Raw genomic sequence first — 41431 nt, forward strand, 5'->3', positions numbered from 1 at the left:
GCGTCGGGCGGGATCGGTAGGTCATCGGGAGGGCTCCTCGTTTGGGTGGTGGCGAGTTGGATACGGTCGTCGCATCGCATAGGCCTACTGATTTCGCTCGAGCGAAATGCGGACGCACGCGCGCGCAACGGATGGAGACGCGCCGGAATCGACGCTGACGACATGGCTAAAGAGAGGCGCGCCGCACGACGTGGTGTGCGGGCTTCGTGGCGAGTGTCGCTGACCGATGGCGATTGCATCCGGGGCCGGCGCCTCGAACGCGCCAGTGCAGGCGCAGGTGGATGCAATCACGCTGAATCCCGATCGCCTGTCTGATGAAGGACGAGCGATCCGTTGATTCATTAGAACTGCTTTGGTATTCGCGCTATCGAATGGTATGACGATTTAAACCGGGCCGATCGTATCAAAATCTTTCGAAGCCTGTCAAACCTGCCGGTTATTCATTTGACTTGAATTCACCTCGTTGCTTTGCAATTCGAATGAATAAACCCAATGCCGGCGGCGGCCGAATGTTCGCCTCTCATCCGGCCCGATCAAGATCGCCCAACCCGTCACGATCCACGCATTTCCATTGCCTAGAATCAAAGTTGTGTGCACGCCCATCGTGGCGTGCGGCACGGCCGGGTCGGTCATATCGCCCGCCCGCGAACCCGCCGCGCGTCAATCCTGCGTGGAATGCCGCGGGCAACCGGGCGTTGCGGCAAGTCTGACCGATCGAACCGCCCCTTTTTCCCTGGAGATCGTCATGAATACGGAAACCAGCGCCAACGTGCGCGCGTTCGTGCAGACCGCCGAGCAGGCCGGCTCGTATGTGTGGGTCATCGCGCTCGTCGACTTCGACGCGCAGACCGTCAAGCGCGCGCTCGTCTCCGAGGAATCGTTCGGCACGGCAGCCGCCGCGAGGGATGCCGGCGAAGCTCGCCTGACAGGCATGCGGCAGGATCACTGACGCAACGCACTCGCCTGCGGACCCGTCCGGCTTTCGCGCGCGGACGGCCTGAAGTCGAACGATAGGAAGAAATGGCCGGAAGCGGAGAACGATCATGTCCAAGACGCAAGCGCCGCCCGGGCCGACGCCCGCGGTATCCGTCGACGCAGGCAGCTACCGCGTCGTGCGCCCCCAGAACGCGAGCGACGTCATCGCGCTGCTGCGCCGGCACGATATCCGGATCGTCGACCTGAAGTTCACCGACCTGCCCGGCCTCTGGCAGCACCTGTCGATTACGCGCCCCGAAGTGCATGAAGGCCTGTTCGACGCCGGCATCGGCTTCGACGGCTCGTCGATTCGCGGCTTCCAGGAGATCCACGAATCGGACATGCTGCTGCGGCCGGACCCCGCCAGCGCGTTCGTCGATCCGGTGTGCGGCACGCCGACGCTGTCGCTGATCTGCGACGTCATCGATCCGGTGCTGCGGCAACCGTACTCGCGCGACCCGCGCTACATCGCGCAAAAGGCCGAGGCCTACCTGAAGCAGACCGGCATCGCGACGGCGTGCTATTTCGGCCCCGAGCTCGAGTTCTTCATCTTCGATTCGATCCGCTTCGGCCAGGACCAGCACAGCGGCTACTACTACGTCGAATCGGCCGAAGGCGACTGGGCCACGGGCCGCGACGAAGGCGCATACGGCGGCGGCAATCTCGGCTACAAGGCGCGCTACAAGGAAGGCTATTTCCCGGTGCCGCCGCAGGACACGCTGCAGGAGATCCGTTCGGAAATCGCGCTGACGCTCGAGCAGGCCGGCGTGCAGGTCGAGGTGCATCACCATGAGGTCGCGACCGCCGGCCAGAACGAGATCGACATCCGCTTCGCGACGCTCACGCAGATGGCGGACAACGTGATGATCTACAAGTACATCTGCAAGAACGTCGCGCGCCGGCACGGCAAGGTCGCCACCTTCATGCCCAAGCCGCTGTTCGCCGACAACGCGAGCGGCATGCACTGCCACCAGAGCCTGTGGAACGACGATCGCAATCTCTTCTACGACGCGAACGGCTGGGCGCTGACCTCCGACCTGTGCCGCTGGTACATCGGCGGCCTGCTGCACCACGCGCCCGCGTTGATGGCGCTGTGCGCGCCCACCACGAATTCGTACAAGCGGCTCGTGCCGGGCTATGAAGCGCCCGTGAATCTCGCGATGTCGCAGCGCAACCGCTCCGCCGCCGCGCGCATTCCGATGTACTCCGATTCGCCTGCTGCGCGCCGCGTCGAGTTTCGCTGCCCCGACCCGTCCGCGAACGCGTACCTCGCGTTTGCGGCGATGCTGATGGCCGGCCTCGACGGCATCGAGAACCGGATCGATCCCGGCGAGCCGCTCGACCGGAACATCTACGACCTGCCGCCCGAGGAAGCGTGCAACATCCGGCAGGTGCCGGGCTCCCTCGACGCGGCGCTGCTGGCGCTCGAAGCCGACCACGCATTCCTGCTCAAGGGCGGCGTGTTCAGCGACGACCTGATCCGCACGTGGATCGATTACAAGCGCAGGCGGGAAATCGACGCGATCCGCCTGCGCCCGCATCCTTGGGAGTTCTACCTGTACTTCGACATCTGAACGCACGCCATGCCGGCGAACGGCTCAACGCGCGCCGGCATGCGACCACGTCCCTTCGATATCGATCACCGTGCGCACGGAGTTCGCGAGGAAGCATGCGTCGTGCGCTTCGTGATGCAGCGCCGCCACCTCCGCGTCGGTCGGCGCGCGCTCGCCGGCGAACGTCACCGCCGGCTTCAGCACGACGCGCGTCACCACTTCCTTGCCCGCGTCGTTCTTCTCCATCGTGCCCTGCGCCGCATCGCGATAGCGCGTGACGACGAAGCGCTTCTGCGCGGCGATCGACAGGAACCACAGCATGTGGCAGCTCGACAGCGCCGCAACGTACGCCTCCTCCGGGTCGACCGCGGCCGGATCCGAGAAAGGCGCGCGCACCACGTGCGGCGAGCTCGACGCGGGCACCGTGACGCCGCCGTCGAAGCGCCATTCGTGCTTGCGGCTGTAGCGGTTGTCGGTGAACTTCTCGTCCGGTGCGCCCTGCCATTCGACTTCAGCGGTATACGTCGACATCCTGGCTCCTTCGTTGACAAAAATCCTGTGTGTGCGCGCCGCGCCGGCTCAGATCGGCGTCAGCAGCGGCTCGCCCGCGAAATGCCGCGCGGCGTTGTCGAGGAACTGCTGCACCGAGCGGTCCAGCGCCTCGGGCGACCAGCCGCCCATGTGCGGCGTCAGCACGACGTTGTCGAGATCGAGCAGCGCGTGCGGCGGCGCCGGCTCGCCCTCGTACACGTCGAGCCCCGCGCCGCCGAGGCGGCCTTCGCGCAACGCGTCTGCCAACGCAGCGGTATCGACAACGCTGCCGCGCGCGATATTGACGAGAAATCCGTTCGGGCCGAGCGCATCGAGCACCGTGCGGTCGATCAGGTGACGGGTGCCCGCGCCGCCCGGCGTCGCGACGAGCAGGAAGTCGGCCCACTGCGCGAGCGCGTCGAGCCGGTCGAAATGGCGATAGGTAACGCCGGCCCTCGGCGTGCGGTTGTGATAGCCGATCTCGAGATCGAAGCCGGCCGCGCGGCGCGCGAATTTCTCGCCGATCTTGCCGAGACCGACGATGCCGAGCTTCTTGCCGGACACGTTCGGCGGCAGCGGCAACGCATCGCGCCAGATGCCCGCGCGGGTCTGGCCGTCCAGCCGCACGACGCCGCGCACCGTGGCAAGCAGCAGCGCGAATGCATGATCGGCGACGCAGTCGTCGTTGGTGCCCGTGCCGGCCGCGACGGCCACGCCGCGCGTGCGCGCATGCGCGACGTCGATGTGCTCGAAGCCCGCGCCGAGCGCGCTGACGAAGGTCAGGCGCGGCAGCCGATCGATTTCGGCGGCGGTGAGGCCCGTGCTGCCGTTGGTCAGCACCGCGCGGATCGTGCCGCCGTGCTCGGCGATGGCCTGTGCGCGTGCGTCGGGGGTGAGGGCATAGCGCACGTCGAACGACGCGGCGATCTGGCGATGCGCGTCGTCGCGCATCGGGATGAGGATCAGCAGCTCGGGCTTCATGATGGAATTCGGCTTCGCGGCGATGCACGGCAGTGTATCGGAAGACGCCGGATCGCGTACGGGAGAACCGGCCCAAAACGGCGCACGCGGTTTGCCAAAGCAGGCCCGCTCAAGTAAGTTTCGGCGTACGCTCCTTTTCTCACAATGCTGGAGGTCGGCCCGATGAAACTTGCCCTGCCCGCCCGGATGCTGGGCCTCGCGTTCGCCGCCGCCGTCGCGGCGCCCGGCGCGCATGCCGCCGACGCCGTCGTGGTGTCGTCGAAGATCGATACCGAAGGCAACCTGCTCGGCAACGTGATCGCGCAGGTGCTGAAGGCGCACGGCATTCCGGTCACCCAGAAGATCGCGCTCGGCACGACGCCGATCGTGCGCAAGGCGCTCGTCAGCGGCGAGATCGACATCTATCCCGAGTACACGGGCAACGCCGCCTTCTTCTTCAACAAGGCCGACGATCCCGTGTGGAAGGACGCGGCGCAAGGCTACGACACCGCGAAGAAGCTCGACTACGCGGCCAATCGCCTCGTGTGGCTCACGCCGTCGCCCGCGAACAATACGTGGGGCGTCGCGGTGCTCGCGCCGCTCGCACAGGCGCAGCGCCTGAAAAGCTTTTCCGATTTCGGCAAATGGGTGGCCGGCGGCGGCAAGCTGAAGCTCGCGGCGTCCGCCGAGTTCGTCAACAGCGCGTCCGCGCTGCCGTCGTTCGAGAAGGCGTATGGCTTCAAGCTGAAGCCCGACCAGCTCGTCGTGCTGTCCGGCGGCGACACGGCGGCCACCATCAAGGCCGCCGCGAACCAGACCGACGGCGTGAACGCGGCGATGGTCTACGGCACCGACGGCGGGATCGCGGCCAGCGGCCTCGCGGTGCTCGACGACGACAAGCACGTGCAGCCCGTCTATGCGCCGACGCCGGTGATTCGCGAAGCGGTGCTGAAAGCGCATCCGCAGATCGCCGACTACCTGAAGCCGGTGTTCGCGAGCCTCGACCTGAAGACGCTGCAGACGCTCAACAGCCGCATCCAGATCAACGGCGAGCCGGCCGCGGGCGTCGCCGCGCAGTACCTGAAGGCGAAGGGCTTCGTGAAATGACGGCGCGCGCGGCCGCCTCCGCGCGACGCCTCGCGGCCGACCGGGTCGGCATCCTGATCGGCGCGCTGACGATCGGCGCGGTGCTGTTCGCGCCGTTCGTCGTGCTGCGGCCGAACCGGATCGCGGCAGGCGCCGGGCTCCCGCTGCTCCATGCCTTGCCGGGCGCGCAAGCCAGCGCGCTCGCCGCGCTGTGGATCGCCGCCGCACTGTGGACGATGACGGCGAGCCGGCCCGCGTGGCGCCTCGCCGTCGGTTGCGGGCTGCTCGCGACGCTCGGCTACGCGGCCGGCGCCGCCGCGACGCATCTCGTCGCGGCCGACGACGCGCTCGCGCGCGTGTCGCCCGCCGCCGGCGTCTGGCTGCTGCTGTTCGCGTGGGCCGTGCTGGTCGCCGATGCGCTCGCGCGGCTCGCGTTCGGCCCGTGGCGGCGGCTCGCCGCGCTCGCGCTCGCCGTCGCGGCGCTCGCCGTGCCGCTCGCGACCGGCTGGTGGGACGGGCTCTCCGTGATGCGCGAATACGCGGTGCGCGGCGACGACTTCTGGCGCGAGGCCGCGCGGCACGTCGCGCTCGCGGGCGGCTCGGTCGCGGCCGCGCTGGTCGCGGGCCTGCCGCTCGGCATCGCGTGCGCGCGCGTCGACGCGGTGCGCGCGGCGGTGATGCCGGTGCTCAATGTCGTTCAGACGATCCCGAGCATCGCGATGTACGGGCTGATGATGGCGCCGCTCGGCATGCTCGCCGCGCACGTGCCGCTCGCGGCCTCACTCGGCGTGCGCGGGATCGGCGTCGCGCCGGCCGTGCTCGCGCTGTTCCTGTATTCGCTGCTGCCGATCGCCTCGAGCGTCGCGGTGGGCCTGCAGCAGGTGCCGCCGCAAGTAACCGAAGCCGCGCGCGCGATGGGCATGACGGGCGCGCAGCGCCTGCTGCGGGTCGACCTCGTGCTCGCGCTGCCGGTAATCCTGAGCGGCGTGCGCATCGTGCTCGTACAGAACATCGGCCTGACCGCGGTGGCCGCGCTGATCGGCGGCGGCGGTTTCGGCACCTTCATCTTCCAGGGGATCGGGCAATCCGCCGCCGATCTCGTGCTGCTCGGCGCGATCCCGACGATCGCGCTCGCGCTGATGGCCGCCGTCGTGTTCGAAGCCGCGACCGCACTCGCGAAAGGACCTTCCGCATGATCGAAATCGAACGGCTCGGCAAGCGCTTCGGCGATCTCGTCGCGGTCGACGACGTGTCGCTGACGATGCGGCGCGGCACGATCACCGCACTGGTCGGCGCGTCGGGCAGCGGCAAGTCGACGCTGCTGCGGATGATCAACCGGCTGATCGCGCCGAGCGCGGGCACCGTGCGCATCGACGGCGTCGACACCGCAAGCGTGCCGCCCGAGCAGCTGCGGCGCGGCATCGGCTACGTGATCCAGGGCCACGGCCTGTTTCCGCACTGGAACGTCGCGCGCAACATCGCGACCGTGCCGCGCCTGCTCGGCTGGCCGGCGGCGCGCATCGACGCGCGCGTGCGCGAGCTGCTCGTGCTTTTCAATCTCGCGCCGGACGAGTTCGCGGGCAAGCTGCCGCACGAGCTGTCCGGCGGCCAGCAGCAGCGCGTCGGCGTCGCGCGCGCGCTCGCCGCGGAGCCCGCGATGCTGCTGATGGACGAGCCGTTCGGCGCGCTCGATCCGATCATCCGCGGCAAGGCGCAGGACGAGCTGCTCGCGCTGCAGCGGCGGCTCGGCATTACGGTCGTGCTCGTCACGCATGACATCGAGGAAGCGCTGAAGCTCGGCGACACGATCGCGGTGATGGACGGCGGCCGGCTGCTGCAGGTCGCGCCGCCCGCCGAGATCCTCGGCCAGCCAGCGGCGGGCGTCGTCGAGCAACTGGTGGCCGGCGTCGACCGGCCGCTGCGCCTGCTCGCGCTGACGCCGGTCGGCGACGTGGCCGAGCCCGGCCGCGCCGACGGCGAGCCGATCGCCGCGACGCGCACGCTGCGCGACGCGATCTCCGAGCTGCTGTGGCGGGGCGTCGACGTGCTGCCGGTCGAGGACGCCGATGGCCGCATCACGCGCCGCATCGCGCTCGACGCGATTCGCGCGCATGCGCGACGGCCCGCATGACGACGCGGCCCACCGCGCACCGCCGGCGCGGCTTCGCTTCGCTCGCCGCGCGCGTGGCCGCGCTGGCGCTGCTGCTCGTGCTGCTGCTGCGTCCGGCATGGCTGCAAGGGCTGTTCGCGCCGTTCGCGGACAACGGCGCGCCCGTCATCTACGACCGCGCGAGCCTGCTCGACCTCACGCTCGCGCATCTCGGCACGGTCGCGCTGTCGAGCCTGATCGGCACGCTGCTCGCGATCGCGGCCGGCATCGCGGTGACGCGGCCGTCCGGCGCGGATTTCCTGCCGGTGGCGCGCAGCATCGTGAACATCGGCCAGACGTTTCCGCCGGTGGCCGTGCTCGCGCTCGCGGTGCCGGCGGTCGGCTTCGGCCTGCAGCCGGTGCTGATCGCGCTGGTGCTGTACGGGCTGCTGCCGGTCTTCGAAAGCACGATCGCGGGCATCGAGGACGTGCCGCGCGACGTCGTCGACGCCGCGCGCGGGATGGGCATGAGCGGCTGGCAGCAACTGGCCACCGTGGAGCTGCCGCTCGCGCTTCCGGTAATCGTCAACGGTATTCGCCTCGCGGTCGTGATCAATCTCGGCACCGCGACGATCGGCTCGACGGTCGCCGCGCGCGGGCTCGGCGACGTGATCATCGCGGGCCTGCAGACCGCGAACACGGCATTCGTGCTGCAGGGCGGGATGATCGTCGGGTTGCTGGCGGTGCTGGTGAGCGATGCGATCGGGGCGCTTGCGCGGCTGGTCGAGAGGCGTGCATAGCGCTCTCCCTGCCAGCCCTTGTCATCCGGCCTGCGTTCCATATTCAGTCACCGCAGCCGGCCTGGACTTCAGTGGGTTTGGTACGCTCTGCAGCGGCGAACGGCGCCTGGGCTCATCCGTCGCTCCCACAACGTTCAACGTGTTGCCGCGCGCCTCGATCTTCACCGGATCGGTTTTCTTCCATTGCTGCTTCGGAATCGTCAGTTTCCACATCGAATTCCTGCCCGGATCGCGGAAAAACGCAACCACGCCAACATGTTCCGTATCGCTGTGCATGGGTTCACTTATGCTCGCACTCGCATCCGGACGCAGCACGACGTCCGTGGTCGCAAGCACATCGGCTTTCAACACGTCGCGATCGTCCGCCTGCAACTGCGCGTAATCGAGCTGACGGAACGTCTGCAATGCTTTCAGCTGATAAATCCGCACGACCGTAGACAACGATTGCTCGGCGTCATTCGGATTGAGCGACGCTCGGCTGACGAGATCGATGTTCATCGTCTTCACCTGCGTCGTGAACGCCCACTTCGCCGCGCCCACCGTGCCATCCTTCACCGCCTGCCCCACCCCGCATCCCGCGACGGCAAGCATGGTCAGCACGACTGTGCCGGTTCTAAACGGTCGCATCATTCAATCGGTCCCTTGTTGTGTTGCCATTTCGATTTCGTCGCGTAGCGCGCGTGCTCGCTGCCTCCGGTCCACTCGCCAAGCTGCACACGAGTCATCCCGGTTGCCGCGGCAGGCGAGCCGGGCGGCGGCAGCAAAGTCGTGTACCCCAGACTGACCTGATTCGAATTCAGTTGCTGAGCCGGCATCAGCTCCGGTGACACATGCATTTCCAGATGCGCGCTGGCTTCGTAACCCAGATAAAAGCGCAAGAGCGCCATGAGTTCCCGGTGGTGGCCGCGCCCCAGCAACAGATCGACAACCGCCTTGCGCGTGTATGGCGTGATGATCACGCGCACCGTGTTTGCCCGATCATGGAATCCGCGCCCAAGCAGACACCCTTCACCGAGCGCGCCGGGTGTGGCCGTGCCCACGTGTATCCATACCGGATGACACTCCTCGACCGTCACCCGCGCGTCGGCCACTGCATGCCGAAGCACGCCGGCCAGCCCTTCGGCCGTACGCGTCTTCTGCCCCGCGAGTCCGAGCATCGACAGCAATTTTCGGGCGCCGACGGCCTGCGCGATCTCCGATTCACCCATGCCAAGCCCTGCGAAGCTCAACAAGCAACGCGAAACGGTATCGGTGCCTCCACGCCTGAATCCGGCTGGATAGCGGTATTTGCGCCACACCCGGTAGTACTGCGTGACGATGCGATGATGGAACAGATCGAGAAACCCCGACATCGGCTCGGCGCCGTCGCGATTCTGTGCAATTTCGTCGACGAAATACGACGGCATGCGCGCGTCGACGCCATAGAGCCCGAGAAACGTCGTGCGAACCGCAGGTGGTGCCGCCGGATCATCGAGGTCATATTCGATCGCGTCGATTTCACGGCTCGGAAACCCGATCCGCGCCCGCGAACGGAAGCGGACCGGCTCGGCCGCCGCCGAATCGGTTGCACCGAGCGGCGCTCTGTCAGGTGCGGCCAGCTCGATCAATTCGCAGAAGCGAAAGAAATTCATCCTTACTGCGTTGTCGAGCAACTCCGGCAAGAGCGGACGATCTGCCCATGAAGGAGAGGTTCTTCGAGACGTACTCAAAACGGCGCTCCGTCACCCTTCGTATCTGGCCATGTGATGCGACGGCCAGTCGGCTGCGTCACGATCACGAGCTTCGTGAACAGGTTCAACGTCGCATAAAGTCCAAGAAAGCGATTGAGCATCCCGCCAAACAGTTCGATATCGCCTTCGCCGGCGAACGGGCTGCTGTCGAGCGTCACTTCGATCTCGACGCCCCGCTGCAGCCCCCCTTTCACGAGCTTCTGCAGCAGCCGATGCTTCACGTCGATGATCGCTTCGATGCGGCGCTTGTTCAGTTCGCCGTCGGTCCAGTCATACAGCGCCAGCGATCCGCGCAGGATCTCCGGGTTCAGCAGCGACAGGTAATTCGGCGAAAGATGCGACAGCACACGCCACTGAAAGCGGTCGCCGGTCGGCGGGTAGACGGGAAGCGTCGGCGCCGTCAGGTTGCGCACCGAGCCGACATTCGTGAAGCCGCTGCGCATCCGCGTCATGCTCGCTTCGCGCAGGGCTTTGCGGGGCAGCATCCCGTTCGTGCCGGTGACCGATAGCGACAACGTTTCCTTCGGGAGCGTCGCCTGCTGCTCCCACGCGTGGCCGCCGAGCACGACCCATGTATCGAACCGGCCTGACGGCCCGCGTCGCATGCGGCTGTGAAAGTACCGTTCGGGCATCTCGTGACGCAGCATGCCGCCACGGTGCCGGAACGATGCGAACGGTGCGTATTCGAAGCGCCGACCCGAACCCGCCTCGAAACCCTGCACGGTGTCGACCGAATACACGTCGACATGATCGCCTTGCTGCTCGATCGCATGGACGCGATACTCGGTTTCGAATTGCGTCGCGACGATCGGGTCGGCCTCCATCGGGAACAGATTGATGATCGGCGTACAGAAAAGGCGCACGTTCTCGGCGGAAAAGCGCATGTCGTCCGGATAGGGCCGGCTCGGCACGACCTCCACGTCGAAATACGGCGCGTCCTGTGGGATGGCCTGCATGTCCAGGCCAAGCAGGTCCACGAACATGAACTTTTCCGGGAACGTGAAGTACTCGAGCAGCAGTTGATACCCTCCGAATGCGTTGTCCGCCTTCGGCCACAGCCGTTCGCCGGCCGCGAACCCCGCGGGCTCGATGCGCAAGCCATGCATCGGCTGCGATGCGCCGGGACGGTCGGCGGGATAGCCCGGAACGCGTATGTGAATCGCGGCAGGCTCGTTCACGAGCGCCGCGTAGAGCGCCAGCGCGACAGGCCGGTCGGCGTTCAGGAACAGGCGCAGGCGCGGCACGGTCAGTTGCGCGCGCTGGACCTGAGGCTGCGTCTCGAACCGGAACCGCAGAACCGAGCGGCCATCGTCGCGTGTGTACGCATTCGCCTCGGAAAGCCGCAGTGGATACAAATCCACTTCCTGCGTGGTTCGATAGACGCATCGGACGCCATCGCCGCCCGCGCTGGACGGCGTTTCGACCGGAATCGGATCGGACATGACCTCCAGCCCCGCCGCAAGCGTTTCGTGCTTCTGCAACGCGCCGTTGGCCGGGCTCAGTTCGAGAATCGACAGCGACGGGATCATCCGCAAATAATGTGGCCACAGCATGCTGACGAGCCCCTCGGTCAATTCCGGCAGTTCGTCGTCGAGTTTGTGGCGCAGGCGTCCCATCAGAAAAGCGAAGCCTTCGAACAATCGTTCGACGTGCGGATCCCTGTCGCCGATGCGATCGATGTTCAGCATGCGTGCGCGGTCGGGGAACGCGTGTGCAAACTCCTTGCCCGCATCACGCAGGTAGCGCATCTCGGCTTCGTAGTAGCGGAGAATTTCGTTGTCTTTGGTCGCGTCGCTCATGGGTTCAGTCTCTCGTGGTTTGGCCCAGCCGGACGTCGACAGCCGCTCACGCCGGTATCGCGACGCGATTGCCGCGCCGGCCCGTCGAGGTCACGCACAAGCGAACGCCGCGTCGATGTTCGGTGGATGGCGTTCATAGCGGCCTCAGGCCTCCAGGCAACGGCGTATCCGCATGCTTCGCCGCGTCGAGCATTGCCCTCGGCAATGGCGGCGGACCATCGGTCCGCGCGGATTTTCTGACGGATTTGCCCGCATACGGCGCATTGACGGCGAAGATGCGTGGCGGTAATACGAATTGCCGCAACGCCAGCAATTCCAGCGGCCCCTTGCCCACTTCCGTGCGCAACATGAAGCTCAGCGGGTAAGTGAGAGTCATCGAAGCAGGCGTAAGCGGGCCTTGCGCCGTCAGACTATCGGCAGGATCGGCAACGGCCGTCGCCTCGTCGCCTTCTTCGTCATCGGCGTTCGAGACCGTCGTTGCGCTCGCTGCGGAAACCGCCGACGCGGGTCGCACTGCCCCGGGCGCGCGCGTATCGGGCGCCGCTTGCCATGTCAGCAGAAACGTGGCGCTGTCGACCGGTTGCACACGGGCCCGTTCGAGCATGCGCACCAGTCCCCAGCGACCTCCGAACTCGAATTGCTTGTTCGTCCCCGCCGTATCCGTCTGCCATTGCAGACGCGTGCCGAGCCCCTGCGTCCGGTTGGACGGCCATGTCAGCGGCTGCCACGTTTCCTGCTGGTTGTAGTAGTGCAGACTCTGACCGTCGAGCGTGAAGATCGTGTCGGTCACGCCCGCCGTGGGCACGGGCCGGAGATCGAACCGGTATTGCGGTTCGCCCTGCGCAAGGAGATGGCCCGCAATGCGCTGCAGCAGGTTCATTGCCCTCAGGAAATCGGGATCGAAAGTGACCGCGGTGCTGCCGGCCGCCGCCGGTTCCCACTGGTCACCTTGCAGTTCAAGCACGCCGGCAAGCTGCGAGCCGAGAAACGCGCCGATCAGTCCGCCTTGCGGCCGCAGAAAGCGTGCGAGTTCGGGAATCGACGCATCGTTGCCCGTATCGGCGAACGGATAGCGACCGGCGAACGATCGATTCCACGTTGCAACGATCGTCCGGCGCCACGCGGCGTTCAGGCTGGCCTGGGCCGGCTGCAGCACCGTTTGCGTCGCCTGGGCGACGGGCCGCACGAAGAGTGCGTCGCCCAGGCCGGCCCACTGCGCGCCGAGACTGGCGGCGATCAGCTGTGCATATGCCTGCGTATCGGCCAGTTCCGAGCCTTTGCCCTGAAACAAGGCCTGCGCGACCTGGCGAGCCCGGGCGTCGGCATCGGGGCTGTCGCTGATCTGCTGCAACTTCAGGCGCAACGTGGTGACGCGCTCCATGAATCGCTGCAAACTCAGGTCGCTGCTTCCACCACGGTTGACATCCCCCTGCGCGACAATGCGCAGCACGGGCCCGAACGACGCGCCGAGCGGCCCGGCAGGGTCGGGTTTCGCCGCTTGCGGCCCGTCGGCCTTGCCGCCGAATACCTGCTGCGCTTTGTCCACCAGCGTGTCGGACAACGACGTCTTCAGCGCCCCCGCCCCCCCTTGGTATTCGATCGATTTCATCAGCGCGATCACCGGCGACTGCCGCGCGTCGGCCATCAGCTTGAGCTGCTGGATCGCGGACGGCAGCGTGGGCGCCGGCTCCCATTGCAACGCGTTCATGAAACCCTGCCAGTGATCCGCGTAGTCGGCGAAATATCGGCTCGTGAGCGATGCCTTCATGCTCGCGGCCGAATGTTCCGGCGCCTGCCGCTGCGAACTGCCGCCCAGCACCCAATCGTTCGCGATTCCGTTGCGTTTGGCGGCTTCGTCGATCGCCGCCTCGATGGCGCCTTCGTAGGCTTGCCGCGTGAACACACCCGGCACCGATGCCGATGCCTTCAGCAGTCCACGCGCGTCGGTTCCGGCCGCGAGGGACGCGAGCGTCTGATCCGGGTAGCGATTGCCCACCGCGTCGATGACACCCTTGTAGACCGTATCTTCGGAGTTCTTCACGCCGATCACCGAGAGCAAGGTCTGACGTGCGGCATTGACCAGATCCTGACGCGGCTGGATGCGCCAGTCGGGGTGCGACTTCAGGTGACGGGCATAAAATCCGAGCAAGCGTTCGGACAGGTCAAGTTTCTCCCCGGCTCGCAGGTTCGCGCTCGTGCTCCAGTAATGGCCGAGCTGCGGCGTCATGAACGCCGCGTCGGCCCGATCCGGCTCGGCCAGCATCAGGTAGGTCTTGAGCGCCTCGTGACCGGCAAGCGCGATCCGGCTGGTCTGGTCATCGACCTGTTCGGTCTGCATCTGGCCGAGATCGACCAGGGTGGCTTCGAGGTTCTGCCGGATCGGCGTGACGAGGGCACCCAGGCTGGTCCGGGAATACGGATGCCACAGCGCCGCAAGCGTCTCCCGGTCGCGATTCATGCCGAAGCGGCTCAGCAGTGGCGCGTGTTGCCGCGCGCGGCTCTCGTAGAAGTCGATGCGCTGCTGCAGCGCCAGCAGCGCGCGCAGGCGCGCCGCCGAATCGGGAGCCGCATCCAGCGTGTGGAGCGCCTGCTTCGTGCGCTGCACTTCGCTCGCGTTCGACAACGCGGAGATCAGCATGCCGGCGGTCCAAAGCCCCAATGCGATAAAGGCGACGACCGAGCAGACGGTGGCCGGATGCCAGCCGACACAACGACCGGGGACGGTTCGCGCGACGCCGCCCAGATGCCGCCACAACGACAGCTCCGCCCCGCTCGGGGTGTCTTTTTCGCGTCCCTCGACCGGCGCTGGATAGGGGGCGAAAAACGCGCCGCCGACATGCTGCCTGCGATACCGTTTCCCGAATGCCGGATCAGTATCTCCGCCGAACATGCCGGCAATCCAGCCGGCAAGCGGCGCGGTGCGCGTGTCGAGTCGCGACGACAATTTTGCCGCGTAGAGGTTGCGAGCATTCCGGCTCAGTTGCACGATGCCGCGATTCGCAAGCTGAAGGCGAACAGCATGAAGGGCAGCCTCGATCGTCCCCCTCTCTGCATGGCGCGGAAACTCGCACCCTGTCAGCGGCGTCTCGACGCCTTCGACAGGATCGCTATCCGCCACGTCGAGCACGAACACCGGAGCGGCCCAGCGCAACGTGTCGGTGATACGTGCGAGGCGCACGTCAAGCGCGCCGATGCCACGTCGAGGCGCCGGCAGTTCGGCCGTGCCATCGACGGTCAATACGACTGCATCCACCGGCCTGCGGCGACGCAACCGGTACAGACGTTTCAGCCATGCTTCGTCGGGCAGATCGCCGTCGCCGGCCTTGCTCCAGAGCAGGACAGCGTCGTCGGTCACCAGCCAGCCGGTTTCCGTCAGCTCGGGCAGCAATCGTGCAATCGCCGAATCATGCCCCGTCAGCAGCAACCACGGCTGGCGATAGTGCCAGCGCATGCCGTACCGGCCGCACAGAATATGACGCAGTCCGGCAAAAGGATCGGATGGCGTGGCCGGCTGGCTTGTCGGCGCGACATCGACGATTTCAGCCGAGCCGACCTCGTGCGCCGCCGCCTTCCGGTCGGCCCGTCGCACCAGCAGCGCGTAGACGATGACGACGACGAGGAACAGCATGACCACCGCGCACACGGCGAGCAGCCGTTCTCTCATCGCGGGCAACCCGATCAAATCGCCCTTGCCGAGTACGAAGAGCGCGGCGCCGATCAGCGCCATGAAAAAAGCGGCCAGTTTGAAATTCAAACGCATCGTGGCATCCAGGTCAGTGTTGCGGCGCGACTACCGCCACCGTCAGCCGTTCCGCCTCGGAAATGCTGATCAGCTGCGTTCGCGCTGAAATCTTCGCGCGCTCCAGCGCAAGGGCCAGACATAGCCATGGCGCGGCGATGCCGGACACACCCAGCCGCAAGTCGATGTCGTGTTGGCCAGCAAGGTTCGGTGTCTTCATCACGCCCACGCCGACGGCGTCGAGATGACCGGCCAGCGCCCGGTTCAGCGGCGATTCCGCGCCGCCGGTCATCCAGTGATCGGTCAGTTCCGGCCCCTGGACGCGGCCCCATAGCAGCGCCTGCGTCACGCCCTGCCCAAGCCCCTTTTCATCACGTTGTTCAGGGCGAAAAAACAGCGCCTGGCTGGCAAGCCGCTTGCGCGCGGTCAGCGGAGCAGGCGCCAGCATCAGGATGACACCCGCCTCGGCCGCGCCGTCCGCCGGGGGCGTGTTCAGCAACGCGTTGAGTTGCACGACGCAAAGCAGGACCACAGCATCCGCGATTTCGGCTTCCTTTCCGTCGATCCAGCGGTCCGCCGAAATCAGTTCGGGGGCTGTCGTCGCGATTTCCGGCTTGAGCGCCGGGCCCAGTTGACAGGCGGTCCAGCACGCGCTCCAGATCGTTTCGATTTCAGGTGCAGAAAGCTGCGTGGCGATGCTCAACCGGACCACCATCTTCGTCCGTTCGGGTATCGCGCGCAGTGCCGGCGCAACCTGACGCAGCAGTGCGTCGAACAGGAATTTCAAGAGCTCTCGGTGTCGTTCGTCATCCGTGTTGTCGCCGGCGGGCAACCAGACACCGCCCTCCGGCTCGATCCAGCGCGCGCTGACGACTTCCTGGTCGCCAGGAAAGCGGCTTCGCGGCGCCAACGCCAGCCGCTTTTGCACGACGGCATCGGCTGTGTTGTCGATCGGCTCTACGGAAAAGACGAAACCTGAACCGAGCACATGCAGCGGAACGCGGGCCCGGCGGTGGACGCGTTCGAGATAGTCGCGCCGCGCGGTGTTGTAGTCGATCGCACGTTGCCGAGGAACCTGCAATACGCCGAGATAGGCGAGGAACGGAATCAGCCAGCCGAGGATCGGAAAGACGACGGCACAGGTCCAGAACCAGGGCGTATTCGTCGGTTCGCCGGCTGGCCAGAAGCGAACGACGCACAATGCGCCGCCACCGGTCAGGATGACAAACAAGAACGCCCATGCCAGCCACGCCGGCTTGATCGTCGGAACGTCCCGGGCAGGGCCGATCCGGAGCAGGTCGTAAGCCATCACGTGCTGCTCGTCACCTTGCTGGACGCGATCAGGACGGCTCCGCAGCGGGTCTTGTAGCCGTGGAATGCAAGCGGCAGATTGCCGTCGAGCATTCTGTCATTGCCCTCGGCGATTTCGTTGTCGCCGCACATCGGACACGACACCTTGTCGGTCTTGCGTGCCGCGCCGCGGCCGTTCAGCTTCACGCGCGACGAACCCGTCAGTACCTTGCCGCCGTGGCTCGTTTCGTCGCCGATGTAAATGACGTTTGGCATAGCTCTTGTTCTTGAAGTTTTAATGGGAAATCGATCGCTGACGCTCACGGCTCGGCACGAGCTATTAGTCGCTCGACTTCTCGCATACGATGCGTTGCTCGTCCTCGGTTTTGCAAACGATGGAAACGCCGTAATACGTGATCGGAAGACCTTCCTGCTCGAGCGAAACAGTCGTTGAAAAACCGGCACTATCTATTTTCAGATTCGCCAGACCTTTGCACTCACTCCGCGACGCAGCCAATCCAAACCAAAGTTCGTAATCTGTGTTTTTATTAAAATATTTCTTATTGATGTCGTCGATAAAAATAAGGATGGACTTTTTCGCCATGCGATCACGTGTGCTTTTAGACGCACATTCGGTGAGATCCCAACTTGCCATAAGGGCTGCCTGGTCGCTGACTTCCGCGCCCGCCTTCAGCAACAGATCACGCGCCTCCGGGGTGGCCTTCACCAATGCCGACCGACCTTCGTTATCCTTGAGATTGACGTTTGCACGAGCCGACAGCAGTACCTTCATCAATTCGAGCTTGCCCTTGTTCGCAGCGAGCGCCAGTGTCGCGCTACCATCCAGATCGACCGCATCGACGCTCGCTCCGGCAGCCAGCAATTCCTTCGCTATCCCTACATCCAGGGCGGGCCCATCGATGTTGTAGCCGACGTATTCCAATGCCGCCGAGCCGAAACGATTACGCGCATTGACGTCGAGCCCTTTTTTCAAAAGGAAACGCACCACATCGATATCGTTCGCCCGGACGGCACGCATCAGCAACGAGTCACGATCATTGTTCAAAACCCGCAGATCCGCGCCGGCGTCGGCCAGTGTCGTGAGAAGTGACAAACGTGTCGCGACTACACGATCGACGGTCGACAGGTCCTCGCGAGGCCTCGGAAGATGGCGATGTCTCAGCCTTTCATCCTCGCGAAAATACAACTCGGGAGCGCTGATTTCGCCGTCAGACGCATGCGGTGGACGGATTTCCCGAATCAGATCGTCATCGTCGTCTGATTCGTACGGTTGCCACAGCGCATACCAGGCTACGGAATTGCCTTCGCTGTCCGTTGCGTTGACATCCGCGCCGGCACGCATGAGCGCATTGACCACATCCAGGCTCCTCGCCTGCCGCAGTGCGAACATCAGTGCCGTGCTGCCCTTCCCCGCCACGCTGGCGGGCTTGGCTCCCGCAGCGATCAGCCTCTCGACAATATCGGCCCGCCCACGGGCGGCCGCGATCATCAAGCCGTCAATGCCGTCCGCGTTGGCGCGGTTCACACCCTTGTACCGGCTGCTGATTTTCTTTATCGCGGCGTCGACCTGTGGGAGTTCGTCATACTTCACCGCGGACAGGAATGCGTCCGTGTCGCTTGCCGAGCCGCAACCGACGAGAAGGCTCGACAGAAGCAGGATCAATCCGCACGAGTATCGATTGCTGACTTGCCTGACACCGCGCCAATCCAAAAACATTGTGCTTGCCCTCGTTGATTCATTTGTGTCGCGCTGGTAAGCGGTGCGTGAAGCTTTTCGGATGACTGGATGCCGATGCCTCATATCGCGCTGTGGCTTACCGCAGCGACTGTCGATCGGCGAAGTACCGCAGCAGCGTTCTTCTGTCGGCTGGAAATGTCGGCTCTTGGAACGGTCCAATCTAATGCCAATCACTGCAGTTCCGCCTACCGATATCCCGGGGGATTCAGACTGGAATCCCGCACATATGGGTCGCCCGGCTCGATTCGGCACGCCGCCTCGACGTCCGCCGGCCACCTCGGCACCTTGCTCGTCGCTCGGTTCACCAGACGACCGATGAAGAACAGAACATGGAACGGGGACATCAGCCATTTGAAGACCGGATTCCATGCATCGTTCGACACGAGCGCGATCCAGCCCTGGTACAGCGTTTCGCGTTTGTCTGCGATCGGCAGATACAACCCAAGCCCGGGCGCGTTGAGTACGGCGCGAGGACCTTCTTCCATGTATCGGCGGATGAACTCCCAGTGACGCAGGCAGTATTCCCGGCTGGTTGATGCGTAACCGAAGACGAACATCTCTTCGACTGTCTTCGGATCCTTGAGCACAAGGCCACATATGCCGAGCGTGCGGACGCCTGCCGACACCTGCATGTTGACCCGCAAGGCGAAGTACACGTTATCCCACGACGCCTTCAGCACCGTGCCGTCACCACGAAAGACGTAAACCATGCGCGTTCGGCGGTTAAGGCGAATGGGGTAGTGTGTGTATCCGAACCATTCTCCAATTTTCTTAAAGAAAACAACAAAAACTACGACGCCAAACAGCATAAGTATTGTTATTCCAAATAACGCAGCCGTCATTTCCCACTGATCCCGACGATCCCATTCAGAATTCAAGTAGAAATCAAATAGCGCAGACCCCCAAATTTTCACGAGTACCCAACCAAATAACCCGACGGCCCATATACCTATGATGCTCATCAACCCTCGATTTTTATGAAACCCATCTACTAGCTCGATATACGTCGAGTTCATCTTGATTACCATCGCAGATGCATGGGGATCCGCAACACGCTGCTTGATGAGAAGATGCCATTCACGGTCCTGCTCAGTCAGCGGGCGTTGTTTTTTGCTTGTCGTAAACATTACGCCCCCGCCATCGCCTTATTGAAGTCCGATTGCTCGACTTTTGGCTCGTCGTAGCGACTCGGCGTCGGCAAGACACCCCAATAGGTTCTTTCCAACCATTGAGAAAAAATGTCGCCTTTGATGTGATCGATCAACATACCTAGCGCCACCAGTACGACAGCCAGTACCACGCCCCACCCGGTCAGACTCAAGCCGAATAGCATCGTGGCTCCACCAGCAGCGGCAAAAGCAGCCCATCCAGCAAGCCCTGCCGCAAGCACTCCAACGAATCCAGAAATGCCCTGGAGCATCATCAGCCCCCATTTATTTTGATACCAGCTATCAACAACGTCCGCAAAATCCATCGCCGCCGACACCCCCCAAACCACCGCATTCACCACCCCCACCGCCCGCAACGCAATATCCGCCCGCGCTGCCAACCGCTCGCCTGCCCGCCGCTCCGCCATCCCCGTCGCATACAAATTCCGCCACGTCCCATACGCCTTCACCACCGTACCGCCCCCCACCGCAATCGAACCCACGAACATCGCGCCACCCAGCGTCTCCCGCAAATCCTGCTGCCCCGTCTTCTGGAACGACAGCGCCTTCTCCTCGCTTTCCAGCAGCGCCTTCCACCCCGCGAACTCGCACATCCCGTCGATCATCGCCAGCGCCCCCGCCGACACCGTCCCAACCATCGGCGCACTCAGCCTCGCCCTCAGCAACCGGTACTCCCGTACGCTCCCCGGCGACGTCACCTTCTCCGCCAGCAACTTCACCTTCTTAGTCGGATCGCTGATCACCTTCACTTCGTTCTCGAGGTCATCGGTGATGAACACCACCATCCTCGATTCCGCCTGCCCCGCCGCCGCCACCCTCTTCTCGAACGACGCAAGATTCCCGCTCGCAAAGCTCCCCACCACCTGACGCTCCGCGTGCGTCGTCAACTGCCTCACCTGCTGCGCCGACAGCGGCTTGCCTTCCGCCTTGCCGGCATCCGCGACGTTGTCCACGAACATCTGCGATAGCGTCTTGATCGTCTCCCGCGCCCCACCACTGATTTCCACCGTTCCCGCCGGCATCTTCAATGCCACACCCACCACCGCCATCCACCGCGAGAGCGCCTTCTCCATCGCATTGCCGTTGTATTCACGCAAGGCCGTCGACACCTGCGCCCCGATCTGCGTCAGCACGTTCGCCACCGAATCCGGCAACAGCTTCGGCCGCGCCCGGTAGTTATCGATGATTTGCCCAGTCGCGAGGTTCATCAGCGAAGCTCGGTTCTTCAATTCACCGATATCCCGGCGGATTCAGGCTGGAATCCCGCACATACGGATCGCCCGGCTCGATTCGGCACGCCGCTTCCACATCCGCCGGCCACCTCGGCACCTTGCTCGTTACTCGGTTCACCAGACGACCGATGAAAAACGCCACATGAAACGGAAACATCAGCCATTTGAAGACCGGATTCCACGCGTCGTTCGACACAAGCTCGATCCAGCCCTGGTACAGCGTTTCGCGTTTGTCCGCGATCGGCAGATACAACCCAAGCCCGGGCGCGTTGAGCACGGCGCGCGGTCCTTCTTCCATGTATCGGCGAATAAACTCCCAGTGACGCAGGCAGTATTCCCGGCTGCTTGACGCGTAACCGAAGACGAACATTTCTTCGACTGTCTTGGAATCCTTGAGCACAAGGCCGCATATGCCGAGCGTGCGGACGCCCGCCACCTGCATGTTGACCCGCAAGGCAAAGTACACGTCGTCCCACGACGCCTTCAATACCGTACCGTCACCACGAAAGACGTAAACCATGCGCGTTCGGCGGTTAAGGCGAATGGGGTAGTGCGTGTATCCGAACCATTCGCCAATTTTTCGAAGGAAAGTTACGCTGCCTAAAATTGTCGCCAGCAAAATTAGAGAGCAAACCCCAATCGCCAACAGCATTCTCCGCTCGTCATGCCGATTCCAATTCTGATCCATGTAGTGATCAAAAATTGCAACGCTGAAAAGCTGATAGAAAAACCATGCACACAGCACAAACGCAAGAACTCCAATAATGCTCATCAGGCCACGATTCGTGTGGTAACCATCAACAAGCTCCAGGTAAGTTGAATTCATCCTGATTGCCATCGCGGACGCATGAGGGTCTTCGGCACGGCGCTTAATGGGGAGATGCCATTCGCGATCCTGCTCAGTCAGAGGGCGTTCTTTTTTGCTAGTCGTAAACATCACGCCCCCGCCATCGCCTTACTAAAGTCCGACTGCTCTATCTTGGACTCCGTGTAACGACTCGGCACCGGCAAGACACCCCAATAGGTTCTTTCCAACCATTGAGAAAAAATGTCGCCTTTGATCTGATCGATCAACATACCTAGCGCCACCAGTACGACAGCCAGCACCACCCCCCACCCAGTCAGACTTAGGCCAAATAGCATCGTGCCTCCACCGGCGGTAGCAAATGCAGCCCATCCGGCAACGAAAGCAGCAGCGATACCTAAAGCCCCGGAGAAAAGCTGGAGCATTGCCAACTCCCATTTATTTTGATGTAAGCTGCTCGCCGCATCGACCCAATCCATCGCCGCCGACACCCCCCAAACCACCGCATTCACCACCCCCACCACCCGCAACGCAATATCCGCTCGCGCCGCCAGCTTTTCACCTGCCCGCCGCTCCGCCATCCCCGTCGCGTATAAGTTCCGCCACGTCCCATACGCCTTCACCACCGTACCGACCCCCACCGCAATCGAACCCACGAACATCGCGCCACCCAGCGTCTCCCGCAAATCCTGCTGCCCCGTCTTCTGGAACGACAGCGCCTTCTCCTCGCTTTCCAGCAGCGCCTTCCACCCCGCGAACTCGCACATCCCGTCGATCATCGCCAGCGCCCCCGCCGACACCGTCCCAACCATCGGCGCACTCAGCCTCGCCCTCAGCAACCTGTACTCCCGCACGCTCCCCGGCGACGTCACCTTCTCCGCCAGCAACTTCACCTTCTTCGTCGGATCGCTGATCGCCTTCAGTTCGTTCTCGAGGTCATCGGTGATGAACACCACCATCCTCGACTTCGCCTGCCCCGCCGCCGCCACCCTCTTCTCGAACGACGCAAGATTCCCGCTCGCAAAGCTCCCGACCACCTGACGCTCCGCGTGCGTCGTCAACTGCCTCACCTGCTGCGCCGACAGCGGCTTGCCTTCCGCCTTGCCGGCATCCGCGACGTTGTCCACGAACATCTGCGATAGCGTCTTGATCGTCTCCCGCGCCCCACCACTGATTTCCACCGTTCCCGCCGGCATCTTCAATGCCACACCCACCACCGCCATCCACCGCGAGAGCGCCTTCTCCATCGCATTGCCGTTGTATTCACGCAAGGCCGTCGACACCTGCGCCCCGATCTGCGTCAGCACGTTCGCCACCGAATCCGGCAACAGCTTCGGCCGCGCATCCTGCTTCGCCTGCGCGGCCTCGGCCTGACTGGCCTTCGCCGCCGCCTCGGCCTGCTCGGCCGCTCGCTTCAGCGGGTTGTCGAAGAGCGCCACGCCCGCCGACATCGCAGCCCCCAGCGCGAACTCCCGGGACGCCGCTTCCGCTTTCGCCTTGGCCCGATCCGCCGCCGCCTGTGCTTGTCGAGCCTTTGCCTGAATCGCCGGGTCCACCTTGAGCAGCACCTGAACGTGGCGCGTGTACTGATCCATGAGCGCCTTCCACGGCACCGCGTCCGGCTCCAGCGGCGCGGCCGCCATCGCCTTGATCAGGTCGTCCTGACGCAACATCAGCGCACGCAGCAGCAGATTGGTTTTCTCGGTGATGTCGCCCTTGAGCCAGCGCAGGTAAATCTCGCCGCAGCCACCGATCTGCTGGGTGGCCGCCATGCAGCGCTGCAGCGTCTCCGCGTAGACATCGCCGGACAACGGATCCGAGCCGTCATGCGTGCAATCGAGCTTGTTGGCGAGCAGATTGCTTTGCATCCACGCGGCATGCGCCTTTGCAAGCGACTCGATGTGCTGCCTCTGCAACGCATCGGATGCCTTCTTGTATTCCTCGACCCATCCGTCGTAGGCGGCGACGTTCAGCTTGGCGCGGTACGCTTGCCAGGATTTCTCCTGCGCCTCCTTCCACTTCGTCGGCGACGGATTCCGGATCAGCGCATCCAACTCGTTTTGCCTGGCAAGTGACTCTGCCGTCGTCCCAACTGCCGGTCGACCCGACGCCGGACGATTGGCCGTCGATGGCGTGGTCGCCATCGCCTCGCTATGTTCACGCGCCACTTCGTAGCTCAGCTTCAGATAGTCCGCGAGGTCGTTTGCCTTGCGAAACACTTCGAGCTTGACCTTCTCGTCGTTGGTCGCGCGCAGCGTCTTGATCGCCCCGTCGAGCGCGACCAGGTTCCGGTAGGTCGTCGGATACGGCCCATACCCTGCGCCATACTTTTCCTTCTCGACGCGCGTATCGAGCAGTCGTTCCGAATGCCAGTTGATCAGCGCCACCAGATCCTGCGTCACGCCCGCCGGGTCGTCCACCGCGACGATCGCGCCCGCCAGCTCCGGGCTGCGTCGGCGGCACGCGGCCTGCACGCCGTCCGCCTTGCCCGCATGCAAATGGAATCGGGGCGCCGACGACGGCGCGAAACCATTGGGTACCGGCTTGGCCGGCGCGTATTCAGCGACCGTCTTCGCCAGTTCACTCATCGGCACGGCGTGCGGGACGCTGCCACGCCCGTGGGCCGTGGCCGCTTTCGCCGAAGCCTGATGCGATTTCGCCCAAGCGCCCGCATCGAACGCGCGCATGTGCAACTCGCGCAGCCGCTTTCCGTGTGGCCCGCGATGCGCGTCGATGACCGCCGACGTCCATTGCACGTCCGAATACCCGAGCCAGACGATGCCGGCGTTGCGCGCGTCCGCGATCGAAATGCATCCCGCCAATTCCTGATGTCCGGTGTAGTTGCAGGGCTTCGCCGATTTCGCTTCGGCCGGCACCGCGGCTTCCGGCGCGAATCGCATGTAGTAGCCGTCTTCCGTGATCCAGTACGCGTCCATCCGGTCGCGTTTCTCGTCGTAGACGTACAGGTAGCCGCTTCGCAGCAGCCGCGCCGTGTACTGCGCGCTGCCGCCCTCCATGGTCAGATTCTGCTTCTTCCCTTTGCCGACGCTGTGCGCTGCATCCTCGATCTTCAACGGCTCGTTCACCGCCGGCAGCCCGATACTGGCGGGCGCGATCGCATAGCGCACCGGCATCAGCAGCAAACCATGCTTGTTGCAAAGATCGCACTTCGGTTCTGTACCAGCAGCCATCGATGTCATGTCCTACGGGTTGGGGTTTGATTCGGAACGGGTCGGCCGCCTTGGGTGCCGTCTTGGTCTACCGCGTGCGACGCGAGCGCCTGATGCTCTTCCGGCGTGAGCAGCGCGATCAGTTCGGCCCAGTTCATGGAGACGGTTCGCGCGTCGAGTTGCGCCCAGCTGTCGCTCAATTTCGGGTGCGCCAGGAACGCCGGCCCATAGCGCACTGCGTATTCCGCGTACCGCACGCGGTCTTCGCGCTGATCCCAGTGCAACCGATGTTCGGCCGCCACCAGCGCCGATTCGACGCGTGCCGCCAGAGCGGCTTGCTGCTCCCAGGACAGCTCCGCCGGCAAATCGATGCGGGCAAGCACCTGATTGATGCTCGAGATTCGCTGCGCGCGGTCCCATACATCGATGTCGATCCGCGTGAACTCGTCGGAACGCTCCTGTAGCAGCGCAAGCGGTTCCATGTCGGCCACGGACGAATGCCCGATATCCGCGTCGAATCGGAACCAGCCGTTCAGCCACGGAAACGACCAGCCGGACACGTGCTCCGTCAGCGCGGTCAACATGCCGGGGGCGAGCATCCAGCACAGATTGGCGAACACGCGCGGATCGAAGAAGCGCCACAACGCGCCGCCTGGAGAACGGTTGCCGCTTTTATGGATCGGCAACACCAGCAGACGGTTCGCAAGATGCCCGGCCAGCTCATCGAGCGAAACAGGCGCTTCGATATACGCCCCGATACCGGTGCGCGTCAGCGGCTTGCTTTGCCGAATCACATGCTCCGCATCCAGCACGGATGCCAGCCATTCCTTCTGCCACGCGTCGCACCGGGCAAGATCGACGAGCGCCGGCAGACCGGCAAGATCCTTGCCCCAATTGATCGGGCTGCACCAAGTCAGGTTCAGCGTGGCCACCAGGCCGCCGTCATCGAACGCAGCGGGTTCGAGCAACAGATAGCCGCCGCCCGTCAGCGTCGGCGGCAGGCAGCGCAAAATCGGAGCGGCAGGTTGCAGGTTCGCCGTCATCCCAGCGCCACGCTGTTTTCGCCCGACGTCGAAGCGAGCCCCTGCGATCCTTTGCACGCGGCGAACGCCGGCAGCTTGCCTGCCGCGCTATCCGGGTCTTCCCACGCGAAGTTCGCCATCCGGATCGCCACCTTGTTCGGCGACGCGATCGTCACGTTTCCGTTTTCAAGCTTGATGTATGCGCCGCCGCCATCCGTGAGCATGACGGACTTGCCGGCCTGAACGACCACATGCCCCCCGCTGCTGGTCACGGTCATGTTCTGCTGCGACGTCAGCTCCATCTCGTCGTTCTGCGCCTGGATCCGCACTTTCCCGTGGCTGGCGAACAGCTTGATGCCCATTTTTTGCGCGAACAGGCTGATTGCCTCGCCCGCCGCCACCGTGAACCTGCGCAACACGCCGATATCCGCGCTGGCCCCCGCGGTCATCGTCAGATTGCTGCCGGCGCTGTGGACGAGCGCATCGGGCGTCACGACGGCGACGGACGCGTTCGACGACAGCAGCATGACCGCCTGTTGCAGATCCCGAATCTGCTCCTGGAGCACCTGCTGCATTGCTTTTACATCGGCCGCGTCGGCCCGTGCGATGCTCGCGGCCTGCGCCAGCCCCTCCATGCGGGCCTGCGCGTCGCCGAGCCGCGTCATCGCCTCCTGCATGTCGAGTTGCTCACCGGCCGCATTCGGCCTGTCGTCCGTGGAAACGAACAGCCCCTTTCCGCCTCGGACCGCACCATGACCCGACGTGCGCAGCTCGAAGCCCTCGCCACGCCGCTGCTTTTTCGAATCGACCAGATAGCCGAGATTCAGCTGACTCTTGCCCGAATGATCGGTCGACAGCTTGATGCCTTCGCAGCCTCGCCAATCCTCCATCCGCAGCTTGTTGTTGCTCTGCGTGCGAATCACGTTGCGCGACAGCCACCGGTCCTGATTCGTGATCAGGTCGATCGCCTGGCTGTGGTGGTGAAACTGGGAGATGTACGGCTTGTCCGGGTTGCCGTCGCGAAATTCCACCACGGCTTCGTCGCCGTGCAGCGCAGGAAAATGAAAACCGGTCTGGAGGCCGCCCGCAAACGGCTTCGCGAGGCGCAGCGGCACACTCTCGCCGCCCGGATTCCATTCGTCGAAATCCAGGTCGAATCGCACGGTGTAATAGCCCTGCTGCGTCAGGTATGCGTATTCGTAGTCGCGTGGAGACGTCACCCGCGCACTCAGGGTGCCGCTGATCTTCGCCCAGCATTCCACGTCAAGTTTCAGGCGGAAGCGGCGGTCTGCGGGAATGGCCTTGTAGCTGTTGCGGTACGCCTGATCCCGTGCTCCCGAGTGAATCGTCTCGATGATCACCTGGCCATTCGGCGCGTCCGGCAGCGCTTCGTCGACACGGAGCACGCGCGCCGGACGCAGCGCGAGGATGTTGCTTTCGCCCTCGTAGAGCACCTGCCACGCGATCTCCGCTTCGTGACGCAGTTGCGCCTCCCAGCGCGCGCCATCCTGATCCAGATGATGCGTACCGTAGACATAGGACTGCCCGTATGTCGTGGTGTCCTTCTTTGCGACGTTGGCGTCAGCCTTGAACCGCTCCCAGGCCTGATCGGGGTTGTAGTCCGCCACCAGGATCGATTGCGGGACCGTTTCCGCATGCATCTCGAGCGCGAACACCGCCTCGACGCCCGCCTCCAGCCCGGCAGTCTCCCGGTATGCCGCCTTCAGTTCCGGCGTATAGACGTAATGGTCGATGTCGTCGGCAAACACGATCACATCGCCGTGCTTGCCCTGCGTGAAGTAACTGTAGATCCCTTCCTTCTGCATCAGCATCCGGATATAGGCCAAGTCCGAAACCTGATACTGGAAACGAAACGCATGCTGCGGATACTGGCGGCGCAGGTTGAACGCGAACTGATGGCCCGTGAAGCCATGGCGGCGCAGGATCGCCTCGATGATCTGCGGTGCGCTCTGCTGCTGATAGATCCGGCTCGTGCGCGTCAACCGCAGGCGCGCGATATGCGCCTCGACGACGATCCGGTAGCGGCTGAAGTCCCTCGTCGTCTTCGTTTTCGCGAAACGCGTGATGCAGCCGGCGAACACCCGGGGCCGAGCGCCGTTTGCCGGCTCGATCGTGAAACTTGCGTCGCGTCCGAGATAGTCGCCGCGTGCAAGATGATTCGGGTGCGTCAGTTCGATGACGATCCGGTATGGATCGCCCATGCGCTCGGTTGCCGTGAACGACACCACCGACAATTCCCGGCTTGTGGATTCTCCCAACACTTCCAGGAAATACGATTGCCGGCCCGTCATCGCCCCCGGGTTCGTCGCATACTCGTCCAACCTCTCAAGCAGATCCGCCATCGTCCCTCTTCCCTCAATTGCAGAACGGCTGCCTCCAATGTTGCGTGTACTGTCATTGCAACCCGGCATGAATTTTTGCGGGCCATGGTAAACACATTGTCATCTCATGTGAATGGACGTTTGCGTATTTTTCGCAGTCCACGAAATATTTCATGCACACATATTTCAAGATGGAATTTGTGTGCTATTTATTCGCGCCATCAATTTGCATCCCTATCTTTATCTTGAAATTGTTGTGAGCGCGACGTGGATTGGCCGCTTCCTGAATTCGATGCCCCAAGCAGCATTCGGTCTCGATTCAGAATCACGTATCGGCCATGCGCCTAACGGACGCATGTACCGGGCGTCGACCGCACAGCATCGAAAAATATTGCGAAATGTCAGAACGCGAAACGAGACCACATCATTCTGCGGGGGAGAGCACGGCGGTCATCGCCCCACATGTGAAAGGTGCCTATGAAACACTGTGCGAAAGCATCAACCTGAAGCCAGTCGGGTTTCTGCGGCCTCTTCGCGCCTTCGAGCATGCGGATAGGCTGCTGGAAGCGCCGCTCGCCGAACGCATGACGCATGCAATCGCCGTGCTCCTCGCCATGATTGACGACGGGTCATGCGAGGTCGACGAGCTCGACAAGAGCCTGCTCGATTTCCATATCGCCCGACTCGATCTCCAGATCGGCGATCAGATCGACGAGATCCTGCACAACGCAGCATTCCAGCAAATCGAGTCGACATGGCGCGGCCTGAAATATCTCGTCGATCACACTGACTTTCGTCGCAACGTGCGCATTGAAGTGCTCGACGTGTCGAAGGAGCAGTTGCGCCAGGATTTCGAGGATGCGCCCGAGATCATTCAAAGCGGCCTCTATCTGCACACATACGCCCACGAATACGACACGCCCGGCGGCGAGCCGATCGGGGCCATCATCTCCAACTACGCTTTCGATCGCAGCGCGCAGGACATTGCACTGCTGCGCGATATTTCGAAGGTGTCGGCGGCGGCACACATGCCGTTCATCGGATCGGTGTCGCCGATGTTCTTCGGCAAGGAATCGATGGAGGAAGTCGTCGGCATCCGCGACATCGGCAACTATTTCGATCGCTCCGAATATCAGAAATGGAAGAGCTTCCGGGAGACCGACGATGCCCGCTACATCGGTCTCACGCTTCCGCGCTTTCTGGCCCGCCTGCCATATGGCCCGAACACCTTTCCCGTGCGCGCATTCAACTACCGGGAGGCGGTCAGCGCGCCCGACTCGACGCGCTATCTCTGGGCAAATGCATCGTTCGCGTTCGGCGCGAACATGGTGAAAAGCTTCATCAGGAATGGCTGGTGCGTGCAGATTCGCGGGCCACGGGCGGGCGGCCTGGTTGAAGACTTGCCCACTCACCGGTATGACCTGGGCACCGGCAACCCGGCGAAAATTCCGACCGAGGCGCTCATTCCGGAGGCGCGCGAATTCGAGTTCGCCAATCTCGGCCTCATTCCATTGTCGTTCTACCGGAACCACGACTTTGCCTGCTTCTTCTCGGCCAACTCGGCACAACGGCCGGCGCAGTACGAGACGAGGGAGGCGGCCGCGAACAGCCGCATCAACGCACGCCTGCCATATATCTTCCTGCTGTCGCGCATCGCCCACTATCTGAAGCTGATCCAGCGCGAGAACATCGGGACGACGAAAGACAGGCGCCTGCTCGAGCTTGAATTGAACGCATGGATCAAATCGCTCGTCACGGAGATGACCGACCCCAGTGACGACCTCCAGACGTCGCACCCGCTGCGAGAAGCGCGCGTGAGCGTAGAGGACATCGAGGACAACCCGGGCTTTTTCCGCGTCAAGCTCTTCATCGTTCCGCACTTCCAGATCGAAGGGATGGACATCAACCTGTCACTCGTCTCGCAAATGCCGAGGGCGAAGAATTGATGCTGCTTGCCGGCCCCCGACCTGAACCCAATTTCCAATACCGACCACTATCGATGAAGATAACGAGACCACTTTGGGCAAAAGGCATTTTCATGACGCCCCAGCACTTCCAGCAACAGGCGTTGTGGGAACGAACATGCGACGAACGTATTGCAAGCATTGCCAGCCCCGATCCTTGGGGAGTGAGCCGGGTAGCGTTCGATACTCAGGCGCTGGCCATCGACCGTCTGCAGCTGTCCACCCTCGATATGCGTCTGCCCGACGGAACCTTGATCGACACCGAGTCGGCCGACTGCCTGCCTCCGGCGCGCGATCTGAACGACGTGCCGGCTCGAACCGAGTCGGTCGTCGTGCTCGTCGGGCTGCCCCTGATCGACCCGCAGGGCGGAAACTGCATCGAATCGGATGACAAGCCGGCCCGTCCGCGACGCTTCCGGCGGGAATACCTTCAGGTTGCCGACATGAACGGTGACGAAAAAGAGGAAATCAGCGTCGAACGCCATGCGCTGGCGCTGATGTTCGATTTCGAGGAGGCGGGCGACTACGTGACCTGCCCGATCGGAAAATTCGTACGCAGCGCACAGGGACGCTTCGAGATGGACGTCGCCTTCGTACCTCCGTGCCTCGTTCTGTCTGCCAGCGACCAATTGGTCGGCCGCATGAACCGCTTGTCGGAGATCCTTGTCGCCAAAAGCGCCAGCCTCGCGGTTCGTCGTCGCGAGCGCTCCGACCAGATTGCCGACTATGCGGTTGCCGATGTGTCGCTCTTCTGGTTGCTGCACAGCGTGAACAGCGCGTGGCCGGATCTTGCCCGCCTGTGTCAGGCGCCCGGCCAGCATCCCGAACGATTGTACGGCGTGCTGGCGCGCCTGGCCGGATCGCTGTTGACATTCTCGACAGTGGAGACGCTGCAGGCCATTCCGCCTTACGACCACCGCGCCCCTGAACCGGTATTTGCCGAACTGGAATCGCTGATTCGCACGCTCCTCGATACCGTCATTCCTTCGCGCGTCGTGCCGATCGCCCTGGATAAGGTACGAGAAACGGTATGGGCCGGAAAGATCAACGACGAACGGCTCGTCGACGGTGCCGACTACTACCTGTCGGTCCAGTCCGGACTCTCTCCTCATGCGCTGCTCGATCAGCTGCCGCGCTTGTGCAAGGCCGGCGCCCCCGACGAGGTCGAGCAGATCGTCAACTCGGCCTTGCCCGGTATTCCGCTGCGCGCGATGTCACGCCTGCCCGCGGCCATTCCCATTCGCATCGAGAACCAGTACTTTGCCCTCGACAACACTCACCCGGCATTCAAACGAATGCTGGATGCACGCGCATGCCAGTTCTACGTCCCGGCGTCGGTACCGGATGTCTCGCTCGAACTTTATGCGGTGTTGCCGACATGACGCCTGATTCGCGAACCGACACCATGGTGTTGCTGCCGGTCGCGCTACGCGATACGGCATTGACCGTCGCGAGTCTTCGCTGTGGTCTCGCGCCTCAGTCGTTCGATTCCCTTCGGAAAACATGCAGCCAGCAGATCGCTCGACTGCGCGAGGAAATGATATCGACCGGTCATCCGCACGACGCCGTGGAAGACGCCGTGTATGCCCAGTGCGCATTGCTCGATGAATCAGCACTTCGCAACTTGACGGGGGACGACCGCGACGCCTGGGAGCGCGAACCTTTGCAGATCGGTGAATTCCAGCGGCATGACGCCGGCGACGAAGTGATTTCGCGTATCGAGCGTCGTCTCGCCGAGCCCCGGCCCGTACTGCCGTTGCTGGCAATCTTCCGTGCCGTACTGAGTCTTGGATTCACCGGCAAGCTCGCGCTGAGTGGCCAGGATGCTCACGCAATGCTCTTGCGAACGATCGACGAGCGCCTCGGCGGCAGCCTCGGCGCATCCGGCCCCCTCATCGTCAAATCCGATGCCGCGCACCGCCGCCGTCGTCTCTCCGCACTCATCTGGCTCTTGCTCTCCGTCGTCGCGACAGGCGCCCTGTACCTTGCGCTCGATGGATGGCTGAGCGGTTCAATCGCCAGGATCGCGCAGCACCGCTCGTTTCAAGCGACGCCGCAGTATAGGTTCGGCGACTCGGTTCGGAACGATGGCGGCTTGAACGTTGAGCGCGATATTGCGAGTGGCGCGGCGGTCGAATTCGACGCCGCTGTGGAGGTGAGGGCATGACGCGCGGGCCAGGCCTCTTCGAAGCGATAACGGGACATTTCGCAAACGGTTCGCGAATCGATGATTTCGACGCCGCGACACAAACCTTTCTCTCGGTGCAAGACAACATTCAGCGCATCCTGAACAGTCGACGCAACGGCCTCGCGCACCTGCCGGATTACGGACTGGACGATCTGTCGGAAATCTACCGGCACCTGCCGTCGTCCGCACACAAGCTTAGGCATGCGATCGAAGCAACGATACTCAAGTATGAGCCGCGCGTGAAGGCCATCGACATCCAGGTCAGCGAGACGGAACCTGGCATGCTGCTGAGTTTCACGATGAGTTGCCATTTGCATCAGGAAGGGCTGGTGCGCTTCGGCACGCATTTCACGCCCGACGGCCGGACTCGGCTTCGGATTCTGAAGGCCAATCTCGATCGGGACTGATTCCGACGGCTGTTACATGTACCTTTCAATTCAGTCTTGATTCCAGCCGGCTGTGACGAATGGTGGATATACTGTGCGCCTCCCAATTCCCTCCCCCGGACCATGCGACGGTTTCCCTGGCTGACCGTGTTGTTGCTTTGCACCGCGAATCAAGCGTCGGCGCAGCAAGCGCCCGCACCGCTTGCGCCCGCATCGATCGCGGTGGCCGCCTCCGCGGCATCGGCCGCGTCCGCGCCGCAGGCCGACACCCAGCCGAACGAGGAAAACCGCCGCATCACCGCCTACCTGACGAAGAAATTCGGCGTCGCGAAAGAGAAGGCCGCCAAACTCGCCGACATCGTGAGCGCTAATGCAACGAAATATTCGCTGCCGCCGGCACTGGTTTACGCGATCATCTCGATCGAATCGCGCTTCCAGGAAAAGGCGCGCGGCGCGGGCGGCGCAACCGGGCTGATGCAGGTGGTGCCCAGCGCGCACCGCGGGCTGCTGCGGAACGTGAAGGACCTCACCGAGCCGACCGCCAACGTCAACGCCGGCTCGGCGATCCTGTCCGGCTACGTGAAGGCCGCCGGCGGCGACGTGGGCGCCGCGCTGAAGAGCTACGGCGGCTCGCACGCGTATGCGGCGAAAGTGATGCAGCGGGTCGAGTCGTTCCGCTTCGTGCTCGACCCGCGCGACGATGCAAACGCGGGCATGATGCCGGTCAGCGTGCCGGCGTCCGACCTCCCGAAGACGCCGAACACGCACTGACGCCCCCCGTCACCCGTTCGACGCGCCGCCGACCGTGCGGATGCTGCGCCACTGCCCCTGCTCGACCCGGAACAGCGTATAAGGCGGCTTGATCAGGTCGCCGCGTTCGTCGAACGAGATCTTCCCCGTCACGCCCGTGACCGACACCTTCGGCATGCTCTGCACGACCTTGCCGCGATCGGCCGAATCGGCATTGTGGATCGCCGCGATCATCGCGAGCGCCGCGTCGTACGCAAACGGCGCATACAGTTCGACATCCTGGTTGAAGCGCGCCTTGTAGCGCTGCGCGAACGCCTGCGCGGCCGGCAGCTTGTCGAGCGCGGGGCCCGGCTCGAGATCCTGCGTGCCTTCGCCGGAGCTGCCGGCGATCTTCAGGAATGCGTTGCTTTTCAGCGCGCCCGCGCCGAACAGCTGCGCGCGGATGCCGAGCGAGCGCATCTGCTTGACCAGCATCGCGCCCTGCTCGTCGAGCCCGCCGAAGAACAGCAGGTCGATGTTGTTGCTCTTCAGCGTCGTCAGGATGCCGCGGAAATCGACCGCCTTGTCGTTCGTGTATTCGCGGCTGACGACCGTGCCGTGCGCCTCCTTCACGCCCTTCTCGAACGCATCCGCGAGCCCCTGGCCGAATGCGGTGCGATCGTCGATGATGCCGATCCGCTTCGCCTTCAGCTGCTCGACCGCGAAACGCCCCGCGACCACGCCGCCGATCCCGTCGTGCCCCATCGTGCGGAACACGTTCTTGAAGCCCTGCATCGTGAGCTGCGGATTGGTCGACCCGGGCGTGATCATCGTCACGTTCGCCTGCCGGTACACGGCCGACGCCGGAATGCTGCAGCCCGAGTTGTAATGCCCGATCACGCCCACCACGCCGTCGTCGACGAGCTTCTGCGCGACCTGGATCGCGGTGCGCGGATCGGCCTGGTCGTCCTGCACGTCGAGCACGTAGCGCACCGGCTTGCCGCCGATCGTCGGGTGCTTCGCGTTCTCCTCGTCGAGCGCGAGCTGCGCGCCGTATTGCAGATCCTTGCCGACGCGGGCGACCGGCCCCGTCAGCGGGCCGGCGAAGCCGATCTTCACGGTTTCCACGTCCGCCCCCTGCGCGGACGTGACGGCCGTGCCGATCGAGCAGACCGCCAGCCATACCAGCCAGTTACGACGATTCATGATGCCTCCTTGCTGCGGTTGAAGTCGCGGTTCGTGTCTACCGTTCCGGCCGCTTCGATACGCGACGACTCGAAGCCGTATCCGGGGTCGCGCGCCGTCCGATCGCGGCGCGTCAAAGTCAAAAACGCGTGGCCCGATAGCCGGCCAGGTCGAGCGGCGGCGCGCGCATCGCAACCAGGTCCGCCACGATCCGGCCGGTGATGCCCGCCAGCGTCACGCCGAGATGCTGGTGGCCGAACGCGTAGATCACGCGTTCGCTGCGCCGCGCGCGGCCGAGCACCGGCACGCCGTCCGGCAGCGTCGGGCGAAAGCCGAGCCAGCTGCGCACGGGCGCACCGAGCGCCGGCAGCGCCTCGCGCGCCGAGCGCGTCAGCAGGTCGACGAGCGCGCGGTTCTCGCCGGCGTCGAAGCCGCCGAGCTCGACCGTGCCGGCCGCGCGCAGCCCTTCGTCGAGCGGCGTCATGTAGAAGCCGCGCTCGGCCCAGCCGACCGGCCGCGACACGACGTGCTCGCGCTGCGCGAACTGCACGTGGTAACCGCGCTCCGTATCGAGCGGCACGCGATCGCCGCACGCGGCCGCGAACGCGCGCGAGCGTGCGCCCGCCGCAATCACGACGTGGTCGAAGGTGCGCGTCGCGCCGTCGGCGATCAGCGTCACGCCGTCGCCGGCCGGCTCGATCCGCTCGACGTGCGCGCGTTCGAGCGCCGCGCCGCCCGTGGCCAGATGGTCGAACAGCGCGCCGAGAAAGCCGTGCGGATCGGAAAAATGCCAGCTGCCGTCGAACAGCACGCCGTGCGAGAAGATCGGCGCGAGCGCGGGCTCGAGGCGGCGAATGCCGGCCGCGTCGAGCGTCTCGAACGCGACGCCGAACCGGCGGCGCAGCGCGAGCGACGGCTGCGCGGCCTCGAACGACGCCTGCCGCGCGTACAGGTACAGGCACTCGCGCGGCCGCACGAAAGCCGCAAGCCGCGGCGTGCCGAGCAACGGCGCGTAGCCTTCGGCGGCGCGCGACAGCAGCGCCGCCAGCGCCTGCACGCTGCGCAGGTGCCGGGCCGGCGTCGACGCGACCAGGAACCTCGCCAGCCAGGGCGCGCCGCGCAGCAGGTACGGCCAGCGGATGCGCAGCGGGCTGTCGGCGGCGAACAGGTAGTGCGGGATGTCGCGGAACACCGACGGGCTGTTCACCGGCACGCAGCCGTACGGCGCGAACGTCGCGGCGTTGCCGAACGACGCGCCGTGCCCGACGCCCGCCGGGTCGAACAGCGTCACGCGGTGCCCGTCGCGCTGCAGCCAGGCGGCCGCGCCGAGCCCGATGAAACCTGCCCCCACGATGGCGACGTTCGCCATGACGCATCCCCTCCGGCGCACTGCACTCACACAAAGATGGAATCAAGAATCACACAAGAATTTTTTGTGTGCAATCAAAATGAGATTGTGTGGCGTCGGTGTTTACCCGCTTTCAACTGACTGATTCAGCGGGATTTTGCGGGACTGTTTGACGCACGGGGCGGCTCATATACAATCGCGAGGCAGGGCAAAACGACAGACAAACGCTTTTTGTGTGGCGACAGGCGACAAATGGCATCAGACAAACTTTCCGACGCGCGCGACAGCGGCGCGCCGGCGCAGGCGAAGCGCCCGACCTACGTCGAGGTGTCGAGCTCGATCGAGACGGAAATCCGCAACGGCACGTATCCGCCGGGCAGCCGCCTGCCGCCGCAGCGCCAGCTCGCGACCGAGCTCGGCATCAACGTGTCGACCGTGTCGCGGGCGTACAAGGAGCTGCAGCTGCGCGGCCTCGTGATCGGCAGCAAGCGCCGCGGGTCGCTCGTCACCGGCGGCGCGATGCCGAGCATCGAGCCGGCGCGCGCGTCGCTCGCGGCCGGCGACGGCGTGATCGACCTGACCGTGAACCGGCCGGCCACCGGCGATTTCCTCGCGAGCCTCGCGCAGACGCTCGGCACGCTGCCGAACGACCCGCGCTTCGCGACGCTGCAGGAATACCAGCCGCCGCAGGGGCCCGACTGGGCGCGCGCGGCCGGCGCGCAATGGCTCGCCGCGCCGGGCTTCGCGCCGTCGCGCGACCAGGTGGTCGTGACGAGCGGCGCACAGCATGGCCTGTATGCGGTGCTGAACAGCCTGATCGGCACCGACGGCGTGATCGTCGCGGATCGCCTCACCTATTACGGCCTCAAGGCGCTCGCGCCGGTGTTCCAGTTCGAGATCGTCAGCGCGCCGGCGGACGACGACGGCCTGTTGCCCGACGAGATCGAGCGGATCTGCCAGCGCATGCCCGTGAAGGCGATCTTCGTCGTGCCGAACCTGCAGAACCCGACCGTGACGACGATGAGCCTCGCGCGGCGCATGGCGCTCGTCGACGTCGCGCGGCGCCATCACGTGACGATCATCGAGGACGACGTGTACGGCCCGCTCGTGCGCGACCGGCTGCCGACGATCGCGGGGCTGTGCCCGGAGCTGACGTTCCATATCGGCGCGACGTCGAAGATCCTCGCGCCGGGGCTGCGGCTCGGCTACCTGTGCTGCCCGAAGGACAGCGTCGCGCTGTGTGCGGAAGCGGTGCGCACGACCGCGTGGATGCCCGCGCCGATGTCGATGCTGATCGCGACCGCCTGGATCGAGAACGGCACCGCCGGGCGGATCATGAATGCGCAACTGGCGGAAATCCGCGCGCGGGTGGATCTCGCGCGGGAGCTGCTGCCGGCCGGGCAGCTGAAATCCGACCCGGCGTGCATGTTCGTGTGGCTGCGGCTGCCGCCGCCGTGGCGCGCGGATGACTTCGCGGCGAATGCGAAGGCGCGCGGCGTGGTGGTGATGCCGTCGTCGACGTTCGCGGTCGATCGCGCGGAGCTCGAGCACGGCGTGCGCATCAACCTCGCGTGCGCGTCGACGCGCGACGAGCTCGTCAACGGGCTGCGGATTCTGGCGGGGACGTTGAAGGATCGGCCGCGGGCGTTGTTCGGGTCGATTTGAGGGGGCGTGCCAGTTCCGCGTGGGGGAACAGATCTCCCGCCCCTGAACACCGTCCCATCCATGCTGTCTTCCAGCTATCTACCTCCTTCAGCGTGCGCCGCCCAGACGCGTCGTAGGCGAAGCTCACCCGCGCACCGTGCCTGGGATAGACGCGGCGCCGTCCTGCGTCTGCTCGAGCCGGTCGATCTCGTTCTCCGCCAGCGGCTGCTACGTGTAGCACCATTCGCAGTGAGGCGATACGAAGGTGCCATATGATCGAAGTGGCACCTACGCATGCTATCCGTCACCAAATTCGCATATTGGGACCGTAAAAGCCAGAAACGATATCCACATTTTCTAGAATCCTGCCTTCAATATCTTCAGCCACACCATTCTTCATTGCACCGAGCAATTCATTCACAGACTTAGAGTCAAAACGTTTTTCTCGACATTTCACAAGAATAGCTCGAATCGAATCAAGCCCCCTTCTTCAAGGCATATCGAAATTATCGATCTAGAATGATATCAATCTCAGCTCCAATTTCTCTACCAACTTTAGTTTCACCAAGCGTCGCTTGATAATCAGATAGGGAAATGCTCGCACTTGATTGGATCGCCCCATTCTTAGCAATGTCCTGCACATACGTCAGGTGACCTGCCCCCATGCCTGGATCATAGTACCGATGCCAGCTTTAGACGAACGAGGGGCCACTGACGTGGCCATCTCATTCATTTAAAGGCGATCCGAAACCAACTTAACCAAATCAGGGAAGAACGCATCAAGCTCCATGCACAAATACTCTGGATTCCCGTCGAATTTAAAGATATCTCCAGAAACCACCTTTCCCTCTTGATCTGTCAGATCGGCGGTTATCGTATATTTATCACCCACACCGATCAGATCAAGTGTGAAATCGATCTCCTTTGGGTAGAAGCTTACGTATGCCGTGCCACCGAGAGAGCTTTGGTAAAATCCTGAATTCGATGACTCAATCTCGACTCTATTTTCAATGGCACATTTTATCCGCGCCACATAGTCTGACAAATAGGATTGGATATCGATCGCCATCACTTCCCCCCCGGCCAGTGATTGCTCTCAATATACCTTCTGTCAGGGAATGCGTCGAGCCGCCTCCTCTGGACTTCGCCCAGTGTGTTAATTTTGAATCGATCGGATCGTTTATCGGTCGAATGGTCACGTGACCATTCGGCTTATCGTGCGTCGCTTGAAGCCCGCACGAACAAAGCTTACCGACGTCTAGCTCAACATATTTCCCGCTGTCCAATCCTGCTTCCGAAGTGGCTGCCGACAAGCCCGGCTCTCTCCCATCGATTCGGGTTGTGTCTTTTCCTAAGCGCGGAGTCAGGCTATCGGGGGTTCCAGATGCATTTCTAAAAACAGTCCCGCTGGTTAGAACCCTAGATTCAAAACCGGATAACCCAAGCGGATCAACCCACCCCGTCGGATTGGGTGCATATTGATAGACGTTGATCCCGCCCGCCAACCCGATCGGGTCCTTGCTAATGAACCTACCCGTATCGGGATCGTAATACCGATGCCGGTTATAGTGCAGCCCCGTCTACCTGCCGCTACGACCGATCTTTCAGCTTTCGCAATCTCCCGCAGCGATGCGCGCCACATTAATCGTCGTAGTGTTATCGCGCGGCGAATGATGCGTCGTTGAGCCTTGTGTGACAAGGAATCTCGACGTCGCACGACGGTAGACCAGAGCAGATCGGGTGGCACACCTTACATACATCGAACTCTTGGTCTTCAAACCCAGCGAGTACATCCTCCTCTCCTTCAATTACGTCAGATGCACGATTTCCATCTCGCCCAGCTTCGACCGACTACTCATACGTAAAGGGCCGATCACACGATTGTTGCGTGCAGGTTTTTATAAAAATCCCAATGAATAATCACCCTCTTAGACTCCGATACAAATATCGTATCGACAAAATCAAGCTCACCGGAAAATCTCAACCACTCCAATAGGCGGGTCTTAAGCACTGGAAAAGCATCATCGACATTGATGACATAAAAAACGTCATTTACCATCGCCCCCATGGAATTTGCAATGCCAGTCAATTCATCAGCCAGGTGTGCTCTATCAACATCATTCACTTCTTCCTTATTGACGATACGCTTCCAATCGATAGCCGATGAGCTAACAGGAAGAGCTTTCCTGATAAAGTCAAGCGCACATCTCTCTTCACTCTCGGTGCATGAGTGGGCGGAAATGTAACCGTCACATTTTTTTGAGAAAATCATCGATTAAACCTCTTGATTATCTTGTCAACCGTCTTGCCAGATGCATTGAAGCAGATTGTTTTTTCATTTCCTTTCCCATTAAACACATTGATGTGAGCACCATGCCTTTCGTCGTGCTCAACACGAAACCCGCGATATTCATCAGGAGCGCGTCGTCCGTTAAACGGCTGAGAGCCAAATTTTGCCGGGTTTGGAATAGCCCCCTTTGCTGTAATCTTAGTAAAGTCAAGGGCACTATTCATCGCTTGATTGTAGTCATTGTGCACTTCATCGCACTGGCGATCATTCTTACCGGGACATGAAGGACACTTTCTCGCCAACCCTAGCGGATCAATCCAACCCGTTGGGTTTTCAGCGTACTGGTAGACGTTGATACCGCCGTCAAGACCAATCGGGTCTTTCGACACGAACCGTCCGCTACCCGGATCGTAGTACCGATACCGGTTGTAATGCAGCCCCGTCTCGTCATCATGGTACTGCCCCTGGAACCGGATCGGATTCCCCGCCTCATGGCGTTCCGGCTGCGCCTGCCAGACGGTTTTCTCCCCGCCCCACGCCTTGTACCGCCCGAGCCACACCACCTTCCCCGACTCGTCCAGCAGTTCCTGCGGCGTCCCCAGATGATCGTTCTGGTAAAACAGCGTCGCGTGCCGCGTCTTCGCCGGCACCTGTACGAACCGGCCATCCGTCCCCGTCGCGATGAACGCCGCTTCCACCAGCGTCTCGTCCAGCCGCGCCAGCGGCACGAACGTGCCGGGCTCATGCAGGTAGAGCGACGCCCCTTGCCACTGATGCCGCTCGCTGAGCGTATGCATGCGCTGCGCCACCGGCAGCGCGTCCTCATCGTCCGGATCCTCGCGCACGATCCGGACCGGGCGGTAGGCCAGCGGCTCGCGTTCGCCCGACTGAAGCGGCGGCAGGTGGAAGCGCTCCTCCATCAACAGCACGTCGCCGTCCCACGTGAACACCGTCCGGTCAATGCTGCCGTCCGGCCGCCCGACCTCCTTCAGCGTGCGCCGCCCGAACGCGTCATAGGCGAAGCTCACCCGCAATTCCGGCCGCACCGTGCCCGGGATCGACGTGGTGCCGTCCGGCGTCCGCTCGATCCGGTCGATCTCGTTCGCCGCCGGCGGTTTCGCGTAGCGATCGGCACGCTTGAGCCGGTTCGCCACATCGTATGCATACAGCCACGTCATGCCGCCCGGCTCGGTCTTGCGGATCAGGTTGCCGTGCGCATCGTGCTCGTAGCGCGTGCGGTTCAACTCCTTCAGCACATTGCCCACGCACTTCGGCAGCGCCTTCTCCCACGCATCCAGCCGGCCGGCTTCGTCCGCCATCCGCGTGCGCCGCGCGATCTGCTCGGGCGTCATCCGCTCGCCCGGGTGCGCGTCCTGCCACGCCCGATCCTGCGCGATGATCCGCTGGTGCCGCCGGCTTATCTCGTCGAGCGTTTCCTCGGTCGGGCGCGGCGTGATCTTCTCCGGATCGACCGGATTGCCCGCCGGATCGAACGCAAAGACTTCCTTCAGATCGGGCGTCACCGCCTTCAGCAACCGCCCCACCGGGTCGTACGTGTAATCGGTTGCCCCGCGCGCACGATCCTCGATGCGCGTCAGGCGTCCCGCCGCGTCGTACCGGTACTGCCGCGCGGCGAGCCAGTCCGT

34 protein-coding genes and 1 pseudogene (1 of these 35 running past the window's edge) are annotated in these 41431 nt (G+C 63.4%); 12 read left to right on the forward strand and 23 right to left on the reverse strand.

What is annotated here, in order from left to right; translation table 11 throughout:
• Together HWY45_RS16945 and HWY45_RS16950 are read right to left on the reverse strand one after the other, a co-directional pair.
• On the reverse strand, window positions 1–25 hold the start of the coding sequence (locus tag HWY45_RS16945) for a DUF3857 domain-containing transglutaminase family protein (RefSeq protein WP_059884587.1). It extends 1859 nt beyond the left edge of the window; the window shows 25 of its 1884 coding nt (coding positions 1–25); it begins with the start codon at window positions 23–25; its stop codon lies off the left edge, out of view.
• A gap of 398 nt (window positions 26–423) precedes the next feature.
• Window positions 424–633: a hypothetical protein gene (locus tag HWY45_RS16950; RefSeq protein WP_124519000.1), complete on the reverse strand. Its 210-nt coding sequence runs from the start codon at window positions 631–633 to the stop codon at window positions 424–426.
• Window positions 634–745: 112 nt separating this feature from the next.
• Here HWY45_RS16950 and HWY45_RS16955 point away from each other — a divergent pair, with 112 nt between their 5' ends.
• Window positions 746–949, forward strand: coding sequence for a hypothetical protein (locus tag HWY45_RS16955; protein ID WP_059562127.1), 204 nt, complete (start codon window positions 746–748; stop codon window positions 947–949).
• Between the two features lie 94 nt (window positions 950–1043).
• Entirely contained in the window at window positions 1044–2549 is a 1506-nt protein-coding gene (glnA, locus tag HWY45_RS16960; RefSeq protein ID WP_059801555.1) for a type I glutamate--ammonia ligase, read from the forward strand.
• A 24-nt stretch (window positions 2550–2573) separates the two neighbouring features.
• Here glnA and HWY45_RS16965 read toward each other — a convergent pair whose 3' ends face one another.
• Together HWY45_RS16965 and HWY45_RS16970 are read right to left on the reverse strand one after the other, a co-directional pair.
• Window positions 2574–3059 carry an OsmC family protein gene (locus HWY45_RS16965; protein WP_059884586.1) on the reverse strand — a complete coding sequence of 162 codons (486 nt, stop codon included), beginning with the start codon at window positions 3057–3059 and terminating at the stop codon, window positions 2574–2576.
• A 48-nt stretch (window positions 3060–3107) separates the two neighbouring features.
• Complete coding sequence (locus HWY45_RS16970) at window positions 3108–4040, reverse strand: 2-hydroxyacid dehydrogenase (RefSeq protein WP_059562118.1); 933 nt, start codon at window positions 4038–4040, stop codon at window positions 3108–3110.
• A gap of 162 nt (window positions 4041–4202) precedes the next feature.
• Between HWY45_RS16970 and osmF the strand changes: the two genes are divergently transcribed.
• The 4 genes from osmF to HWY45_RS16990 are packed head-to-tail and all read left to right on the forward strand — an operon-like array spanning window position 4203 to window position 7994.
• Window positions 4203–5126 (forward strand): glycine betaine ABC transporter substrate-binding protein OsmF, encoded by a 924-nt coding sequence (gene osmF / locus HWY45_RS16975; RefSeq protein ID WP_059562608.1) that lies wholly within the window; start codon window positions 4203–4205, stop codon window positions 5124–5126.
• A complete protein-coding gene (locus tag HWY45_RS16980) occupies window positions 5123–6301 on the forward strand; it encodes an ABC transporter permease (protein WP_059884584.1) in 1179 nt (392 codons plus the stop codon). Before osmF ends, HWY45_RS16980 begins: the two co-directional genes overlap by 4 nt.
• Complete coding sequence (locus tag HWY45_RS16985) at window positions 6298–7236, forward strand: ABC transporter ATP-binding protein (RefSeq protein WP_059884582.1); 939 nt, start codon at window positions 6298–6300, stop codon at window positions 7234–7236. The genes HWY45_RS16980 and HWY45_RS16985 overlap by 4 nt, the downstream gene beginning before the upstream one ends.
• Window positions 7233–7994, forward strand: coding sequence for an ABC transporter permease (locus HWY45_RS16990; protein WP_059562106.1), 762 nt, complete (start codon window positions 7233–7235; stop codon window positions 7992–7994). The genes HWY45_RS16985 and HWY45_RS16990 overlap by 4 nt, the downstream gene beginning before the upstream one ends.
• Before the next feature lie 21 nt (window positions 7995–8015).
• Here HWY45_RS16990 and tssJ read toward each other — a convergent pair whose 3' ends face one another.
• The 13 genes from tssJ to HWY45_RS17055 all read right to left on the reverse strand — a co-directional run bounded on the left by tssJ (window position 8016) and on the right by HWY45_RS17055 (window position 28072).
• Window positions 8016–8585, reverse strand: coding sequence for a type VI secretion system lipoprotein TssJ (gene tssJ / locus HWY45_RS16995; RefSeq protein WP_230946838.1), 570 nt, complete (start codon window positions 8583–8585; stop codon window positions 8016–8018).
• A gap of 35 nt (window positions 8586–8620) precedes the next feature.
• Window positions 8621–9625, reverse strand: a complete 1005-nt coding sequence (gene tssG, locus HWY45_RS17000) for a type VI secretion system baseplate subunit TssG (RefSeq protein ID WP_059884765.1) — start codon at window positions 9623–9625, stop codon at window positions 8621–8623.
• Between the two features lie 74 nt (window positions 9626–9699).
• Window positions 9700–11523 carry a type VI secretion system baseplate subunit TssF gene (tssF, locus tag HWY45_RS17005; RefSeq protein ID WP_059884578.1) on the reverse strand — a complete coding sequence of 608 codons (1824 nt, stop codon included), beginning with the start codon at window positions 11521–11523 and terminating at the stop codon, window positions 9700–9702.
• A gap of 133 nt (window positions 11524–11656) precedes the next feature.
• A complete protein-coding gene (locus HWY45_RS17010) occupies window positions 11657–15283 on the reverse strand; it encodes an ImcF-related family protein (RefSeq protein ID WP_059884576.1) in 3627 nt (1208 codons plus the stop codon).
• A 13-nt stretch (window positions 15284–15296) separates the two neighbouring features.
• Window positions 15297–16571, reverse strand: coding sequence for a hypothetical protein (locus tag HWY45_RS17015; RefSeq protein ID WP_059884574.1), 1275 nt, complete (start codon window positions 16569–16571; stop codon window positions 15297–15299).
• Entirely contained in the window at window positions 16571–16828 is a 258-nt protein-coding gene (locus HWY45_RS17020) for a PAAR domain-containing protein (RefSeq protein ID WP_059884572.1), read from the reverse strand. The genes HWY45_RS17015 and HWY45_RS17020 overlap by 1 nt, the downstream gene beginning before the upstream one ends.
• Window positions 16829–16892: 64 nt before the next feature.
• Complete coding sequence (locus HWY45_RS17025) at window positions 16893–18236, reverse strand: ankyrin repeat domain-containing protein (protein ID WP_059884570.1); 1344 nt, start codon at window positions 18234–18236, stop codon at window positions 16893–16895.
• Between the two features lie 260 nt (window positions 18237–18496).
• A complete protein-coding gene (locus HWY45_RS17030; RefSeq protein ID WP_060092249.1) occupies window positions 18497–19438 on the reverse strand; it encodes a DUF6708 domain-containing protein in 942 nt (313 codons plus the stop codon).
• The gene (locus HWY45_RS17035; RefSeq protein WP_059884566.1) at window positions 19438–20688 is read right to left on the reverse strand and encodes a hypothetical protein; all 1251 of its coding nucleotides are present in this window, start codon (window positions 20686–20688) and stop codon (window positions 19438–19440) included. The genes HWY45_RS17030 and HWY45_RS17035 overlap by 1 nt, the downstream gene beginning before the upstream one ends.
• Before the next feature lie 22 nt (window positions 20689–20710).
• Window positions 20711–21649 carry a DUF6708 domain-containing protein gene (locus HWY45_RS17040; protein WP_150998574.1) on the reverse strand — a complete coding sequence of 313 codons (939 nt, stop codon included), beginning with the start codon at window positions 21647–21649 and terminating at the stop codon, window positions 20711–20713.
• Window positions 21649–24708 (reverse strand): T6SS effector BTH_I2691 family protein, encoded by a 3060-nt coding sequence (locus HWY45_RS17045; RefSeq protein WP_155631889.1) that lies wholly within the window; start codon window positions 24706–24708, stop codon window positions 21649–21651. The genes HWY45_RS17040 and HWY45_RS17045 overlap by 1 nt, the downstream gene beginning before the upstream one ends.
• A gap of 5 nt (window positions 24709–24713) precedes the next feature.
• On the reverse strand, window positions 24714–25730 hold the full coding sequence (locus HWY45_RS17050; RefSeq protein WP_059884561.1) for a DUF4123 domain-containing protein: 1017 nt from the start codon (window positions 25728–25730) through the stop codon (window positions 24714–24716).
• Window positions 25727–28072: a type VI secretion system Vgr family protein gene (locus HWY45_RS17055; protein ID WP_081069891.1), complete on the reverse strand. Its 2346-nt coding sequence runs from the start codon at window positions 28070–28072 to the stop codon at window positions 25727–25729. Before HWY45_RS17055 ends, HWY45_RS17050 begins: the two co-directional genes overlap by 4 nt.
• Window positions 28073–28449: 377 nt before the next feature.
• On the opposite strand from HWY45_RS17055, the gene tssC reads away from it, so the two are divergent.
• The 5 genes from tssC (at window position 28450) to HWY45_RS17080 (ending at window position 33360) form a co-directional block, all read left to right on the forward strand.
• The gene (tssC, locus tag HWY45_RS17060) at window positions 28450–29997 is read left to right on the forward strand and encodes a type VI secretion system contractile sheath large subunit (RefSeq protein WP_059884558.1); all 1548 of its coding nucleotides are present in this window, start codon (window positions 28450–28452) and stop codon (window positions 29995–29997) included.
• 53 nt (window positions 29998–30050) lie between these two features.
• Window positions 30051–31397, forward strand: a complete 1347-nt coding sequence (tssK, locus tag HWY45_RS17065; RefSeq protein WP_081069890.1) for a type VI secretion system baseplate subunit TssK — start codon at window positions 30051–30053, stop codon at window positions 31395–31397.
• Window positions 31394–32182: a DotU/TssL family secretion system protein gene (locus HWY45_RS17070; protein WP_081069889.1), complete on the forward strand. Its 789-nt coding sequence runs from the start codon at window positions 31394–31396 to the stop codon at window positions 32180–32182. The genes tssK and HWY45_RS17070 overlap by 4 nt, the downstream gene beginning before the upstream one ends.
• The gene (gene tssE / locus HWY45_RS17075) at window positions 32179–32610 is read left to right on the forward strand and encodes a type VI secretion system baseplate subunit TssE (RefSeq protein ID WP_059565869.1); all 432 of its coding nucleotides are present in this window, start codon (window positions 32179–32181) and stop codon (window positions 32608–32610) included. Before HWY45_RS17070 ends, tssE begins: the two co-directional genes overlap by 4 nt.
• A 102-nt stretch (window positions 32611–32712) precedes the next feature.
• Window positions 32713–33360: a transglycosylase SLT domain-containing protein gene (locus tag HWY45_RS17080; RefSeq protein ID WP_059884556.1), complete on the forward strand. Its 648-nt coding sequence runs from the start codon at window positions 32713–32715 to the stop codon at window positions 33358–33360.
• Between the two features lie 9 nt (window positions 33361–33369).
• On the opposite strand, the gene HWY45_RS17085 is transcribed toward HWY45_RS17080, so the two are convergent.
• Both HWY45_RS17085 and HWY45_RS17090 read right to left on the reverse strand, forming a co-directional pair.
• Window positions 33370–34524, reverse strand: coding sequence for a branched-chain amino acid ABC transporter substrate-binding protein (locus HWY45_RS17085; RefSeq protein WP_059801560.1), 1155 nt, complete (start codon window positions 34522–34524; stop codon window positions 33370–33372).
• A gap of 118 nt (window positions 34525–34642) precedes the next feature.
• Window positions 34643–35872: an NAD(P)/FAD-dependent oxidoreductase gene (locus HWY45_RS17090; protein WP_059884554.1), complete on the reverse strand. Its 1230-nt coding sequence runs from the start codon at window positions 35870–35872 to the stop codon at window positions 34643–34645.
• A 231-nt stretch (window positions 35873–36103) separates the two neighbouring features.
• On the opposite strand from HWY45_RS17090, the gene HWY45_RS17095 reads away from it, so the two are divergent.
• On the forward strand, window positions 36104–37516 hold the full coding sequence (locus HWY45_RS17095) for an aminotransferase-like domain-containing protein (RefSeq protein WP_059884552.1): 1413 nt from the start codon (window positions 36104–36106) through the stop codon (window positions 37514–37516).
• Between the two features lie 712 nt (window positions 37517–38228).
• On the opposite strand, the gene HWY45_RS17100 is transcribed toward HWY45_RS17095, so the two are convergent.
• The 4 genes and pseudogenes from HWY45_RS17100 to HWY45_RS17115 all read right to left on the reverse strand — a co-directional run.
• The gene (locus HWY45_RS17100; protein ID WP_059884550.1) at window positions 38229–38564 is read right to left on the reverse strand and encodes a hypothetical protein; all 336 of its coding nucleotides are present in this window, start codon (window positions 38562–38564) and stop codon (window positions 38229–38231) included.
• A gap of 364 nt (window positions 38565–38928) precedes the next feature.
• Window positions 38929–39075: pseudogene (locus HWY45_RS37440) on the reverse strand (RHS repeat-associated core domain-containing protein); the annotation flags it as partial.
• Window positions 39076–39368: 293 nt separating this feature from the next.
• Complete coding sequence (locus tag HWY45_RS17110) at window positions 39369–39767, reverse strand: hypothetical protein (RefSeq protein ID WP_150999377.1); 399 nt, start codon at window positions 39765–39767, stop codon at window positions 39369–39371.
• A partial coding sequence (locus HWY45_RS17115; RefSeq protein WP_176118372.1) for an RHS repeat-associated core domain-containing protein occupies window positions 39764–41431 on the reverse strand: 1668 nt, incomplete at its 5' end. The genes HWY45_RS17110 and HWY45_RS17115, both read right to left, overlap by 4 nt.

Source organism: Burkholderia stagnalis (assembly GCF_902830275.1).
Lineage (GTDB): Bacteria > Pseudomonadota > Gammaproteobacteria > Burkholderiales > Burkholderiaceae > Burkholderia > Burkholderia stagnalis.

What these genes read in the sequence shown, in the direction of transcription:
- HWY45_RS16950 (WP_124519000.1), bottom strand. Translation starts at nt 633, where the DNA reads ATGACCGACCCGGCCGTGCCGCACGCCACGATGGGCGTGCACACAACT.
- HWY45_RS16955 (WP_059562127.1), top strand. Translation starts at nt 746, where the DNA reads ATGAATACGGAAACCAGCGCCAACGTGCGCGCGTTCGTGCAGACCGCC.
- glnA (WP_059801555.1), top strand. Translation starts at nt 1,044, where the DNA reads ATGTCCAAGACGCAAGCGCCGCCCGGGCCGACGCCCGCGGTATCCGTC.
- HWY45_RS16965 (WP_059884586.1), bottom strand. Translation starts at nt 3,059, where the DNA reads ATGTCGACGTATACCGCTGAAGTCGAATGGCAGGGCGCACCGGACGAG.
- HWY45_RS16970 (WP_059562118.1), bottom strand. Translation starts at nt 4,040, where the DNA reads ATGAAGCCCGAGCTGCTGATCCTCATCCCGATGCGCGACGACGCGCAT.
- osmF (WP_059562608.1), top strand. Translation starts at nt 4,203, where the DNA reads ATGAAACTTGCCCTGCCCGCCCGGATGCTGGGCCTCGCGTTCGCCGCC.
- HWY45_RS16980 (WP_059884584.1), top strand. Translation starts at nt 5,123, where the DNA reads ATGACGGCGCGCGCGGCCGCCTCCGCGCGACGCCTCGCGGCCGACCGG.
- HWY45_RS16985 (WP_059884582.1), top strand. Translation starts at nt 6,298, where the DNA reads ATGATCGAAATCGAACGGCTCGGCAAGCGCTTCGGCGATCTCGTCGCG.
- HWY45_RS16990 (WP_059562106.1), top strand. Translation starts at nt 7,233, where the DNA reads ATGACGACGCGGCCCACCGCGCACCGCCGGCGCGGCTTCGCTTCGCTC.
- tssJ (WP_230946838.1), bottom strand. Translation starts at nt 8,585, where the DNA reads ATGCTTGCCGTCGCGGGATGCGGGGTGGGGCAGGCGGTGAAGGATGGC.
- tssG (WP_059884765.1), bottom strand. Translation starts at nt 9,625, where the DNA reads ATGAATTTCTTTCGCTTCTGCGAATTGATCGAGCTGGCCGCACCTGAC.
- tssF (WP_059884578.1), bottom strand. Translation starts at nt 11,523, where the DNA reads ATGAGCGACGCGACCAAAGACAACGAAATTCTCCGCTACTACGAAGCC.
- HWY45_RS17010 (WP_059884576.1), bottom strand. Translation starts at nt 15,283, where the DNA reads ATGCGTTTGAATTTCAAACTGGCCGCTTTTTTCATGGCGCTGATCGGC.
- HWY45_RS17015 (WP_059884574.1), bottom strand. Translation starts at nt 16,571, where the DNA reads ATGGCTTACGACCTGCTCCGGATCGGCCCTGCCCGGGACGTTCCGACG.
- HWY45_RS17020 (WP_059884572.1), bottom strand. Translation starts at nt 16,828, where the DNA reads ATGCCAAACGTCATTTACATCGGCGACGAAACGAGCCACGGCGGCAAG.
- HWY45_RS17030 (WP_060092249.1), bottom strand. Translation starts at nt 19,438, where the DNA reads ATGTTTACGACAAGCAAAAAACAACGCCCGCTGACTGAGCAGGACCGT.
- HWY45_RS17035 (WP_059884566.1), bottom strand. Translation starts at nt 20,688, where the DNA reads ATGAACCTCGCGACTGGGCAAATCATCGATAACTACCGGGCGCGGCCG.
- HWY45_RS17040 (WP_150998574.1), bottom strand. Translation starts at nt 21,649, where the DNA reads ATGTTTACGACTAGCAAAAAAGAACGCCCTCTGACTGAGCAGGATCGC.
- HWY45_RS17045 (WP_155631889.1), bottom strand. Translation starts at nt 24,708, where the DNA reads ATGGCTGCTGGTACAGAACCGAAGTGCGATCTTTGCAACAAGCATGGT.
- HWY45_RS17050 (WP_059884561.1), bottom strand. Translation starts at nt 25,730, where the DNA reads ATGACGGCGAACCTGCAACCTGCCGCTCCGATTTTGCGCTGCCTGCCG.
- HWY45_RS17055 (WP_081069891.1), bottom strand. Translation starts at nt 28,072, where the DNA reads ATGGCGGATCTGCTTGAGAGGTTGGACGAGTATGCGACGAACCCGGGG.
- tssC (WP_059884558.1), top strand. Translation starts at nt 28,450, where the DNA reads ATGTCAGAACGCGAAACGAGACCACATCATTCTGCGGGGGAGAGCACG.
- tssK (WP_081069890.1), top strand. Translation starts at nt 30,051, where the DNA reads ATGAAGATAACGAGACCACTTTGGGCAAAAGGCATTTTCATGACGCCC.
- HWY45_RS17070 (WP_081069889.1), top strand. Translation starts at nt 31,394, where the DNA reads ATGACGCCTGATTCGCGAACCGACACCATGGTGTTGCTGCCGGTCGCG.
- tssE (WP_059565869.1), top strand. Translation starts at nt 32,179, where the DNA reads ATGACGCGCGGGCCAGGCCTCTTCGAAGCGATAACGGGACATTTCGCA.
- HWY45_RS17080 (WP_059884556.1), top strand. Translation starts at nt 32,713, where the DNA reads ATGCGACGGTTTCCCTGGCTGACCGTGTTGTTGCTTTGCACCGCGAAT.
- HWY45_RS17085 (WP_059801560.1), bottom strand. Translation starts at nt 34,524, where the DNA reads ATGAATCGTCGTAACTGGCTGGTATGGCTGGCGGTCTGCTCGATCGGC.
- HWY45_RS17090 (WP_059884554.1), bottom strand. Translation starts at nt 35,872, where the DNA reads ATGGCGAACGTCGCCATCGTGGGGGCAGGTTTCATCGGGCTCGGCGCG.
- HWY45_RS17095 (WP_059884552.1), top strand. Translation starts at nt 36,104, where the DNA reads ATGGCATCAGACAAACTTTCCGACGCGCGCGACAGCGGCGCGCCGGCG.
- HWY45_RS17100 (WP_059884550.1), bottom strand. Translation starts at nt 38,564, where the DNA reads ATGGCGATCGATATCCAATCCTATTTGTCAGACTATGTGGCGCGGATA.
- HWY45_RS17110 (WP_150999377.1), bottom strand. Translation starts at nt 39,767, where the DNA reads ATGATTTTCTCAAAAAAATGTGACGGTTACATTTCCGCCCACTCATGC.